The following is a 57,671-nucleotide window of genomic DNA, read 5'->3' on the forward strand; positions in this document are numbered from 1 at the left end:
CCAGCCACCTTGTCGGCCATGTCCTGTAGTTCTTTGTTTTTCATTGTCGATACCATGATTCATTAACTCCTCTAGGGTAATATGAATCACGGGGTTTACACAGTTAGTGGGACATTCTCTCCGGTTTTTTATTAACTTCTCGCTGATTGCTGACAAGCTAATTAGTGTGAACAGGCCCTAGTAACATCCTAATCACTAATGACTCACGTCTCGCCTCTCGCTTTTGTTTTTCCTTTTTTCCCTTTTGTTTTTCTTTTCCTAGCCACTCGCTACTCGCCACTAGCTACTTGTTTTTTCTTTTACTAGTTACTCGCCACTAGCTACTTGTTTTTTCTTTTACTAGTTACTCGCATCCCGCCACTGGTTTTAATACAAATGACACGCCACCCAACGATCCGTCGCAATCAGTTGCAACGGCGGGCGTTCACGATGACAGCGATCCATCACCCGATCACAGCGACCGGCAAATCGACAGCCTGCAGGCAGATTTACCGGTGACGGCATCTCTCCCACAATAAGATCGTGGGCGCGGGCTTTTTCCTGCTGCGGATCGGCCAGCGGGTTGGACTTGGTCAGTGCTTGGGTATAGGGATGTTTGGGCGAAAAAAACACCTCGTCCGATGGCCCCTGTTCCACCACAGAACCCAGGTACATCACCACCATGGTGTCTGAAATATAGCGCACCATGGACAGATCGTGCGCGATGAACAACAGCGTCAGCCCCAAAGACTGCTGCAAGTCACCCAACAGGTTAACCACCTGCGCCTGCACCGACACATCCAGGGCCGAAATCGGTTCGTCGCAGACCACAAACGTCGGTTCGGTAATCAACGCCCGCGCAATGCCGATACGCTGGCGCTGGCCACCGGAAAATTCATGCGGGTAACGGCCCAGATAGGATGCATTCAGGCTCACCCGCTCCAGCCAACTGGCGGCCAATTGCCGCCGCTTCTCGCTGCTGAGTTTACGTTGTTGCAGCCGCAGCGGTTCGGTCAGAATCTCTTCGATGGTCATGCGCGGATTGAGCGACGCGTAGGGATCCTGAAAAATCATCTGGATGTCTTTGCTCATGCGCCGATAATCGGCGGTGCTGTAACGCTGCGGCAAGGGCTGACCGCGATACAGTACTTGCCCCCCTGATTTTTCGTGCAGACCCACCAGGGTTTTGCCCAGCGTCGACTTACCGGAGCCGCTCTCCCCCACCAAACCGACGATGGCGTTTTCGGCAATATCGAGACTGACCTCATCCACCGCGGTGAGGATTTCCCCCCCACCCAACTGAAAGTGCTTGCTGAGATTTTTAATTTGCATCAACACGACGGCGATCCTTTTGCGGCCGGCTGATACAACCCCTCAACCTCAACCCCCGCTTCTGGGTGTTGCAACCAGCAGCGAGAGACGTGGCCGCGGCTAACGGCCATCAGATCGGGCAAGTGCTTGTCACACACCTGCATGGCGTAATCACAGCGACTGCAATAGCCGCACCCCTCGGGTGGCGCAAACAGATCCGGCGGGCTGCCGGGAATGGCGGTCAGTTTTTCATTCACATGCACATGAGCGTCGGGCATGGCCGCTTTCAAACCCAGAGTGTAGGGGTGGGCACTGCGATAAAAAATATCCTCCACAGTGCCGCGCTCCACAATCTGACCGGCGTACATCACCGCCACTTGATCGGCCATGCGCGCCACCACCCCCAGGTCATGAGTGATCAACACAATGGCCATACCCTCCTCCCGCTGAATTTCGCGCATCAGCTCCAGCACCTGATTCTGGATGGTCACGTCCAGGGCCGTGGTCGGCTCATCCGCCACCAGCACCGACGGACTGCAGGCCAGGCTCATGGCGATCATTGCGCGCTGCAGCATCCCCCCGGAGAATTCAAACGGGTATTGGCGGGCGCGCTGGCGGGCTTCGGGAATTTTGGTGCGATCCAGCAAGGCCACAGCGCGCTGCAGTGCCTCGCGCTGCGACATACCCCGATGGATCATCAGGGTTTCGGCAATTTGTTCACCGATGCGCATGGTGGGGTTGAGGGCACTCATCGGGTCCTGAAACACCATGCCGATGTCCACGCCGCGGATTTTGTTCAACTGCGCCACCGACAAACCAAGCAGCTCTCTGCCGTTCAATTTGGCCGAACCGCCCACAATGCGTCCTGGCGGCATGGGTATCAGCCCCAGCATGCTCATCATGGTGACCGACTTGCCGCAACCGGACTCGCCGACGATGCCCAGGGTCTCACCCGACTGCACCGACAGGGACACACCGCGCACAGCTTGTACACGCCCGCCCTGAGCGGCAAACTCCACCTGCAGGTTGTTCACCTCCAGTGCCGGCAGCCCCGGTTCGAGCTGCGCCCTTTCGCGCGGGGTATTGGCCGCGGTCATGGTCTCGCCTTGCTCTTCATTCATACATAGCCTGACTTAGCCTTTCATCTTCGCATCGAGGGCATCGCGCAAGCCGTCACCCAGTAGATTGAACGCCAGCACCGTCAAACTGATGAACAGCGCCGGGAACAACAGTTCGTGCGGGTGACTCATGAACGACTTCACGCCGTCATTGCACATCGCCCCCCAGCTGGGTGTCGGTGGCGCCACCCCCATGCCAATAAACGACAGGAAGGCCTCGGTAAAAATGGCCGAGGGTATGGAAAACGTCAGCGACACCAACACCACTCCCATCACATTCGGCAGCATGTGGCGCAGGATCAGATAGCGGCTGTTCGCCCCCATCAATTGAGCGGCTTCGACGAACGGCTGCTCACGCAACTGCAACACCTGACCGCGCACCAGTTTAGCGGCGGTGGGCCAGCCCAATAACACCATCGCAATCAGCATCGGCGTCACCCCGCTTTCTCCCGGGCCAATGCCCATGGCGACGCGGAACAGAATCATAAACAGCAGAAACGGCAGGGCAATGACAAAATCCGCAAAGCGCATCATCACTTCATCAGTGCGTCCCCCCAGATAACCGGAAAGGCCACCGTAAACAATGCCCATCGCCACAAACAGCAGCGGCGCCACGATGCCAATGAACAGGGACGTTTGACCGCCATAGACCAGCCGCGCCAACAGATCGCGACCGAGATAATCCGTGCCCATCAGATGACGCTGAAGTTCCACTTCGCGGCCGATCATCGAGTCGGTCTGATCGGCCGTAATCAGGCCGCGGCTTAGCGCCGCCCGCACACTGATGGCCAGGCGCGGGGTGGCTTTTACGGTGGCGTAATCCGACACCTCGCCCGTGTCGGCAACGGCTCGCACGGAATAGTAGTAAGGCATGTTTTGCAGTTTGAGGCGATCTTCATAAGAGACCTGCTCGGGCTGCTCGGTTTGCCCCAGCGGCAAGCCCAGGTCGGTCGCACCACTGGGCACCAGTAGATGGCGATAAACCTGATAGGCCTTGGCACCGGCCACCGGCTGCCAGGCGAGGCGCACGGACTCCGTATTGGCCTCACCCACCAGGGTTAACCCGGTCACCCTGGTCGCCGGATCAAAAGGCGCGCTCTGTAGCCGGGCCAGCTCAGCCGGCCTCACCTGTTGACCCGGCCAGGGCTGGGTATCCACCACCAGGGATTTTTTTTCCAGACTCGGCGCCTGGGAAATTTGCGTGAGGTCTTGCCCAACGGCATCAAACGGCACCACAAACGGCAGCACATAAGAAAACAACAACAGCGCCGCAATCAGATACAGCGACCACATCGCCCGGCGATTGCGCTGCAGCCGCCGCCAGGCATCCTGCCAGTACGACAGGGAGGGACGCACAATCTGATCTGGGTGTTGTGCTTTGGCCAGAGGCGCAAAGTCGTCAGCCGTCAGCGTTTGAGTCAGCGTCATCCTCACTTACCCCCGGACCTGACCGACCCGAATCCTCGGGTCGATAAAGCCATACAGTATGTCCACCAGCAGCACCATGAACACCAGAAACGCACCGTAAAACACCGTGGTTCCCATAATCACGGTGTAATCCAGCTGCTGCACCGCCTGCACAAAGAAGCGCCCCAACCCCGGGATGGCAAATACCAGCTCCACCACAAACCCCCCGGTGGTGATGGCGGCAATGGACGGTCCCAACACGGTCACCACCGGCAAAATGGCGTTGCGCAATTGGTGTTTGAAAAAAATCCGCAGCGGTGACACGCCTTTTGCCCGGGCGGTGCGAATGTAATCGGCACTGGTCACTTCCAGCATCGAGGAGCGCATCAACCGGGTCAGGTAAGCCATGGTCCCCAGCCCCAGCACCAGTGCCGGCACCAGCATGTGCCCAAAACTTCCCCAGCCGGCCACCGGCAACAGGGAAAATCCCAGCCACTCGTTCATCGCCAAAATCCCCAGCTGCCCGAGCATGGCAAACACAAAACTCGGCACCGAGACGGCGATCACCACCAAAAACATGATCACACTGTCGGGCCAGCGATCCCGGTACACCGCCGTCAACGCCCCCCACACAACCCCGCCCACCGTTGCGATGATAAGCGCCAGGACGCCCAGCACCGCAGAGACGGGAAAATGCTCGCGGATGATGTCGTTGACGTGGCGGTTTTTTTGCGTAAACGAAATGCCAAAGTCACCGTGTAGCATGTTCGACAAAAAGATGCCGTACTGCTGCAGCACCGGTTTATCCAGGCCGTAGCGGGCCTCGAGATTGCGACGAATTTCCGGCGCCACAGCCTTGTCGTTGGCCAGCGGATCCCCCGGCACGGCATGCATGGCGACGAAGGTCGCGGTGGCAATAAACCAGATGGTAATCACCCCGGACAAGAGCCGTTTAAAAATAAACTGCGTCACTTAAGGTTCCTTTTCCAAAATGACGCCAGCACCGCGATGAGCGTTGGGGGTAAGGCCGGAGCCTGGCGCAATACGGGTCTTGGGGTTAAGGCGGCTCTCGGGGTTAACACTGGTCTCGGCGTTAACACTGACCTCAGGCTGAATACTGGCATAGTTAAAATTGGGATCGCCACCCAGCGCACGCCGCAAAACCCCTTGCAGGCGCGGGTTTTGCACATAGACATTGCCACGCTCGTATAACGGCACAATCACCGCATCGGCAAACAAAATTTTCTGCATTTGATCAAACGCGTGCATGCGCTCGGCCACATCCAGCGAACTCTGAGCCACCGCCACCCAGTGGTCGTAGCGTTCATTGCGGTAACGCCCGCGGTTGTTGAGGTTATGACTGGCAAACAGGTCACCGTAGGTCAACAGGTCTTCGTAATCCGGCCCCCAGCCTGACACCACCATATCAAAATCACCACTGCCCGTCTTTGCCAGTCGCTGTTTGAAAATTTGCATGTCCACCCGAATTTCCAGTCCCAAAGACTGCCCCAGCAAGGTCTGTAAATACTCGGCGGTTTTTTGCCCTCCGGGGCTGTCATCCGCCAGCAGAGAAATCGGGGGAATTTTTGCCACTCCCAGCTCTTGCTTCGCCTTGTCCAGATACGCTCGAGCCTTGGTCACATTCAGCTCCGGTTTTTGCGCCGGGTATTCGCGCACAAAAAAATCCTGCTTGCCTTTCAGCCAGCGGGGGAACAGCGTGTAGGTTGGAAAACTGCCGGGGCTGCCCATCACTTTATACACCAGGTCATCGGTATTGAAGACCTGTTGAATCGCCTTGCGCAGATTGCGGTTGCGGGTCACCCGCGCATCGCGGTGATTGAATTCAATGTAAAAAATGGCACCGTCCAGGTAGGATTTGATCTGCATCCGCTCCCGCAGAGCCCCCTCCAGGCTTTCCGAGTTGAGGCTGCTAGCCATGGCGATCTTGTGGTCGCGGTACAGATTCATGTGCGCATTGGGATCTTCGGTAATGTAGGGCACATCAATGCGGTTCAGCCAGACGTGCTCCCGCCCCCAGTAATGGGGGTTTTTCTCCATCCTCACCGACGCGCCATGCACCCAGCGGGTGAGCGCAAACGGGCCGTTGTAGAGCATGTCCCGGGCCTCGGCGGCGTACCGGGAACCCCGCGAGCGATAGAAAGATTCTTTTACCGGAAACAGGGTGCGAAACGCCGTCAAACCGAGAAAATAGGGACACGGCTGGTGCAGGGAGACTTCCAGGGTGTGGTCATCCAGCGCCCGTACCCCCAGAGTCGACGGCGCCATTTGGCCGTCGTTAATCGCTTGGGCGTTTTGCACCGGAAACAGAATAGACGCGTACTCGGACGCCACGGCTGGCGTGACGGCCTGCTGCCAGGAGAACACAAAATCCTGCGCCGTCACCGGCGAGCCATCACTCCATTTGGCGTCGGGCCGCAACCAGAAGGTGGCGCCGTCATCGCGCAGCTGCCAGCGCTGCGCCACCCCGCCGACCAGATCGCCATTAGGGTCATAGCGCAACAGGCCCTCCATGACGTGCCCCAGCAGCATGCCACTGACCGCGTCGGTGGAGGTGATGGCGTTCATGTCCGGAGGTTCCTGACTCATCGCCACGGTCACCGTGCGGGACTGGTAATCCAGATCCGTTGCCTGCACCGCTGCTGACACCACCGTGATCAGCAGACACAACAGCAAAGACCATTGGCCTCGATTTCTGCCGGATCGTTGCCGGTGACTAGCCGCCCTTGTCATGACCGCGTTTCCCCATTTCTGAAAAGCTTATTACCCTTAAGCATAAAGGTTTTCGGTGGGGGATGAGATGCTTAATGGCCAGGATTTTCAAAATTTTGGCCTCTGCCCTTGCCTTTATGCCACGGCGACACCGTTCACCACGGCATAAAGCCAGGGGACAGGGGACAGGGGACAGGCTAAAACCAAGGTCGTCTTAAATCGAACGAGCGCCGGCACGCCATGAGCGAGGGTGCCGGTTATCGAGGAGCGCCATCCGGCAAAGCCAGCGCGCCGCCCAGACCGGCACGAACCTCAGGCCGACACGAACCTCAGGCCGCTTGGGCCGCCAGGTGCTTTTCCAGGGCTTCGAAGCCACCTATATACTCCTGGCCGTAGAAAATCTGTGGCACGGTGGTCACCGTCTGGCCGACGGTCTTGGACAAATCCGCCTTGGAGATATTTTCATCGTGAATATCCACGTAGCGGAACGGCAGCTCTTTCTCCTCCAGCAATTGCTTGGCGCGACGACAAAACCCACATTGCTGGTGACCAAAAACGGTGTAACGGGACATAAGCCTTCTCCAATTCAAGGGCTGTTTCAAGTGATGAGTAGGTTACTGGAGTTGTTTGAATTGGTTAAATTGATTAATCCTAAGCACTCAATAGGTTTTACCTTAAAGCCTGCCTACGCCTCCGGGCACTGCGGATGTGGGTATGGCTTCTCCACCTGCCCTGCCACCGCTCCAAACCATCACTCTCCCACAGGCGGCATCCAGCGGTAATGACCCAGATCAACCCGCCCGGCGTCTGTCACCTCAACCCCCTCCGCCAGTAATTTTTGCTTCTGCACCTCGAACGCTGCGGCATTCGTTAAGGCAATCTGGCCGGATTTATTGATGACCCGGTGCCAGGGCAGTTGATGTTTGGCGGACAGCGCATGCAGCAACCGCACCACCTGCCGAGCCGCCCGGGGGCTGCCAGCCGCCGTCGCAATATCGCCATAAGTACTGACCGCGCCGACGGGAATGGCACGAATCAACCGCACCACCGCCTGACTGAAGGGGGCCAGTCCCGCTAACGCGTCCGGATCCTGTCTGCTCACCGCCTCACCTTTTGTCGGGCCCTGCGTGACGCGGCTTCGCTTTCACGGCATGCCTCTCATTGCACAGTTCACATTGCACATTGCACATTGCACACCGCACATGACACCGCTGCTGCAAAGCAGGTACCTGGCGATCCCTTTTGAATCGGCCCCGAAACCAAAAAAGCCCCGCAATGCGGGGCTTTACAGCAGATATGACCTGTTATCACATCAACTTAGTTAACCGTGGCATCACCCGATTCGGCTTCAGCTTCGGCTTTTTGTTTCGCCTGGGCAATGGCCTGAGCAAACAGAGCGTCAAAGTTAATCGGTGGCAACATCAAAGCAGGGAAGCTGCCTTTAGTGATGACATTGTCGATGGCTTCGCGAGCGTATGGGAACAGGATGTTCGGACACACGGTGTTCAATACCTGTGCCAACTGCTGGCCTTCAATGCCCTGGATACCGAACAGACCAGCCTGATGTACTTCGACCAGGAAAGCGGTTTCTTCTTCCAGCTTCACAGTGATGGTCAACGTCAGAACCACTTCATACAGACCGTCTTCGATCTTGTTGGTCTTGGTGTTCAATTCCTGATTAACCTGAGGTTTCCACTGTTTACGGAAAGCTTCAGCACCCATAGGGGCCTCAAAGGATAAATCCTTCAGGTAAATACGCTGCATTGCGAATTGTTGTCCTGGCTGCTCAGCTGCGCCTTCGGTTGCTTCAGTGGTTTGTTCTTCTGCCATAATACTGCCTACGCTCTATTTTATATTTAGATAAAAAAAATGGCTGTCCCTGCAACGATTCAGCAATAACAATCGCCGCCGGACTCACCATCAGATAAAGGGTGTTGAATGAGTTATGGGGCCAGCCAGAATGAATTCAACCCTTGATTTTGAATTTTCCACCTGCCCCCTGATTTTATCGGGAACCGCGTTCTATTCTGGTCATTCTGGCCTGCGATACAGGTTACCTGGCCCTGCTCACCCGGTTACTCAACGCCAGACGCCAGCATAGCGTCCAGTTCACCGGCTCGCTCCAGCGCCATCAGCTCATCACAGCCACCCACGTGCACATCGCCTACCCAGATCTGCGGCACCGTGTGGCGACCACTTTTGGCCATCATCTCCTGACGCAAGGCAGGGTTATTGTCCACACTGATATCGGTGTAGGCTGCCGACTTAAAATCCAGCAGCGCCTTGGCTCGCACACAATAGGGGCAATAACGGGTGGTATAAAGAGTCACAGCGGCCATAACAAGCTCGTTTCCTCATCAACAGACTGGGTCCCCGATGTCCTGTCCGGGCATCGGGGCGGAACTAAAACGTGGATCGGGCGAACAAACCGCTCACTTCACCAGCGGCAGGTTTTGCCCTTGCCACTCGCTGATACCACCCTGCAGGCGACTGACGGTGAAGCCGTTGGTCTTTAAGACGCGGCCGGCGGCACCCGCGTGCTGGCCCATTTTATCCACCAGCAAGATGGTTTTGGTTTTGTGGTTTTCCAGCTGCGGCAACTGCTCTGCCAGCTTATTGTGTGGAATGTTGATGGCGTTGATGATGTGTCCGCTCTTGAACTCTTTGGCGTCGCGCAGATCCACCACCACGGCCTCACCATTATTGATCACACGGGTGGCACTGTGGATGGACAAGGTATCGCCGCTCTTGCGGTTCTCAGTCCAGAAATAGGCACCGACCAAAATCACGAGCACACTGACGAGCAGCCACTGCTCTGCGACAAAAACAAGGATATTTTCCACTGAATCTCACGTCCTGAATGGGTTGAAATCGAGACCGTTCAACAGACTAAACGGCAAAGCGTGCCAGTATACACGAATGGTGGGTTGGGGGCAGAGGCCGGGCACAGCTCTTGCAGCTCTTTACGCTAATTATCACCGTTTGGTTACGCGATGATCCCCCCGGATACACCAATGATCACCATCTGGCGGAAGACCATTGCTGACGGCCATTAAAAGGCCTGACGTCACTGAGCCGCACCCGCGCCCGCCCTTTTGACCCGGCCCGCATGGAGTTGCCTCCGGGAAACCGGTAGAATTGGCGCCTGCACGAGAGGGTTGCCGCCGCAACTCACAGATTTCACCCATCACCGGACATTGAAAAACGCCATGACTGATGCAAAAAAACCTCTGGTACTGCTTGTTCTCGACGGCTTCGGCTACTCCGAATCCCCCAAATACAACGCAATTCAAGCGGCTAAATCGCCAGTCTGGGACCGCGTTTGGAGCGAGCGCCCCCACACCTTGATCGGTACCTCAGGCATGGCCGTCGGCTTACCGGAAGGCCAGATGGGCAACTCCGAAGTGGGCCACATGACCCTGGGAGCCGGCCGCGTGGTCTACCAGAATTTCACCCGCATCAATAAAGCCATCAGCGACGGTGATTTCTTCACCAACCCGGTGTATGTCGACGCCATCGACAAGGCCAGCCGCCATGGCAAAGCGGTGCATATCCTCGGCCTACTCTCACCCGGTGGCGTACACAGCCACGACGAGCACATCAAAGCCGCCGTTGAACTGGCGGCCCAGCGCGGTGCGAAAGAAGTTTATGTCCACGCCTTCCTCGACGGTCGTGACGTTCCCCCCCGCAGCGCCGAACAGCCCTTAACAGAAACCGAAGACAAACTGCGCACCCTCGGCGTGGGGCGAGTGGCCAGCATCATTGGCCGTTTTTACGCGCTGGATCGAGACAACCGCTGGGAACGGGTCCAGCAGGCCTACGACCTGCTGACCGCCGGCAAGGCAGACTATCAGGCCGCCACACCTGTCGAAGGTTTGATGGCCGCCTACGATCGCGATGAGAACGACGAGTTCGTCAAAGCCACGGTGATTGCCGCCGAGGGCGAGAGCCCGGCCACCATCAACGATGGCGACGCTGTGCTGTTCATGAATTTCCGCCCCGACCGCGCCCGCGAGATTACCCGAGCGTTTGTCGACGCCGATTTTGACGGCTTCCCCCGCAGCCAGCATCCGGCCCTGGCGGCCTATGTGCAGACCACCGAATACGCCGCCGATATCGATGCCCCCATTGCCTTCCCGCCCGCCAACCTGGTGAACTCGTTTGGCGACGTGATGGCGAAAGCCGGCAAGCAGCAGCTGCGCATCGCCGAAACCGAGAAGTACGCCCACGTGACGTTTTTCTTCAGCGGCGGCCAGGAAGAAACCTTCCCGGGTGAAGACCGGATCCTGATCCCCTCACCCAATGTGGAGACCTACGACCAACAGCCGGAAATGAGCGCGCCGGAAGTCACCAAGAAACTGGTGGAAGCCATTGAGTCCGGCAAATACGACGCCATCATCTGCAACTACGCCAACTGCGACCAGGTCGGTCACACCGGCGACTTCGACGCCGCAGTCAAAGCGGTAGAAGCCGTTGACGCCTGTCTGGCCGAAGTCTTTGCGGCCCTGGAAAAGGTCGGCGGCGAGGCCCTGGTAACCGCCGACCACGGCAACGTTGAGCAAATGTTCGACGACAATTCCGGCCAGAAGCACACCCAGCACACCACACTGCCAGTGCCGTTTGTTTATGTCGGCCCGCGCCAGCTGGACCTGAAGAGTGGCGGCAGCCTGGCGGATGTCGCTCCCACCATGCTGGCCCTGCTCGGTGTTGAGCAGCCCGCGGAGATGACCGGTCAAAACCTGGTGGAGTTGGCGTAAACCGGAATTCAGACTGCGGCACCCGCCTCCGTCATCAGCAGATCCCCCCCTCTGGTGCCCCGTATCCAGCGCGGCGGGGATCCGCTAAACTCATCCGTTTCAACTCACTGTCACCGGAAAACATTATGTTGAGGTTTCCTCTGTTCCCACGCGCTTTCTTTCCGCGCGCCCTGCTGGTGAGCGCCGCGCTGCTGTTTGCCAGCCATGGCTTCGCACAAACGCAGGATGAAGACTACCAGGCCAAATTGCAGGAGCTGCAGAAGGCCATTGGCGAACTCAAGTCCGAGCTCAATCAGGTCAAAAGCACCCGCGACCAGCTGCAAAACGACCTGCAAACCTCCGAAGTGGACATCGGTGCGCTGGTGAACAAAATTGACAGGCTCAAGGGGGAGCTTGCCAGCCAAAAAAAGCAACTAGCGCAGCTCAACCTTAAACAGGCTGAGCTGCAGGTTGCCCGCCACGAGCAACAAAAACACATTGCCCAACACATCAACGCGGCCTACCGCCTGGGCAAGCAGAGCCACATCAAGCTGCTGCTGAACCAGGAGGAACCCGACTCACTGGCGCGCATGGCGAAATACTACGAGTACTTTCTGGACGCCAGAGCCGACAAGATCGACACCTACCTCGACACCATCGCCGAGCTGGACGCCATCAAGCCCGAGATTGAATCGCGCACCCGGACGCTGGAAGACAGCCAGCGGCAGCTGCAACAACGCCATCAACAACTCAGCAGCAAACAACACGAACGGCAACAGACGCTCGCGCGCCTGAGCCAGAGCATTCAACGCAAAGACCAGCAACTGCAACAAATGGCGCAGAACAAGCAGCGGCTGGAAAAGTTACTGGCCGAAGTCAGCGCCGCCATTGCCAACCTCCAGCTCCCCGGAGACGGCCAACCCTTCCAGAAGCGCCGCGGCAAGATGGCGATGCCGGCCCAGGGCAAACTCCTGAAAACCTTTGGCAGCACCAAACTGGCCGGCAAGCTCAAGTGGGAAGGGGTGCTCATTGGCGCCAAAGCGGGCACGGACGTCAAAGCCATCCACCACGGCCGCGTGGTTTTTGCCGACTACCTGCGCGGGCAGGGGCTGCTGGTGATCGTCGATCACGGTGACGGTTACATGAGCCTGTACGCCCACAACCAGGCCCTGCTGACGGAAACCGGAGACTGGATCAACAGCGGCGAAACCATCGCCCGGGTGGGCAATACCGGTGGACAGCAGCAGGTTGGGCTCTATTTTGAGGTGCGTCACAACGGCAAGCCCACCAACCCCGCACACTGGTGCCGCTCCTAACAGCAGGTGCGAGTCACCCCTGATGCCCTCTCGGGTTGCGCCATTCCCCCTGGGCGAGTGGTGACCCGAAAATTGAACTTCATCTCACTTCCTACATCTAACAACTTACGTCTACAATGAATACAACTTTCTGCTTATAACGTCTTGATCAATATTGTGGTGGTATCCACCGCGATTTCGCTCAGGGTCTCCGCCCCGTCACTTGGAGTACACCATGCCGCTTCCCGCCCGCTTCCGCCCTCTGGCGATTTTTCTCGCCATTGCCTGCCTGTCCAGCCCGCTGGCTTTGGCTGAGGATGCCGCCACCCCCGATTTGACCGGCGACAGTTCAGAGCTGGAAGCGAAAACCGATCAGGGCCTCCTGCCCCTGGAAGATTTGCGGGCCTTCACCAAAGTGTACGAACAGATCCGCACCGGCTACGTAGAAGAAATTGACGACAGCACGCTGCTGGAATACGCCATTAAAGGCATGCTGTCCGAGCTGGACCCTCACTCAGCCTATTTAAACGCCAGTTCCTTTGACAGCCTGCAGGTCAACACCACCGGCGAATTTGGCGGACTGGGCCTGGAAGTGGGCATGGAGGACGGTCTGGTCAAGGTGGTATCTCCCATCGATGACACCCCGGCGGCCAAGGCAGGAGTTGAGTCCGGCGACATTATCATCAAGCTGGACGACAAACCCGTGAAAGGTATGGGCCTGGGTGACGCGGTGGAGCTGATGCGCGGCCCCAAAGGCAGTGACATCACCCTGACGATCATCCGCGAAGGTGTGGAGCAGCCGTTCGACCTGGTCATCACTCGCGACACCATCAAGGTGCAGAGCGTGCGCTCCAACATTCTGGAAGACGGCTACGGTTACATCCGCATCGCCCAGTTCCAGGTCAACACCGGGGCCGAGACCGCCAAAGCCATTCAGTCACTGGAAAAAGAAGACCCCAACCTGAAAGGCCTGATTCTTGATTTGCGCAACAACCCCGGCGGCGTCCTGCAAGCTTCCGTGGAGGTCGCCGATGCCTTTTTGGATGACGGCCTGATCGTCTACACCGAAGGGCGCATTGCCGACACCGATTTGCGCTACGAAGCTCAGCCCGGCGATCTCACCAAGGGCTTGCCGATTGTGGTACTGGTGAATGACGGCTCCGCCTCAGCGTCTGAGATTGTGGCCGGTGCGCTGCAGGATCACCATCGCGCGGTCATTCTGGGCACCCAGAGTTTTGGCAAGGGTTCTGTCCAAACCGTCATCCCCCTGAGCGAGGAGCGAGCCATCAAGCTCACCACCGCACTTTATTTCACCCCCAACGGCCGCTCCATTCAGGCTCAGGGCATCGTCCCTGATATTGAGGTAGAGCGCGCCACGGTGACGTCCCTCAAAAGTCGCTCCCACGTCACGGAGGCCGATCTGCAGGGTCGACTGGACAATGGCAATGGCGGAGAGGCGATCGACAGCAAGTCGCGGAAAAATGCCAACCGTGAGAAAGACGATTTGTTCTCCCGGGACAATCAGGTGTTTGAAGCCTTAAACCTGCTCAAGGGCATCAACCTGTTCAGCAACCACCGGCCAGCCCGCTCAGCCAAGGCCATCGCCGCGCTGGAAGAAACCAACACTCCGGTCAAGGATTAGTTTTCAAAGCCGAATCACGCCTTGCCGCCTCCGCCAAAGGAGGCCGAGGCGCGTCCATACCGGCGTGATACCCGCTTCGCCAGCCGCCCACCTTCGACCCCATTGTAATTGTCGCTGAACGCCTCTTTTATCGTCTGTGGTATATTGCCCGCAGCCTTTGCAGACACCCCCTGTAAAGATATCGCTGTTTAACCCACTGGCGGGCTGGCCTTGATACCTCTGACATCTTTGTTCGTAAAAGCTGTGTTCATGCTGTGCTGTGTCGGGGCAACTCCCGCCGGCCCACCGCAGGTGAATGCCGACCGTCTTGCGGCCTCCACGGCAGTGGCTGACGCACCCGCGCCATCGACCGCCGGCGCAGCCCGCTCGGCTGCCGGTGAGGCACCTGCGGTGATGGCTGCGGCCCCCAGGCATGAGCCCAGCTCGGCCTCAATCACCCCACCCCACCAGCCGGCCAGGCTCGTCCAGCACGAAGACCCGGCCAACCCCAGAATCGCGATCATCATCGACGATCTGGGTTACAACCTCCGCCGCGGCATTGATGCCGCCAATTTACCTGGTGCTCTGACTCTGGCCGTTTTACCCCAAAGCCCGAACGGCGTGGCTTTGGCAGAGCTCGGCCATGAGCGCGGCAAGGAAATTATTCTCCACACCCCCATGAGCACAATAGGCGAGCACCGCCTGGACAGCGGGGGCTTAAGCGGGACCATGTCGCGACAGGAGTTTGAACAGGTCTTACAGCACAACTTGCGCTCCATCCCTCACATCAGCGGCCTCAATAACCACATGGGCAGCCAATTGACGCAACAACCCGAACCGATGCAGTGGCTGATGACCATACTGGCCCGTAAAGAGCTGTTCTTTATCGACAGTCGCACCAGCGCCGGCAGCATTGCCTTTCAAACCGCACTGCAAACCCTGGTGCCCGCCCGCAAGCGCGACGTATTTCTCGACAACGAACGCAACCTCGACAGCATCCAGCGCCAGCTGGAGAAACTGATTCAACTTGCCCACCGCCGGGGCAGCGCCATTGCCATTGGCCACCCCTACCCGGAAACCCTGGAAGCGCTGAACAGGGCGCTGCCCACGCTGACTCAACAGGGCGTGACACTGGTACCGGTGTCTCAGCTGCTGCCCACTCTGGCCGTGAACGGGATCACACAAACCCACTCTGAGCCAAACTTAAAAGCCACAATTCAAACCGCGTCTCAAACTTCAACACCGCAGCTCTCGCTGCCGCTAAAAGCTGCTAAACCTACTACAGACCGCAGCGAAAGCGGCACCCCTCAAAGGCTGACGGACAGCCCGCCCGAGCGTTGATGACCGAGCCGACCTGCGACACGCCAAGGCTCTGACCACCAACCAAACGGGGGTCAATCGGAACCGGAAAGGGACTTCACACACACAAGGAGGGTGTAGAGTTAATCGTGACCTCGAACCAAAGGAGCCCTAGGCGCAGTCAAAAGAGCCGTCAATATCGCCCAAACCAAAAAGCCGTGAACCGCGTCACATTATTGAAAGTAACGCGGTAGTATTGTCGCTTAAAACACTTTTAATGGCAGCAAGCGACTCTTCTGGCCTTGACCTTTTCGGCTTGGGCATTTAATTTCCACCCCGCGAAGCCTTAGAGGGTTCACCGGTTTGGCTTTAGAGGGTTAACCGGTTTGGCTTTGGAGCTAACGCCCCTGCGTTAACTCCTGCAGGTACGACTCTAAGCGCCAGGCAACTGCAGGATGCACACGATTTAATCGACAAGGTTTACAACACAAAGTGTTAGAACAATGTTTAATCGACGACATAAAAGGACGAACAACATGAAAAACTTACGTCAGGGTGAATCCGGAGCGGCTCCGGAAAGAAGTGAGCGCTTTTTCCAGCAAGACAAATACTGGTATTACAGCACTCGCGAAGGGGTGAATATCGGCCCGTTTGATACATTGACTGAAGCTGCCGAAGGCTGTTCGGATTTTATTGACTTCATCACCGAGAGCGACCCGGAATTCTCCAACACGCTGGTGCAATACTCTCGCAACGTGGCCTGACCCCCAGAGCGGTCCCCCTGGCGCATCAAACCGAGAGTGCGAAAAAAAGCCCGTCACGCTAGCGCATGACGGGCTTTTTTGAATCCGCGGCCTTGTTTCAATCCGCAGTTAAGTCTCCGGCACCCGGTCAGTGACCTGATCAGAGAAAACTCCCGGGGAGGCTCAAACATTAAAGCCTGACTTCAACCCCCTGATGCTGCATAAAAGCCTTGGCTTCAGGGACCGAATGCTCGCCAAAATGAAAGATACTGGCCGCCAGCACGGCGTCCGCACGGCCCTCTTTAACCCCGTCCACCAAATGCTGCAGATTACCGACCCCGCCGGAGGCAATCACCGGCACCGGCACCGCGTCACTGATGGCCCGGGTCACCCCCAGGTCAAAACCATTTTTGGTGCCGTCGCGATCCATGCTGGTCAGCAGAATCTCACCGGCCCCATACTCGGCCATTTTCACCGCCCAGGCGACCGCATCAATGCCCGTCGGCTTGCGCCCGCCGTGGGTAAAAATTTCCCAGCGCCCCGGCTCTCCGTCGGCACTGACCCGCTTGGCGTCAATGGCCACCACGATACACTGAGCGCCAAAGCGCTCGGAGGCCTGGCGCACAAATTCCGGGTTGTGGACGGCGGCTGAGTTGATACTCACCTTATCTGCGCCGGCATTTAACATGGTGCGGATGTCTTCAATGGTGCGAATCCCCCCCCCCACCGTCAGCGGGATAAACACTTCCGACGCAATCTGCTCAACCGTGTGTACCGTGGTGTCACGGCCCTCATGGGTAGCGGTGATATCCAAAAAGGTAATCTCATCTGCCCCCTGCTCATTGTAGCGTTTGGCAATTTCCACCGGGTCACCCGCGTCGCGGATACCCACAAAGTTAACGCCTTTCACGACACGGCCGTTGTCCACGTCCAGACACGGGATGATGCGTTTTGCGAGAGCCATAAATTACCTGCCGGGTTTTCAATCAAGAGAGTTCAATCAAGAGGGATCAATCAAAGGGGTTTATCAAGAAACTGCAGACTTAGCGCTCAGTCACTCAGAAAGAGCCCGATTATACCTCAAACAACCACGCTGAGGCAGCCTTCACACCCTGAGTGAAAAATGAACTAGACCTGCAGCGCCGAAATTGGCTAGACTCGGGGGTTAAAACAGACATTGAGGCTCATCGTGAACCTAGACTATTCACCCGAATATCGCGCTGAACGACGCTACATCACCGAACTTAAAGCCAAACTGGAGCACTCACTCTTCAAAGAGGACCTGCTGATAACCAACCTGTCCATCTCTGGGGTGCAAATGAAATGCAGCCAGGCACTGGTGAGCACACTGGCAGCAGAACTGGGTCGCTCAACGCCTCAGGCGCCGCTGCAAGTCACTATCCACATGGACATTCCCACCCCGACTCAAAAAACCTGCAACCTCAAGCTGCAGTGCAACCTGGTTTACTCGCGACGCCTGTCCAGAGACCGCTACCTGATAGGCGCACAGTTCAGTCGACTTGAAGACAGCGACAAGCAGGCTTTGGCCAATTACATGGAAAAGTTTGGCAAGATTCTTTAAATACCGCCGGTTGCCAGTATCCGCACACACAGCAGGCTCAGGTAAGTCTCGTTGCGTGACTCTCGCTCGACAAGTCGCCACTAACTCCGCCTGTATCGCCCGCTTGCCGCAGGGCCCGGGGTCAGACCTGACCGTCCCAGTGGACGAAGTTTTTCAACAGCTGCAAACCCGCCGTGTGGCTCTTCTCCGGGTGGAATTGCACCGCAAACAAGTTGTTGTTACTGAGCGCGACATCAAAATCCAGACCGTAGTGACAACGGCCCGCCACCTCAGCAACGTCTTTGGCTTTGACGGCTTTTTCGGCGGCAATGACGTAGTAGCTGTGGACAAAGTAAAAGCGACTGCCATTGTCAATCCCTTGCCACAACGGGTGAGCGAACTGCTGCTCGACCTGATTCCAGCCCATGTGGGGCACTTTCAGGTGTTCGCCCTGCTCATCGTGCAGATCGTTACCAAAAAAACGCACGTTGCCTTCCAGCTGCGCCAAACATTCCACGCCGCCGTTTTCTTCGCTGTGACTCATTAACGCCTGCATGCCCACGCAGATTCCCAGAACGGGCTTGCCAGAGGCAATCACCTCGGGCACCAAAGCATCAAAACCGGAGCGACGGATTTCCGCCATGCAATCGCGGATCGCGCCCACGCCCGGAAAAATGACCCGGTCGGCTTGCTCAATAACACTGCGCTCGGAACTGATGGTCACTTCGGCTTCGGGAGCCACGTGCTCCAGGGCACTGGCAACGGAGTGAAGATTGCCCATCCCATAGTCAATTACGGCAATGCGATTCGTTGACATACTGCTTCTCTAAATGTGGAATTCGGGTTTGGCACGGGTGCCTTCAAACACAGCTTGAGCTCACACCTGATGTGTGGCTTCGCTCTGAGCTCAAGCGTGCCGGCTTTCTTAAAGGACGCCTTTCGACTTAAAGCGTGCCCTTGGTCGATGGCATCATGCCCGCCATGCGCGGATCCAGCTCGAGCGCCATGCGCACAGCCCGCCCAAACGCCTTGAACACGGTTTCGATCTGGTGGTGAGCGTTGTGACCGCGCAGGCAATCGATGTGCAGGGTGACCTGGGCGTGATTCACAAACCCCTGAAAGAACTCCCAGAACAACTCGGTATCAAACTGCCCGACCCGCTTTTGAGTAAACGGCACATTCATGATCAATTCCGGCCGCCCGGAAAAGTCGATCACAACCCGGGACAACGCCTCGTCCAATGGCACATAGGCGTGGCCGTAACGCCGGATACCTTTTTTATCCCCCAGTGCCTGTGCCACCGCCTGCCCCAGGGTAATGCCAATGTCTTCCACCGTGTGGTGATCGTCAATATAGGTATCGCCTTTGCAGGTGATGTCGAGATCAATCAGGCCATGACGGGCAATCTGATCCATCATGTGCTCAAGAAAGGGCACCCCGGTATCAAACACGCCGGTGCCTTTACCGTCGAGATTGGCTGTCACGGTAATTTGAGTTTCGAGCGTATCGCGGCTCACTGATGCGGTACGTTCCGCCATATGGATCTCCGGTCATCTGTAGAATACGGCACCAATTTTCTCAGTACCGACAACAAGGCGCGAATTATACCCCGCTCCCGAGGCCAGTCCTACTCCTGTCCACCATTAGCGCAACGATAATTCTGACAGCTAAACCCGATAACAGGGCCGATCAAAGCGCTGAAGACAGCCGAGACGGACCTGCGAGCGATCATCTGAGAAAAATTAGACTTGCCGATCCCCGCCTTAAATGTAACTATATAACACTTAAGTATACTTTTTAGACGGCTTCCTCACGATGTACTCCCGCGCCCACATTCCTGCCCTTAAACGCTGGCTGCCGTTACTGGTTATGCTGGTGGTGCTGGCACAGCTCGCGTCGGCCGGCCACTGGCATGAGGACAACCGCAGCGTCGTGGACTGCAGCCTGTGCCTGCACCACAGCGGCAGCCATGCCCTGCACACGGGGCATTCGATCCCCTCGCTGCCCGCGATGGCTGCCGTTGCCCCGGCCCCGATAACCGTTTCTGTTTCTCCCTCAACGCCGTGCCTGCCCGTCTCGATTCGGGGTCCTCCAACCCTTTCTCTCTCGTAACAGATCACCCCAAGTAACTCAGCACACCCTTTGTTGAGCCCACACTTGAATCCCAAGTTGAACACTGAAATTCTATCCATTGACGGGAGGAACGGTGCACACACGGCCTGACTGTCCCCAGACTCCGCTCTGGACACGACAGACACGCTTGCCCGATGGCATGTGCGCCGCTCCAGCGTTCAGTGGAGGTACGGAGAGAACATGAAACACCTCATGCAGAACCCGCGATTGCGCACCGAACCCAGTCGCGCAGGAAGCGAACTTAGCCACGCAGTAAATAGCCACGCCGAAAGCCCGGTCAGAAACAAGCCGACGACCTTCCGTTTTGCGCCGCTGGCCAGCGTCGTCATGCTGGCCAATGCCAGCCTTGCCTTTAATGCGCACGCCCTCAAGCCGCAGCACGACCTGGAAGAAGTGATTGTCAGTGCGTCCCCCATTCACAACCAGCACAGCGACAATGCCCGGCCGGTCTCCGTGCTCAGTGGCGATGAGTTGCGCCGCAATGCCGCGTCCACCCTCGCCGACACACTCACCGGCCAGGTGGGCGTCAGTGCCGCGTCGTTTGGCCCCGGCGTGGGCAACCCGATCATTCGGGGGCAAAGCGCCAACCGCGTGAAAGTGATGCAGGACAACCTCGACACACTGGACGCCTCCAACACCAGCGCCGATCACGCCAACACCACCGAGCCGTTACTGGCCGACCAGATCGAGATCCTGCGTGGTCCCTCGACGTTAAGATTTGGCAGCGGTGCCATTGGCGGGGTGGTCAATGTCATCGACAACCGCATCCCCAGTACCAGCCCGGACACCCCCATCACCGGCGCCGTCGAAACCCGCTACAGCAGCGTCAACGAACAAGTGGCCAGTGTGGCACGTATCGATGGTGGCTCAGACCAGTTTGCCTGGCACGCCGATGGCCTCTACCGTGACAGCAACAACGTCAAGATCCCCGGCCTCAATAACCCGTCTGACCCGGATGAGGCTTCCGACGGCTACATCGCCAACACCCACAGCCGCGCCGACGCTTACAGCCTGGGCGCCTCCTGGATTGGTGAGCGCGGGTTCATCGGACTCAGTGTGAACCAGCAGCACAATCTTTACGGCATTCCCGCCGGCGCCCACAGCCATCACGAGGAAGAGGAGGAGCATCACGACGAAGAGGAAGAGCATCACGACGAAGCCGGGGCAAGCATCCGCATCGACATGCAACAGACCCGCTACGATCTGAAAGGCGAGCTGAAAGCGCCCCTGCCCGGGTTTGACAAACTGCTGGTCCGGGTTGCCCACAACGACTACGAGCACACGGAGCTGGAAGGCCAGGAGGCCGGCACCCGCTTTAACAGTGATGCCTGGGAGGGTCGTGCGGAACTGGTGCACAGCGAAGTCGACGGCTGGCAAGGTGCCTTCGGTTTCCAGCTCACCGACCGGGATTACGGTGCCGAGGGTGAGGAAGCCTTCATCCCCCGCATGACTCACATCCACAATGCCGGCATCTTCTGGATCGAAGAAAAACACTGGCAGCATCAATGGCTGGAAATAGGGCTGCGCGTTGAGCAGCAACGGGTGAATCCAGACGCTTCACGGGTTAATAGCAGCAGCGTTCGCCACAACGCCGGCAGCGCCTCTCTGGGCTACCACTGGAGCCTGAACGACATTCACCAGTTCAGTATCGCCTTGAGCCGCGCCGAACGCGCCCCCAGTATGGAGGAGCTGCTTTCGGATGGCGCGCACATCGCCACCCAGACCTACGACCTCGGTGACCGTGAACTGGACAATGAAACCAGCAATAACCTGGATCTGGGGTATGAATGGACCCCGCAAAATCCCGGCCTGCTGACCGACATCAAAGTCAATCTGTTCTACAACCAGATTGTCGACTACATCTATCAACACAACACCGGACTGGAAGACCCCGCCTCAGAATTGCCGATCTATCAATACCAGCAACAGGACGCCAACTTCCACGGCATTGAACTGGAGACACACCTCCAGCTGAGCGACGCCCTGTCTCTGCGTTTGTTCGCGGACAGCGTGCGCGCACGCTTTGATGCGGGCGGTGATGTGCCCAGAATCTCCCCCAACCGGGTGGGGGCCGAGCTCACGGTCACTCAGCCGGGCTGGTACGGATCGGTGCAGCTGATTGAAGCCGGTCGACAAACTCATACCGGCAGCGGTGAAGAGCCCACCGATGGCTACACACGCCTCAATGCCCAGGTGAGTGTGCCGCTTGAGGTGGGTGCCGCCGGCAGTCTGCTGTTTGTCCGCGCCGACAATCTGCTGGATGAAGACATTCGCCATGCAACGTCATTTTTGCGGAGCGTGGCGCCAGAAGCGGGGCGCGGCCTGACCGCCGGTGTGAGGTTTGCGTTTTAACCTCTGAGCGCCAAGCACACGGCCCCCGCTCACAATCTTGGCCGAAACCATCAACCCGACTGAAAACAATTTGAGAACAACAAGGTGCCGCTTTTGCCGGCGCCTTGTGTTCACGCCCAGTCTTACTCTGCCCTCGCCTGCGCGGCGTTCTCATGCAACTTTGACGCTCTGCTTTCGTTCTCTTGATCTGTATCAACACCTTTGCGGCGCATGTGAGTAATCTAGCTTCAATGATTCTACACACTGAAAGCGAAGGAGAACGTCATGACCGATCCCGTCACTGTAGCAGCGTTTGGGGCCACCCTCAGCATGGCGGCCATTCTGGTCGGCGCCGGTCTCGGCGGGGTGTTACTGTTCTGGCTGGATGGCAAAGCCGGTCACGGTCGAACGCACTGAGCCCGACGCAACCAGCACACTTTTATTCGTATTGACCATGCCCGCGTTGTAGAGCGTGGGTGGTGGCAGTCGCAATCAATCTCTGGCTTAATCGCTGACTTAGCCCGGCTCTCTCAAACCCCGAGAGCGTCCGGGTATTTTTACGCCAGCCACAACACACGCTGACAACCTCCCCATCACGTCCGGTTGAACCAACACCGCCATTGACGCATCACCCCTTGTGCGCGACAAACTCATCCGTGCAGTTCCCGAAAACCAGACGTCATCAGCAACTCAGAGCTCATCGGCCTGGTACGCCATCAGCAATTTTTTCACCCGCCCCATCTTGCGCAGTCCGAGCATCCGCATGGAGGTCATGACGCCCGCCATCAAACCGCCACCCACGCCTGCGGTCATCACATCCACGCCCGTCATGTAAAAGTTTTTCACCGGCGTTTGCGGGTGCAAAAACGGTTGCTTAAAACGCTCCACAAAGTGACTCAAGCCGTAAATCTCACCGCGTTCCTGACGTTGATAAAACTGCGTGGACAACGGCGAAGACAGCTCGTAATACTCCAACGCTTCGCGCAACTGGGGCCTGTGTTCGAACAGCTTTTCCAGTAATCTTTGCGCCAGCGCTTCCTTATAGGCCTCATAGTCTTCTCCACGCTGCTGCCAGGTGGTTCCGTTCCAGCGTTCGAACCAATCCATTTTGGTGAAAGTCACCACCTCAACGGTGGACTTATCCGGATAACGCTCTTTCCACTGCGGGTCTTTCGTGGATGGAAATGACACATACACCAGCGGAAACGCGGCCTCTTTATCGCCACAAAAACGATCCAGATTGCCCTCGTGATCGCCGTTTTCATAAATCCACAGGTTGGTACTGTCCAGCCCCAGCGACTCTGCATCGCCTCGAAACCCCGCATACAGACACAGCGAGGCGTTCGAACGCTCCACCTTTTTCGCCCACGCCCCCATGCGATAGTGCTGCCGCACCGGGGGCGGCAGCAATCGGCTCACCGTGTTCATAAAACCGGCATTACTGACGATCTTATCGGCCAGGATTTTACTGCCATCGGCCATCCGCACCCCGTAGGCCCGGTTATCCTTGACCAGCACCTGCTCAACATCGGCATAGGTAAACACCTCACCGCCGGATTTCTGAATAGTGGGAATGATTGACCGTGCAATGGCGGAAGCACCGCCAACCGGATAAGCACCGCCGGCCAGATAATGCTTGGCAATGAGCGCGTGCATCAGAAAAGCGGCATCGCGGGGCACCTGTCCGTAATCGCCCCACTGCCCGGTCAATACCGAGATGAGCTTTTGATTACTGGTCAGGCTCTCCAGCACCTCCCGAGTCGTTTGAAAAAATTCTTTGCGGACAACCCAGGGCCGCAAGCGATTATAAAGTTGCCCCATCCAGCGCGGCATGGCCTGGGCGGCAAAAAATTTCGGCGTGCCCGAGCTGATGTCACGAATTAATTGAACGTAGGCCCGAATCGCCGCTTCCTCGTCCGGAAACTTTTTCACCAGCCCCGCGACAAACCGGGCTCGGCCGGCCACAAAATCAAAGCTTTCATCCCCGATAATGATGCGATCGTACACCGGGTCCATGGCTGCCCATTGCAACCGCCCTTCGCTGATGACATCAAACACCCGCCGTATGGTGGAGTGTTCGGTGTGCACCTCACCGATGTAGTGCACACCCACGTCCCACTCAAACCCTTCGCGCTCATAGGCGTGGGTCAAGCCACCCGCGGTATAATGCTGCTCCAGCACACACACCTTGTGCCCCAACAACGACAACAGCGCCGCGTTGGTCAATCCCCCGATGCCCGAGCCAATCACGACAACATCATAGTGATCACTGGCCCGCCCCGGACGATAGCGTTTACCCGTGCGGACGCTGGTTGTGGTGGCGAAATTTTTTGAGGGTTTGGTGAGACCCCGCGCATTCACTGAAGCGGAATCCAGATCGGAGAGTGGTGTATCAGCGGTCGCCGTCATAAAACATCCTTAAACATCCTTTTCGCCGATAGACGTAACGTCAATGTTGGTGAAGACACCATTCAAGGGACTTTTTTGCCCCCATAACACCCTGTTTTGACAAGGTTTAAGACCCGTGTTGTTCCACCTTGTCCGAGCTCGCAGTGACTGTCGCGCTCAAACACAGCAAGCACGCCCAGCCAATTAACAACAGCTGCAAGGGGGCGCGTATAAACAGGTACACCGGGCCCCACTGGTGTCCACCCAGGCCGATACTGTTCAGCGCGGCGTAGACATTCGCAGGGAAAAACAGAATAAACACCGCAATGGCGCACTTGGCGGCGGCTCGCTGCCATCGAGGCACCCACAGCGCCAAGCCTATCACCAGCTCCAGCAGACCGGTAGTGTAGATCAGCGCCTCTCGCATCGGCACCCAGGGTGGCAGCATCGTCACCATCGCGTCGGTTTTCACCACATGCCCCAGCGCAAAATACATAAAGGCGATCCCCAACCCCCAATAGGTATAGGGGATGAGTCGCACCGGTTGCTGCCGAAGTAGTGACAATCCAGCGGCCAGTGAGACGGGCAACACCAACAGCCCTATGATAATCAGCGGGGTAATCATGAGCGCATTCCTCTGGTCGGGTTTTAATTCTTTTGTGGTCGACGGGTTTGTGGCTTATGTTCTTGTTAGCTAATGGGCTTTATGGTTCCACGGGGTTTTCTAGTACCACGGAGCTATCTGGTTCCGCAGGCCTATCAGGCTCAACGGACAACGCTCTTGACTGATATTGACTGTGCCATGCCGACGTTGTTATCAGGCGATCTGGCCCCGAGGCCTTGGTGAGCGCCCTGGTGCTCCTTAAACAACCATTCATAATATGCAATTTATTGCATAAGGTTAGTCGGGCCGACCTCAATATGCAATAAATTGCATAAAATTGGTTATACTCAGTGTTTATGAGCCGGCAAACCGTTAAGGAGTTTTCTGTGTCCCTGAAACACGCCGTGCTGGCGCTACTGGAAGCCGAGGAAGGCAGCGGCTACGACCTGATGAAACGCTTCCAGGCACGACTGGGGTATTTCTGGAACGCCAGCCATCAACAGATATACCAGCAGCTGAAAAAAATGCATTCCGAACAGCTGATCTCTTTGGCGGTGGAAACCCAATCGGACAAGCCGGACCGCAAGGTTTATTCCATCACCCCAAAGGGGTGTCGCGACTTGCAACAGTGGCTGGCAGAGCCCGTCAAGCCCAACAAAATTAACGACGCCCTGCTGGTGAAGCTGTACGCCGGAGAGCTCGCCGAGCCCGCCAGCTTACAAGCCGAAATTGCCCGTCACCGGACGATCCACCGCCAGACGCTGAATACCTTTCTGGGCATTGAACGCGAGTATCACGCGAGCCCCAGCGCCGAGCAAAGGACACTGCAACTCCCTTTCCTCACCTTAAGGCGGGGCATATTGGGGGAACAGGCCTGGCTGGCCTGGGCCGATGAAGTCGACGCGGTGCTGGCGCAAAGGCAGCCATGAACGCTCAAACCGCCTTGGGTACCCGGCGCACTTGCTTGCCCTTCAGCCACAAACATTGAAAACTCAGCCGCATCAATAGACCGCCAAAGAGGTTAACGACCGAATGTTCACTGCCAGCAGGAACCCGCCACTCGGAGTCGCTGCGCCGAGCTCTATTTTCAGGCCCGGCGCCATTCCCCTTGCCGGGTTGATATTGTTGCTCCTGAGCGGCTGTGAACCTAGCGTTCACCAAACCGCTCTCGGTACCATTGAACGCGATCGCGTCATCCTCAAAGCCCCCGCCAGTGAAATCATCACCCGGCTGCCTGTGCAGGAAGGCCAGCCCGTGGCAGCGGGCAGCTTGCTGGTGCAACTGGATCCCCGACGCTTACAGGCTCGAGTGAGTAAAGCGAGGGCGGAGCAGGCGCAGGCCGCGGCCCATTGGGCCGAATTGCGCAGCGGCGCTCGCATTGAAGACATTGATGCCGCCAAAGCCAGAGTCAGTGGTGCCGAAGCCGCTTTGCTGGTTGCCGAAAAGAGCTACCGACGTGCGCAGCAATTGCGCCAGCAAAAACTCAGCACCGAGGCCAACCTGGATCAAGCCCGGGCCCAGCGGGACTCTGCCCGGGCCAGTGTACAAGCGGCTCAAAAACAACTGCTGGTACTGACCAACGGTACCCGTAAAGAAGAGCTGGACCAGGCGGAAGCCGCGTTTCAGGCTGCCGAGGCCGAAGTGGAACTGGCGCAGTATGAACTGGATGAGCTCAGCATCGTGGCGACACGCAACGGTTATCTCGACAGTCTGCCCTGGAATCTGGGCGAACGCGTGGAAATGGGCAGCCCGGTGGCGATCATCCTCGCGGACAACGGTCCCTACGCTCGCGTGTATGTCCCGGAACCCTCCCGCGCAACCCTCAAGGTCGGCGATCACCTGGACATCAAAGTGGACGGCATTAAGGACCTTATTGGCGGACGCTTGCGCTGGATCGCCAGCGAACCTGCGTTCACACCGTATTACGCACTCAATGAAAGAGACCGCGCCCGTCTGGTGTATTTGGCCGAGGTGGATTTACTGGACCACACCGACATCCCCGTGGGCGTGCCGGCCGAGGTGATACTGGCACCCGAGGCACCTTGATATGGCCGATTCACGTCAACAGCCCCACTCATCTCAACCAACCCATGCAGGTCATCGGCCTGACGCAGTTGAATACGCCATTGAAGCCAACCGCCTGACCCGCAAATTTGGCCCGCTGACCGCCGTCGACCAGGTGTCGCTACAGGTGCCATCGGCATCGATTTACGGTTTTCTGGGGCCCAATGGCTGCGGTAAAACCACCATGATTCGCATGCTTTGCGGCTTGCTGTCGCCCACCGCCGGCGACGCCAAAATACTGGGCATTGCCGTCCCCGAACACGCCGAACAACTGCGTACCCGCACCGGCTACATGACCCAAAAATTCTCCCTGTACGAAGACCTCAGCAGTGAAGAAAACTTAAAGTTTATTGGGCGCATCTACTCCCTGTCCGGTAAAGCCCTCATCCGGCGGGTGGACGAACTGGTGGAGACCTACGAGCTCAGCACGCTGCGAAACCGCCGCCCTGACGCCATGAGCGGCGGGCAACGTCAGCGACTGGCGCTGGCCTGCGCCACCTTGCACAAACCCGACCTGTTATTCCTGGATGAACCCACCTCCTCGGTCGATCCGGAAAACCGGCGAAAGTTCTGGGAAAAACTGTTCGACCTGTGCGATCAGGGGACCACCATCCTGGTGTCCACCCACTTTATGGATGAAGCCGAACGCTGCCACCGCCTGGCCATATTGGAAGCCGGTCAGTTGCGCACCGAGGGCGATCCACAAACCTTAATGAACAACCTGCAATCCCACGTGGTGGAACTGACTGGCTCCCGCCTGCGGGACCTAAAAACACCCATTCAGCGTTTACCCCACGTCAAATCCGTGGCGCAGCAGGGCGCAAGATTACGGGTACTGGTGGACATTGGCATTGAACACCCGCAAGCCTACCTTGCCCAACAGCTGCCCCCTCCCGCACCCGGTGATGACTTTCAAGCCACTCTGGTGCGTCCCAATCTGGAAGATGTGTTTGTCACCGTCACCCACTCGGAGCGTCAATAGCATGCCCGCGTTTTGGGGTCGCATGAGCGCCGTCATCGTCAAGGAATTCAAACACCTCGGCCGCGACCGCATGACCTTTGGCATGGCCGTCATGATTCCGCTGGTGCAGCTGTTGCTGTTTGGTTATGCCATCAACACTGAAGTTCGCTACGTGCCGGTGGGGCTGGTTGACCAAAGCGGCTCTGCGGCCGGGCGCATCATTACCCAAGCGGTGAGTGCGACGCAGGTGGTGGATTTTCAACAGCGTTACCACACCCCGAAAGAAGCGGAGCAAGCCATTGTCAAAGGGGAGATCCGGGCAGCCCTGGTGCTGCCGCCGGATTTGACGCAACGGCTGGTGCAGCACCGCACTCTGGGGCAGTGGCTCATCGATGGTTCGGACACGATGGTCAGCGCCTCGTTACTGCAATTGCGCAACATGCCGCTGAATCAGGCCATCATCGACCCAAACATTGCCCCCCCGGCGGCCACCCCAACGTTTGACATGGCGCTGTTTTTTAACCCCACCCGGCGCTCGGCCGTCAACATCATCCCGGGGCTAACGGCGGTCATCCTGACCATGACCATGGTGCTCTTTACCGCCACCGCCATCGTGCGCGAGCGAGAGCGCGGCAATATGGAACTGATCATTACCACGCCCATCCGCCCCATTGAGCTGATGATCGGGAAAATCGTGCCCTATATTTTTATCGGCTTGATGCAGGTGTCGATCATTTTATTGCTGGGCTACTGGATTTTTGACGTTCCCGTTAATGGCTCTGTGACGCACATCTATCTTGCGACCCTGTTGTTTATCTGCGCCAGCTTAACCCTCGGTCTGATCATTTCGACCCTGGTGCAAACTCAGCTGCAAGCCATGCAAGCCACGATGTTTATTTTGCTGCCGTCAATTTTACTCAGCGGGTTTATGTTTCCCTACGAAGCGATGCCACACATCGCGCAAACCATTGCCGAGGCCCTGCCTGCCACACATTTTATGCGCATGATCCGGGCAATCATCCTGCGCGGCGCCGAACTGGATACCCTGGTGTTTGATTCCCTGTGGCTGATCGCCTTTACCCTGGCCGGCATTACCCTGGCGGCGTTGCGATTCCACAAACGGTTAGATTAAATCGAGTGGCGAGTCACTCCAGGGTGCCCTCTCTGGCTGCGCCATTCACCGTGGGCGAGTAGAAGATTTTAGCGGCGGGTGTTGCGCTTGACCAAAAAATGAATCAGTAGGGCAATGGATAAAAACACCCACTGATACAGGGGGATTGCGACAAACACCAGGCCCGCCTGAGCGTCCGTTTGCGGTGAGAAGTACACCGACAAATAGGCAATGCTGCCCAGCAGACTGCTCACCACTCCAGTGACGCTCATCACCCAGGAGACAGCATGGCCTTTAACGGCATTCACCGCAAATACCAGCGGCGGTAAGTAGGGGGCAACCACCCACAGGTACAACCCGCTCCAGGCTTCCGACATGGCAGCCAATGTCCACACCGCCACCAGCAGAGAGACAACATGGATTAATAACCCAGCTGTTTTCATCATCATGGCAAGTACCCGTATTCAGTCGCGAACGTATTGTATGGCGCTCATCCTCAAGCGTGTAACCGTTAGTCTCGAGCTCGGAACAACGTCTGCCGCTGTCACCGGGCCGCGAAAATTCCGCAGGACACACGAATATTGCTCAGCCGCCAGAATTTACTCCCCGACCAGAGTCTCGCACTTGTAAAAGGCGTCGGCGGAGCCATTGCCCAGGGCTTTGGTCAGTTTTGGCAGCAGCGAAGACATTTTATCGTACAATCCCCACGGCGGATTAATCACAATCATGCCCGCCGCAGTCATGCCATGCTCTTTGGAGTCGGCCTGCAGGCCCAGCTCAAACTTCTGGATATTCCTGATGCCGCTGGCAACGAGTTTTTTTTCCAGTTTATGGATTTTTTCCCGCTCCACCACCGGGTACCAGATGGCAAAAATGCCCGTCGAAAATTTCTTGTAGGCCTTGCCCACAACGCTCGCCACCTTGTCATATTCCGACTTGACTTCGTAAGAGGGGTCGATCAATACCAGTCCCCGACGGCTGGCCGGAGGCAGCTGGGACAAAACACCCTGCAGGCCATCCTGACACACCACCGAGATTTTGCGCCGGGCTGATTTGGACGTCGCCTGTATATTCCCCTTCAAGGCTTTATAATCTTGCGGGTGCAGCTCGTACAGCCAGGCTTTATCCTGGGGCCGCAAAAAGTGCGCAGCAATCATCGGCGAGCCGGGATAGCAACTCAACAGGTTCGGCTTGTTAAAGCTTTTCACCAGCTCAAGATAACTGGCCATTTCCGGATAGGGCTTATGCACAAGCTTGCCAATCCCGTTGCGATACTCTTCCAGCTTTTCAGCATCCTGCGACCTTAAATTAAACAACCCCGCGCCAGAATGAGTATCGATATACACAATCGCCTTGTCTTTTTTCAACAGGCGCTCAAAGATATCCACAACGACAATGTGCTTGATCACGTCGGCAAAATTGCCCGCGTGAAACGAGTGACGGTAACTTAACACAATCAGATCCTGCTTAAATAAGAGTGGCTTAATACAAAGCACTGTAAAGAAGGGCTTACACTCGAGACCGAAAATAAGGAGTGCAGAGCGGATAACCGGCTATCGAGAGCAGCGGCACAGCGTCAAAGGCAGGCAAAGAGAAACAGAAGAGCAGGCTCTTAACTCCGTTAAGAGCTGTGCCTGGCCAAACACGACTCTTTTAAAAAGAGCCTTTACTCGGTTCGTCGCCCCCCGGCTTAACGACCCGGGTACGATGAGGCCAGACCTTTGCGCTTATGGGGTAATTGTATACGTTAATGTCCGTTTGAGGTTGGTATATTTTGTCTCTGAGGGTTCAAACAGGGAATTGGCCACGGCTGTCATGGCGCTTTCATAGAACATTGGGCCTGGAGTGCCTTCCAGGACCCGGATGTTTTCGGTTCGTCCCGCGGCATTCACATCGTAGCCGATCACCACGTAGCCGGTGATGCCTCGAATCATCGCCCGGGCCGGGTAAATGGCCGCCGCATGCTGCCTGAGCCTGGGCTGAGCCCCATCAACCAGAGAAGATTTGACGCCGGTGGCTACTGCCAGGAGATCTTGTGAATCCGCCACCCTGATCTCTTCCCCCAGCGCCGATACCGAAAAACCACACACCGACATCAGCAACATTGCGGTCGCCAGCCATCTTTTTGCACACACGCTCATGAATTGTCCCCCAGTAAGCTACGGATTTATCCAGTATTGACGTGAATGGAGACCCGCTGATTAACTCAGGGACGCCTTATTGTTATCCGGTCAATACCCGTTTTTTCACAAAGTCAGTACCCGCTGTTAACCCCGACAGCCCCCCTCGGGATTGCATCTCCGTCAGAGCGGCCTGGGCCTCAGCCTCCCCCCAAATCCTTCACATTGCAGGAACACCATCAACCGGCAGCCGCGCAGCCGCACGCGAATCTGGGCCGGGGATGGTGCCAAAAATATTATCGCGCTCACCGTAAAAGCCCAATTATATTGTGATGAGCGTCACACTTTTCAGGATATCCGGTCTTTTGAGAGACAGACATTGGGCGACTCAAACCGCTCACCGTCTTACTTCCCCCGGGTACCTATAACCCACTACACTGTAGGTAAGACCCCGAAACAGCCCACAACCCCGAGAACAAGGAACGCGCTCCCCTCCGTATGCAGATTCACCTCCCCAGCATCCACAAAAACCTGAGTCTGATCATCCAGGCCATCCTCTGTATCGGTCTGGTGACAATGCTGTGGAAACAGGAATGGGCCATCGCGGCGTTTACCAGCATGATCATCCTGCTGACCTTTGTGCCCCTGATCGTCCATAAACGCTTTCACGTCTACATTCCCCCGGAGTTCGAGCTGCTTGCCACCGCATTTTTGTTCAGCTCTCTGTTTCTGGGGGAGGTCGGGGGGTACTACACACGATTCTGGTGGTGGGATATCGCCCTGCACGCGAGTTCGGGGTTTTTATTGGGGATTGTCGGCTTTTTGTTAGCGCATATACTCAATGAGACGGAGCGAATTGATATCGATATGCACCCGGGCTTTATTGCCCTGTTCTCTTTCTTTTTTGCCGTTGGGGTGGGTGCCATCTGGGAAATTGTGGAGTTCACCATCGACAGCTTTACAGGCACCTCGATGCAGAAGCCCATGCTGAAGGACCCCTCGGGTCTGACCGACACCATGTGGGACCTGATTGTCGATACCGTCGGTGCCCTGGTGATTTCAATACTGGGTTATGGCTACCTTAAAGCCGCGGGTAATAATTCTTTTCTGGAGCGCTGGATTCACCACTTTGTCAAACGCAACCCGCAGTTTTTTAAGCACCTGGAGTAATCAGGCCAGCCACCGACCTGCGCGCCCCCAGGGACAGTCAGCTGACATCGCCACTGCTGCTCGGCCGTTGCGTGGTTGCCAACGCTCCCGACAGCAGTTTTACCGTACTGGACTCAATGAGGGCATTCAAGGCAAACGCGGAACCGGTTTCGCGCTGGCACCAGGAACCGTGGCAACCGTGCTCAAACATTGGGGCTGCTGTGAGTGGGTAGCGCACATCACCGCACGTGCACTGGCCGCTCAGCGGTTGACTCATACCGCTCTCCGTTCCCTGGGTTGGGCGTTATCATGATTGTCGCGTTTGTGGCTCTACGGTGGGATTACAACCGGGCCAGAGTTGATGCCCCATCCAGCAGCGATGACGTGTGGCGGGTGCCGCTCACCCCGACCAGGACTTCACTCACCCAGCAGGGCATCGACACAGGATTGAGCGTGACTGGTCACCAGAAAATGGCTTGCGCCTTCAATGATCGACCGCTGGCAGTTCGGCAGCTGCTGATACAGATGATCCGAGATCGCGTGCGCCACCGGGTTGGATTGTGTGCCATACACCACTCGTGTAGGAACCTCGCAGCTCTGCACTTGCTGCAAAGAGTGTTGAATGCCGGTGCACACGTCCCAGTGACGCAGATTGTTGACCAGCAGCGGCTCCATACCGTCCTTGATAAAGTCCGGCAGTGGCGCAAAAGCCCCGTCACCCCCCCAAAAGTCAATCACTCGGCTGCAGGCATAGGGCACCTTGCGTGAAGCCTCATCGCGGTAGAGCCCGAGAAACTCAGCCACACGCTGTTGCATGTCCCGGTCCTGTGCGGCTTGCAGAACCCAGACCGCCACCGGTTCAAACAACGTCATCTGCTTGACCGCCAAATTGCCCTTGAGGGCTTGCGACAACGCCACCACCCCGCCGTATGAATGCCCCACCAGATGAATCGGCTGATCGGTTAACGCCTCAACCACCTGCTCAATAATCGCCAGTTCGGTGTCCACGGTCGGCGCCGAAAAATCCTCCGCCTCCGGTGCTCCCCCGTGGCCAGGCAACTTAATCAAAATACACTGATGCTCCCCGGCGAGCGCCTCCACCATCTTCTTCCAGGTAGACGTGGTGGCATAGGAGCCGTGAATGAACACAATGGGGGAACCGGAGCCTTGCTGTTCGTAGTAGGGGTCAATATTCATAGTCGTTCTCTGTCTTCATGTTCGTTCTCAGTCTTCATGTTCGTTGTCGACCTTCAGAGCCGCGCTCAATACTGAGTATTGTTTGCGCCACGGCGCACCACATGCCGCGCCCTGGTCCGCCTGTGTGCTTTTTTTTCTGCTCTCGCGGCTACTTCTGTGCTTTCGCGGCTACTGTTCTGTGCTTTCGCTGCTACTGTTCTGTGCTTTCGCGGCTGGCTATAGGCTTGTCGTCTAGGGCGCCGGCAAAACAATGATTGTTTCTTTTTGCCACAGATACGCGTCATCGGCAGGCAGCAATTTATTGTAACTCATAATGGCGTGTAAACTTTTGATATAGTCCCCTCTGCGTTCAGAGTACAAATCCAGAGTGTTGGCCAGCTCCCAGCCGCTTGGCCGGATGTTCTCGCGGCGCAACGCCGCCCGCTTGTCACGCAGTTTTTTGTAGGCCCAGTGCGTATTGAGGTTGAGCAGGTAAGCTTCTATGGACTGCTGGGGGTTATCGAAGCGGGCCACACTGTAATTCCCCAGTTCCTTGCGAGGACGCTTTGGCTTCACCCCTTGACCGCTAAAATCCCACTGCCCAAACAGGGCATTGCCCTCAATGGAAAACCGGGACGTTCCCCAGTTACTTTCTTCTGCGGCCTGGGCCAGTGACAGCGACGGAGGAATAACATCGACGCGACGCGTCAGCTGGGCAAGCTGCTCGTGGTTCAGTGTCTCGCTGGCGGCGTCAATGACCGCATACCGCTTGCCCAGTGCGACCAGCCACTCATCGTCGGAGGCGTTGTGATGGTTGATTTTTTCCAACAACATCTGGCGTTCAGCACGGACCTTTTCATTGGCCATCAAAATACCGGGCGCCACCATGCGAAAGAAAATGTTCTTCTTATCCTGAACCGGCATTGAGGGAGACTGCTGCTGCCAACGCTTGGGAATATGAGTTAATTCAATACGAGGGACTTCACGGATACCCGCTTGCCAGCGCTCGGCGGTATAGCCGATGCGGTTAAAGAATTTCAAGAGGTCGTGATAAGACCCCAGTGTGACCTGACGCGGTGCGGGCGCGTTGCCGAGAGCACGGCCACGCGGTTTTTCAGGCTCTGGCACCAGGGGTTGTTCAGCCGTTGATCCAATCGGCTCATCGGCCTGTAATCCGGTGGAGACAACCACGCAAAGCAAAACCATCAGAACACGCTTCAAGGTCTTCATAAACCGTCTCGTCCTGTTGCACGCTGCGGCGCGTGAGGCAGGAAAATCGATCACAAAACTGATCAGTATGCCACTGCGTCAGGCCGCTCTTAACCCGTTAAGAAGACATAGCCGGTTAAGAGCTCGCTAGCCGTTATCCGTTAGCCAACAAGAGTCGCTGCACCGTCGTATCAGGATGGAAGTTACGCCACACACCCCATCGCAGATGATTGCGGATCAAATCGGTTACGTGCCACCTGGTCGGCAATGAGGTTGGTGGGCTCTCCCGTCGCGGCCGAGCGCTGAAACACCTCTTTCAAGGTGTCGGTAATGCATTGGGTGATGTGTTTGTGCGCCTTGGCGTACGGCAATCCCTGACGCTGGTAATACACATCGATAATGCCACCGGCGTTAATGACGTAGTCCGGGGCATAGAGTATTCCTCTTGCGCAAAGGGCTGCCCCCAAATCATCGTAAGCCAACTGATTGTTGGCCGAGCCGGCAATCACCTGCGCCCGGAGGAGATTCAGCACGGTGTCGTCAATGGTGGCTCCCAAGGCACAAGGCGCGATGACGTCCACGTCCTGGGTAAATATGTCCGACGGATCGACCACCCGCGCGGACAGTTCTTTTTCCGCACGCTGGGCGTTCGCCGCAAACACATCGCTGACCCACAATTGCGCACCGGCCTGATGCAGCATTTCCGCCAGCCGATAGCCCACATTACCCACGCCCTGGATCGCCACTCGCACGCCTTTTAAATCCGAGGTTTTAAAGCGCTGCTGCACCGCCAGCTGCAACCCCACAAACACGCCATAGGCGGTGGCCGGAGAGGGATCCCCGCGGTCGCCCTGCAATGATGAGAAGCCAGCCACGTGTGAGGTTTCCAGGGCCATGATGCGCATGTCGCTTTCGTTAATCCCCGAGTCTTCGGCCGCGACATAATCACCGTTAAATGAATCGATGAAACGCCCCATGGCCCGCAACAAGTCTTCTGTTTTATGTTGGCGCGGATCGCCCAGGATGACAGACTTGCCCCCACCCAATGGCAAGTTGGCCGCCGCCGACTTGTACGTCATGCCACGCGACAACCGCAATACATCGTCCAGTGCAGCCTCGCCGCTGGCATAGGGAAACATCCGACAACCACCCAGGGCATTCCCCAGATTGGTATTGTGTATCGCAATGATCGCTTTAAGTCCGGTTTTTTTATCCTGACAAAAAGCTACTCGCTGATGATCATCATACGACCTGTGCTCAAACACACTCATAGTACCGCTCCTTATCGCAACGCGCTGATGTTCTTGTGAAACATCAGTCGCTGTCGCTAAACGACCTGATCAAGGTCAACAAAATGTACCGCCGACGTTTCACTACCGTAAAAGCGGTCCAACGTTTCGTTGCGCTTTTGGCGCCACTGCTTCACAGCCTCTTCTTTAATATGGCCAAAGCCTCGCACTTTTTCCACCGACGTAATCAATTCCGTGGCAACGGACAAATTTTCAGTTGTGAGATTGGGTAAAATATCTTTTTCCACCAACTCTTCGAACTCGGCAATCAAGCCGACTTCCATTTTTCGCTCCTGGCTGTAAGAAAACACATCAAACACCGTACCGCGTAAACGCCGGGCTTTCGCCAGCAACGCAAAGGCTTTGATCATCCAGGGGCCGTACTCCTGCTTTACCGGCTTACTGGTATCCGGATCTTTTTTCGAAAACGTTGGCGGCGCCAGATGAAAATGCAGTTCGTAGTTGCCTTCAAACTGTTCCTTCACCCGATCCATGAATCCGGTCTCGGCAAACAGACGCGCCACTTCGTATTCATCTTTAATGGCCAGCAGCTTGAAATAACTTTTGGCCACAGCCGCAACAAAGGCATCGGCCCCATGGCTGTCAAATTCCTGATCGTCTTTCAGCTTCAGCGCCCAAACCGCCTGGCGGCATTGCTCCACAAACTGACGATAGCGATTGGCGTAGTTTTTATCCTGGTAACGGATCAGAAAATCTGCCCGGTAGTCGATGATGTCATCCACGCTCTTGAGTGGCTGAAACGGTGGCTTGTGTTGCGGCAGAAGGTCGAGCACGGATTTTTCATCGTGTGCCGCACGGCGACCCCAGACAAAGGCCTGGCGGTTAAATTCCACCGCCACCCCATTGAGTTCGATGGAGGCTTCAATGGCACTGGCGTCGACCGGAATCAAACCTTTTTGATAGGCAAACCCCAGCAGGAACAGGTTGCTGCCGATGGCATCCCCCATCAGCTCAACCGCCAACTGGCTGGCGTTCACAAAATGGGTTTTGTCTTCTCCCACTTCGGCGGCAATGGCATTTTTCATCGCCACCTTGGGAAAGCGCATGTCAGGGTCACGGGTAAACGCAGCGGTGGGCGATTCATAATCGTTGATGATGGCGTGTGACAAATCGCGATTCACTTTCGCCAGCGCCTCTTCCCCGGCGGCCACCACCAGATCACAACCCAACAGCAGATGGGCATCACCGGCCGGCACCCGCACGGCATGAATATCATTCTGAGAGTTGCCGATGCGCACGTGCGACACCACCGCGCCGAACTTTTGCGCCAGGCCAGTCAGGTTAAGCACCGAACAGCCTTTGCCCTGCAGGTGCGCAGCCATGCCCAGAATGGAACTGATGGTAAGTACCCCGGTGCCACCAATGCCGGTCATCACCACATTCCAGGGCTTGTCCAGGGCTGGCAGTTGGGGGTCCGGCAGAGCAATGTCCACCGCCTGAGTGACCGAGCTGCGCTTTTTGCGCAATTGCCCACCGTGCACGGTCACAAAGCTGGGGCAGAAACCCTCTACGCAGGAATAGTCTTTGTTGCAGGCGCTTTGATCAATGGTGCGCTTGCGTCCCAGCTCGGTCTCTTTGGGCAACACCGACAGACAATTGGACACCACACCACAATCGCCGCAACCTTCACACACGTCGCTGTTGATCAGCACGCGTTTGGCGGGATCGGGATAGTCGCCTTTTTTGCGGCGACGGCGTTTTTCCGCCGCACAGGTCTGGTCATAAATAATGACACTGGTGCCTTTGACCTGGCGCATCTCTTTTTGCACCGCATCCAGGCGGCGGCGATGATCGATGGTCAGGCCCTCAAACTCGGGAAAGTCGTCCGGGTATTTGTCGGGTTCATCCGTCACCACGGCAATCCGGGTGATGCCTTCACCGCGCAACTGATAAATAACCTGCGCCACCGACAGCGGCCCGTCAATGGGCTGTCCACCGGTCATGGCCACGGCGTCGTTGTAGAGCAGCTTGTAGGTAATATTGGCCCCCGACGCCACCGCCGCCCGAATGGCCAGCAACCCCGAATGGAAATAGGTACCATCGCCCAGGTTTTGAAACACATGCGGCGTGTCGGTAAACGGGGCTTGCCCCAACCAGGTAGCCCCTTCACCGCCCATTTGGGTAAAGGTGTGGGTAGCGCGATCCATCCAGGTCACCATGTAATGGCAGCCTATGCCCGCCAGGGCGCGGGAACCCTCCGGCACTTTGGTGGAGGTGTTGTGCGGACAGCCGGAGCAGTAATGAGGGGTGCGCTCGATAATTTCTCTGGGGCGAGCCAACGACTGCTCCTTGCGCTCCAGAAACTGCAGGCGACGCTCAATATCGTCACTGCGGTAGAACGGTTGCAGGCGCGCCGCAATGGCTCTCGCCACCATCGCCGGTGTCAGCTCGCCCAGGTTGGTCAGCAGGCTCTTGCCGTGCTCGTCGTACTCTCCGACCACCCGTGGCCGCTCATGCACCGGCCAGTTATAGAGCTGACCGGTGAGCTGGTCTTCGATCACCGAGCGCTTCTCTTCCACCACCAGAATTTCGGTCAGGCCCTGGGCAAATTCATGGGTGGTGGTAGGCTCCAGTGGCCAGGGCATGCCGACTTTAAAGACCCGCAAACCAATCTCGGCCGCCATGCGTTCATCAATGCCCAAGTCCTCCAGAGCTTGCAACACATCCAGATAGGCTTTGCCGGAGGTGATGATGCCCAGACGCGGCGTCGGTGTATCATGGGTAATGTAATTGAGCTTGTTGACCCGCGCGAATTCCCGTGCAGCGTAAATCTTATAGTGGTTGAGTCGCTCTTCCTGCTCCAGGGGTTTATCCGGCCAGCGGCCGTGCAGGCCACCGGCGGGCATTTCAAAACTCTCGGGGATCACAATTTTGACGCGATCGGGATCAATGTCGGCGGAAATCGCCGAGTCCATGTTTTCGGTGATGGCTTTGAGCCCCACCCAGCAGCCGCTGTAGCGGGACAGTTCCCAGCCAAAAATCCCCAGGTCGAGAATTTCCTGCACATTGGAGGGCGCCAGCACGGGTGCCGAGGCCGCCATAAAAGAGTGTTCGGACTGGTGTGGCAGGGTAGACGATTTGCAGGCATGGTCATCCCCCACCACCGCCAGCACACCGCCGTATTGTGAGGTACCAAACGCGTTGGCGTGCTTGAGTACGTCCATGGATCGATCCAGGCCCGGCCCTTTGCCGTACCACATGCCAAACACACCGTCGTATTTGGCACCTTCAAACAAATTGACCTGCTGGGAGCCCCATACTGCGGTCATGGCCAGATCTTCATTGACGCCGGGGTTGAAGACAATGTTGTGCGGCTCAAGGTATTTACTGGCTTTCCACAAGGCCTGATCCAGCCCCCCGATCGGGGAACCGCGATAACCGGAAATATACCCTGCGGTGTTCAGTCCCCGAGCCACATCCCGTTGATGCTGCAGCATGGGCAGACGCACCAGGGCTTCGATACCGGTCATGTAGGCACGCCCCGACGCCAGCCGGTATTTGTCATCCAGCGTGATTGACGTCTGGTCGACGGCCGAATTCGGTCCTGTAGCGCTCTCAACCAAAGCGCTGTTGCCTGAAGTCTGCTTGACCATCAGATCACCTCCCACCTGAACATTCACACCCAACTTGGCGCCCATACACTGTCCTCATTGTTATTGTCATGGTTCTATAATCGCTACCACAAAATTCTAATGAAGTACCTGGGGTGTTTTTTTGTTTTATTCCCTCCAATTGCGTCTATAGTGCATACATAAACCCAAAAACAACAAAATATGAGGTTTATCATGCAAAACACAATTACCGGTCCGGATCTCAAGATTCTTAAGCTGCTGCAGGAGAACGCCAGCCTGACGGCAGCGGAACTGGCCGACCGCATCGGACTGTCCCAAAGCCCCTGTTGGCGCCGGGTGAACCGCCTGGAAACCGAGGGCTACATTCACAAACGGGTGGCGCTGCTCAATGCCGAGAAGTTGGGTATGGATGTGGTGGTCTTTTGTAGTGTGAACCTAAGTGTGCACGGTCGCCAGTCGCTGGAGGAGTTTGAACACGCCGTCGCCCTGCTGCCCGAAGTCATGGAGTGCTACACCATGACCGGGACCATGGACTACATGCTGAAAATCGTCACCAAAGATATTCGCCATTATGAGCAGTTTGTACGCACATTCTTGTCTCAAATGCCCGGAATACAGGAAATACATTCCCACGTGGCGGTAACGGCCATTAAAAACACCACGGCTTTACCGCTCGACACCCAACTGTAGGGGTCCAGCCGGCCGGGACCCAGCGCCAAAAACCGCTGACAATAACCGCCTGACGGGGCAGCGCTGTTCATATAGCATTCACCTCCATATAGCCTTCACCTCTCCAGGTAAATAGGCAGTAAATACAGACAACAGGGGCAGGTAGATGCCGGGTGGCCATGACATCGCCCACCAGCCAGCCGACGCGCCTTACATTCAAGGGAGGCCATGCGCAACATGAACATGACCGGCAGGGAAATTCATCGGGCTCACGACGACCTCGGTGTGGTGCAGGTGTTTGACGATGGGGACATGCGCTATTTGACCTTTGGTACCGATCACCAGCAAAGTTGTGCCCTGAAATCCGACCCCGCCTACCTGAGTTACGATTACACCCGTGCGATGTTGCTGCCACTGCTGTTTGAGGATAACCCTCGCAAAGGGCTCATCCTGGGACTCGGAGCCGGATCACTGGCCACCTGCCTGAACAGACACTGCCGCCAATTGAAACTGACCGCCGTCGAATTGCGTCAAACGGTCATTGACGCAGCGTACCAATACTTTCAATTACCCACGGGCAAAAAGCTCAACGTCGTTGCGGCCAATGCGGCGGATTACTTACGCGAACATGAACCCGCTAATTTCAACGTCATCTTCAGCGACATCTACGGCCCCGACGGCGTCGACGATTTGCAATTGCAGGAACGCTTCATCGATCAATGCCTGCACAGCCTGACCGCCAAAGGATGGCTGGTCCTCAATTGCTGGAAGAACCACCGCAACGACAGTGAAATCCTGCAGCTGCTGCGCGATCGTTTTGCCTATGTCGGTGAGTGCAACACCCAGGCTGGAAACTGGGTCATTCTGGCGTGTCGACAAGCGCCAAGGGCCGGGCAAAATCAATTGCGCGAACGCGCCAAAGCCTGGAGTCAAAAACTGGGTTTCCCCCTGCCCTTGTCACGCCTGCAGGATAAAACCCGGCCTTGAGGCGGTTCACAACAACTTTTGTGGCAGGTTTGGCACAGGGTTGACCACAAGATTTACCACAACGATCACAGATCACAGCCATCACGCACCGAAAACCGTGCTCCCATCGCCGGGGCAACCGTGCACCAAAATACAACACCGGCAAGCCCGTCGGACCGCCTCACTCTGACCCGCGCGCCAAAACAGTCTCGCCGACATTGCACCAACAGCTGACAGTGCGCCCCAAAGTAAACACCACCTCACGTCAAAAAACGCTTTTTTGAATTTTCCATCTCGGTAAATTTGCACACCTGCAGTGCACAACAGCGTTGGACTGCGTTTTCGCTCCTCTTTTTTGCACCGTGGCGGTCACCGAACACTGCAGTACGCAGACCGCCACCGCCGAGAAGATAAACTGGCATAGCCATTGCTGTATCAAATTGAAATTCATCCATATGAGAGCGCAGCTGATGTCCTACCTAGTCCCCACAGAATTTGTCACCAAAATGGTTGACGCAGGTGAGTCGAAAGTTTTTATGTCGACTCGTGACACGTTAATCCGAGCGTATATGGCCGGTGCCATCCTGGCACTCGCCGCTTCCTTTGCAATTTTCGTCACCGTAACCACCGGCTCTGCAATTCTCGGAGCGATCCTGTTTCCCGTCGGCTTTTGTATGTTGTACCTGATGGGGTTTGACCTGCTGACCGGCGTGTTTGTGTTGGTGCCCCTGGCGTTAATTGATAAACGACCCGGCGTCACCATCAACAGTGTCTTGCGCAACTGGGGACTGGTGTTTGTCGGAAATTTCGCCGGCGCTCTGACGGTGGCGTTCATGATGGCCTTTATTTTCACCTACGGTTTCTCCACCGACCCCGGAGCCATTGGCCAAAAAATTGCCGGCATTGGTGAATCCCGCACCCTGGGTTACGCCGAATACGGCCTGGCCGGTTGGTTCACCATTTTCATTCGTGGCATGCTGTGTAACTGGATGGTTTCCATGGGCGTGGTCGGTGCCATGATCTCCACCACCGTCGGAGGCAAGGTCATCGCCATGTGGATGCCCATCATGCTGTTCTTTGCCATGGGTTTTGAACACTCCGTGGTTAACATGTTCCTGTTCCCCTCCGGGATCATCATGGGCGGTGAGTTTTCCGTCATGGATTACCTGATCTGGAACGAAATCCCCACGGTCCTGGGCAACCTTTTCGGCGGCTTGGCCTTCACCGGTCTGACCCTGTACAGCACACACATTCGTACGGCGCCGAAACGTGCCTACTGAGTCTTAAGGTCAAAATGTGGCCCGACGAAAACCTGTAACTTTTAATCACAAAACCAGGGGCCTTGGGGGCAGCCCTTCAGCAAACGTCGAGCGGCAAACGAAGCCACCTGATAGCGATTTTTGCCCAGGTGGCTGGCGCCGCTTATCCGCGGGTTGGGATCCGCCGTTCAAACACGACAACCTGAACCTTTATCCAAAATTCACGGCATGAATCTTCCAAGGTGATTTTATGACACGCAATGACGTGACCGAACTGGTCATTACCCAGAAGCTGAAAAAGCAATTAACCTGGCCAGAACTGGCCAGCGCCATTGGCAAAAGCAAGGAATGGACAACCGCCGCCCTGCTGGGGCAAATGACCCTCGATGCAGAACAGGCGAAAATTATAGGTGACAAACTGGAACTGCCCGAGGATGCCGTAACTCAACTGCAAGTGGTGCCCTACAAAGGTTCACTGCCCACCGCCGTCCCCACTGACCCGTTGATCTATCGCTTTTACGAACTGATCAATGTCTATGGCACCACGTTTAAAGCCTTGATCCACGAGGAATTCGGAGATGGCATCATGAGTGCCATTGACTTTGACATGGACTTAAAACGTGAAGCCGACCCGAAAGGCGATCGCGTCAAGATCACCATGAGCGGCAAATTTCTGCCATATAAAAGTTATTAACCTTTCTTGCACCCGGCCAAATTGTACTGAATGGTGCGCTGTGTTGAACGTTGCAGTGCGCGCTGTTGTAAACGCTGCTGTTAACGTGGTTTTTTACGGCAACAGCCACTCAGTCTGATGTACTTCGTCAATCTCAACTGGCCTTTATCCTTGACCGTCACGCTGAGCAGCAAGATCAACAGAGTAACGATATGCCCGAAACACTCAGGCTCTCGCTAGGCCAGTATTCTGACAAGGGGCGCAAGCCCAGCAATCAAGACTTTATCGGTGCCACGGTACCCGAAAATTCTCAGCTCGACTTTAAAGGTGCGGCCCTGGCCATGGCCGACGGCATCAGCAGCAGTGACGTCAGCCACATTGCCAGCGAAACCGCGGTCAAAAACTTTCTCGACGATTACTATTGCACCTCCGACGCCTGGTCGGTCAAAAAATCCGTCTACAAGGTGCTTGAAGCCACCAACGCCTGGCTCTATTCCCAGTCCCAAAACAGCCCCATGCGTTACGAAAAAGACAAAGGCTATGTCTGTACCCTCAGTGCGCTGGTGATTAAATGCAACACCGCACATGTTTTCCACGCCGGGGATACCCGGGTCTACCGACTGAATGACCACGGACTGGAGCAATTAACCCATGATCACCGTCGCTGGATCAGCGAAGACCAAAGTTACCTCAGTCGCGCGCTCGGCGTCGACCATCAATGCGAATTCGATTATCAGTCACTGACCGTCAATATTGGTGACGTATTTATTCTGGCAACCGACGGTGTTTACGAATTTATCGAGCCATCGGAGCTGGTGCAGTGTATCGGTGAGCACCGCGCCGATCTCAACAGGGCCGCCCGAGTGCTGGTGGAGTCCGCCTATCAACAGGGCAGCACCGACAACCTCAGCCTTCAACTGGTCCGCGTTGATGCCCTGCCGTGCGGTAAAATTACCGCGTTAAAACATCAGGCCGAACAACTGCCGTTTCCACCTCAGCTTGAAGAAAATCATTGCTTTGACGGTTATACGATCCTCCGGCAACTGCACGCCAGCAGTCGCAGTCACGTGTATCTGGCACGGGATCAGGTAAGCGACTCGCAGGTCATCATAAAAACACCGTCAATAGACCTCAGGGGCGACCCCGACTATTTAGAGCGGTTTTTAACCGAGGAGTGGATCGCCCGACGCATCCACAGCCAGTATGTGTTAAAAGCCGGGCGCCAGCAGCGCACTCGAAATTATCTGTACACTGTGACCGAATACATCAAGGGACAAACACTGGCGCAGTGGCTGAGAGACAATCCCCAGCCAAACGTTGAAGAAGTCAGAAACATTATCGAACAGGTGGCCAAAGGCCTGATGGCGTTTCATCGCATGGAAATGCTGCATCAGGACCTGAAGCCTGACAATGTCATGATCGATCAAAACGGTACGGTTAAAATCATCGACTTCGGCTCAACCCGTGTGGCCGGCTTAGTGGAAGTCATGCCCGAGCAGGCACAGGATCATTTGTTGGGCACCGCCCTGTACACGGCACCGGAATACTTTTTGGGTGAAGCGGGCACCCCGCGGTCTGAGCAGTTTTCACTGGGGGTACTGGCGTACCATATGCTGTCCGGGCGCTTCCCTTACGGCAACAAGGTCTCGCAATCGAGAACCGTGCGCGCCCAGCGCAACCTGGTGTACCAATCCGTTCTGGATGTCGACCGGGAAATTCCGGCCTGGATCGACGACACCCTGAAGAAAGCCCTGCACCCGTCACCGCATAAGCGCTACGACGAAATGTCCGAATTTCTTTATGATCTGCGTCACCCGAACAAGGCGTTTTTGAACAAATCGCGCGCCCCCCTGCTGGAGCGCAACCCCGTCGCGTTTTGGCAGGGGATGTCCTTCATCCTGGCGTCCATCATTGTGCTCATGCTGTTCCAGTCGTGAACACCCGCGGCACGCCGAATCGACAGAAAAGGGGGCCTGCCACGCACCAGCGGATCAACGATAACGTTGATGGCGGTGTGCTGTGACCATAGCGCTGCCGTCAAACCACCGTGTGCTGGGTCACTGTCGCAACTCCCAGGCGGACAAAAATGGCACAATGGACACGTACAGTACCGCCGCCACCACAATCAGCATCGCAACCACCCGCAACGGATAACGCAACCAGTGCCGTAGCAACGGTTCCGGAGGGTTGAGCTGAGCCTGCTGGCGGGTACGCTCCAAGCGCTGCTCCTGATAGCTGTCGATCAGCGCTTTGGCCTGCTCCAGTTGACGATCATCCTTTAACCAGATTGCCGCCAGCGAGACGCCCCAGTTGCCGGCGGTGGTTTCATAATAATCAACGTTGGCTGCAGCCAGTAATTCTCGAACCTCCATCGCCTCGTCGTCAGGAACACCATTCAACTTAAACAACAATTCAGCCATCGTTCGATCAACCTTTGTCAGCAGCCAGCACAGGGGAGGCAGAGTATACCCTGCCGGACCGCAAAAAGCCGGAGCCTGACATCAAGCGAACGTCAAACCGGGCAGCCGCATTCAGTGAGTCGGCGGGCCAATGGCATCAGCTGAGCCAGACTCGCTGCTCCAGTTTCAGCGGCGCAGCGGGGGCACTGGCCTCGTAAGACAACAAATCCAGTGAGGAAACGGCCAGTTTGAGCGGCATGGTATCGATGGCCACGCTAAAGTCGGCGCCCACCACGGAAGATTCAAAGCGATCCCGATAAAGCCCCAGGGTGATGTGTGGGCAATAGATGCTGCTGCGGAAGTCATCGCCATTAAGTAGTAACAATTCGCGCAACCCGCCGAGCAGGTTATGGTCATCGCCTATCTCCAGAAACGGTGCCGAGGCAAAACTGTTCACCCCGCCCACGTCCAGGTGAAAAGGCGCAATCTCCGCCTGCTGCAAACGCTCCAGCTGGCGCTGCAACATGGCCGGAGTAAAGTCATCGTTGTGCGCTGAGGTCAGATCCTGGGGCTGCCAGAAACCACACACCGCGACCGTGAGGTGCAATTGACGGTGGTAGTCAGGCCTTAGGTAGCCGGCATAATGTTGCTGCGCCTGCTGCCAGCGGCGACAGATGTCATCTGAATCAACACTGATGGCCCAGCAATAGTAATGCCTTCGCCCTTTGTGCCAGTCGGGATGATCACCCGGCAAGGAAGGCAGGGTAAAACGCGCATCGAGAAACTCTTGGTAGACCTGTGGATAGTAAAATGACACGAACCCTCCTGACACCGGCGAAACAAAGCCCACTGTAACTTAATGAGCCCTATAACCCAATCCCGTAGCCCAGGGTATCGAGGGCGCCGGACGCCGGAAAACATGAACGACAAGTGCGTCAGAAGAAAACCCAACAAGCCCGCAGAGTGCGAGCTTGTTGGGTTGATTATCGATGAGGGCAGCCGCAGGAAACGCTTAGGCCACCTTTTCGTTCACGTACAGACCCGGTGCTGGCGAGAGTACCGGGTGCTTGTCACTGCCCAGTCGCTGCGGGGCAAAACGCTGCTTACCAGAGCGCCCCTGTTGCTGTAACCATCCCTGCCAATGCTCCCACCAGCTGCCGGAGTTTTTGGTGGCCGTCTGCATCCACTGGTCGGGGCCTTCCACCGACAAGGTGGATTGTTCATTGGTGTAGTAATGGGTGTTGGCAATACCCGGTGGACGCAAAATACTCTGAATATGACCGCTGGTACTCAGCACAAAGGTGCACTTGCTATCGACCAACTCGGGGACCTGAAAGCATTTTTTCCAGGGCATCAGGTAGTCCTCATCCCCGCCAACACAGTAAAAGTCCATCGAGATCTTTTTGATGTCAATGGGATACCCCTTCACCGTCAGTTGATTGGCGGACACAAACGCATCCTTGATGAAGATGTCCAAAAAGTCACTGTGCAAGCCTGCGGGCAACCGGGTTGAATCATTATCCCAGTAGAGCACATCGAGTTGAGGAGGCTCTTTACCCAACAGATAGTTGTTGATCCAGAAATTCCACACCAGATCTGTGGGCCGCAACCATGAGAAGATGTGCGACAACGCCTTGCCATCCATGAAGCCATTGACTGCGGAGATCTTGCGGCTCAACTCAACCGTTTGACGCGACGCAAACAAACCCAATTCAAAGCTTTGATCGGCTTGCAGTGCCGTCACAAACAGGGAGTGTGAGTGTACCAGAGGTTTTTTCGCCGCCTCCAGGTAACCCAGCAGCGCCATGGACGTTAGACCACCCGCACAGGCACTGGCAAGATTGACCTGATCGTTGCCGGTGATTTCGCACATGACTTCCAGCGCCGTTTCCAGCTCCGACACATAGCGATCCAGATTCCACTGGCTGTGGTGTTTCGACGGGTTGCGCCAGCTAATGATAAACGGCTGTACCCCCTGATCTTTCAAATACCGAACCAGGCTGTTTTTAGGGGTTAAATCAAAGATGTAAAATTTGTTCAGTTGCGGCGGCACAATCAGCACAGGCCGCTCACAGATGACCTGATCATCGTTCATCTTGTATTGAATCAGTTCCAGCACTTCAGTGCGATGCACCACCGCGCCTTCCGTGTCAGCAAGATCTTTGCCGAGTTCATAGGATCCCGGGCGCACCTGACTGGGCATGCCATGATTGGTGCGTACATCCCCCACCAGATTCTTGATGCCAGAAACCACACTTTTGCCGCCGGTCTGATAGGCGCGTTTTACCGCCACCGGGTTTAACGGTGAGTTGGTGGGCGACAGCATGGCGCTCATCTGTTCATGGATAAAACGGGCTCGACGGCGATCTGTCTCCTCCATGTCCAGGTCTTCAACCCAGCCGGACACTTCTTTGTCCCAGGCCAGATAGGCTTGCATGACAGAACGGTAGGCAAAATTATCTTTCCACACCGCGTCGCGGAAACGCTTGTCACTGCGCACAGGCTCCATGGTCGACTTCGACTGCACAATATTAAACAGCTCTTTGGCAAAATTGGTGTAGTGATGCACAAACACATCGGGCTGTTTAACCGTTTGCAGGAAAAACCGTGAGGTGGCCTCAAACAGGCTTTTGCCCTGAAAGGGGCCCTCTTGGGCAGACTCACGGTATTTTTTGTATTTGCGATATTTCTCAGGCACCTTGGCGTGCAAGCGGGGTTGTTGTTCCGTCCCGGCATCCGCTGTCAGGGTGTCAGCCACGTCAGCCTCGATAACGGCGTCGGCCATCGGCTCCCGCTTCAAGCGGGAATAGGCCGCCGCCTGACTTTCATCCAAATCGTACTGTTTGCGCAGGCCATCGGCAAACTGGTTTAACGCCAGAGAGCTTTTCCTGAGGCGATCGAGACTGGACTCCAGTGCGGTTGGGGCTGAGGCCTCAACATCTTCCGCCTCAAAAGCTTCTTCGGCCAGCTGCTCTGACTCGGTCGCGTCTTCCAACAAGCTTGTACTTTCCACTGATGATGGATCCAATGCAGGAGCACTTTCCGCAGCGCTGGAGTTGGTTTCTGAGGACAAAGTGTCGAGCGACCTCGCCTCGTGATCCGCAACCGAATTAGGGCTCTGAATAAACGGGGGGCTGACTTCTGGACTGTTGGCGCTTAACACGCCCTTATTGGGGTAGCTGCCACAAGGCTGGACAGATTGCCTGGTGTAGCTGTGTGATCCATGGTTTTTTTTAGCCAGTTTTTCAGGAATAGTTTCAGCAGCGTCTTTTTGGACAACATCAAGCTCTGAGAAAATCTCCGGCTTTACTGACGTTCCATTGTCACCAATACCCGGTACTGCGCTCACATGGTTCATAATCAGAATTCACCTTTCGTTCAGAGTTACCTCCAGGCATTCAACAAAACCCTTTGAAGAATGCCCTCTACCAGCCAATCACACTCACGCTACGGAAGATTGGCTATCTGCCTTGGTTGACTTCTTGGCCCGACTGGCAGACGTGGCCTTTTTTTCCTGCAGCTGGGTCGACAGCTCAGTAATGGAGTCGGCCATGTCTTTCATTAACATTGTCATTTGATCCATGTCTTTGCGGCTTGGTACACCAATGAAATGCAGGGAGCGGTTCACACCTTTATCGATGATCTGTTCAACGTCCTCCATCTTTTCATGAGCCTTGGATTTGATGTCTTCACTGGCGGACGTTAATTTGGCTTTGGGGAAATCAAATTTCTGGGTGATTTTGGTTTTCGCCTTTAGTTCGACTTTCTCACCTTTGGCCGCCATTTTTTTGCTGAATTCGGCGACATTCTCTTCCAGGGTCAAGGCAGAGCCAAGAGCGGTGTACCAGGCGTACTTGTAAAAGCTGCCGACCCCGGACAAAACTTTACCGGCACTGCTTTTTCCAGCCGACAAAATTCCCATCGGCACATCCATAACTTTTTCGGAATCCATGGTTTTTAATTCAGACATATCTAACCTCATAAATTTGCAGAGCCCACTAATGAGCGATAACTGGATTGGACATCAGAAAGTGGAAGCGGCGTCCTTGCCCCAGCTACTCCTTGGTAACGGCGGTCAACAATGCATCCAAATTCATTCGGTACAGGTCAAAAGTAAGAGCATATCCAGGCACTGTCAATGAACAACAGATGAAAAAAACATTAAATTTTTAAACACCAAAAAACTGCATTACAGACGTGCAACACAAGTGTCATCATGCTGCAACATGGCGCACTAAATAGTGAAAAATGTGCCACTCTTTCATTGAAGTAAATAATTTGTCACAGACTCTTGCTAAAAGATTTGCCACTGACATACTGGTGCTCTACAGATGAAAGGGCGAGCGATAAGGAATCCTGGGTTTGGAAATTGAAGAATGCTTTGTTGAAGTCATGGGACTTCAAATCCATGTAGCCAGAAAGCCCGATTCCAGTGAGCGCCCGCTGTTATTATTTAACGGCATCGGTGCTAACCTGGAAATCTTGATTCCGCTTATGCAGGAATTGAAGGGCATTGAATGCATCACCTTTGACATGCCTGGGATCGGTTTATCCGAGGTGCCAAGATTACCCATGCGTTTTAAAGCCCTGGCCAAATTATCCGCGCAGATCCTAGACCACTTCGGCTACGGTCAGGTTGACGCGTTAGGTGTTTCCTGGGGCGGAGCGATGGCACAGGAATTTGCTCACCGTCATCACAAACGCTGTCAAAATCTGATCCTGGCGGCAACCAGCGCCGGCGCCATTATGGTCCCGGGCAAGCCCTCGGTGTTCATGAAACTGACCAACCCCAAGCGCTACTTTGACAAGGATTACCTCAAGGACATCGCCCAGCACATTTACGGCGGAGAATTGCGCAAAGATCCGGAGCTGATGAACGAGTACACGGAACGAGTGCGGCCACCAAAATCCAGCCAGGGGTATTTGTACCAGCTCTATGCCGGCGCCTATTGGACCAGCATTCACTGGCTGCACAAATTGCCGCAACCAACGCTGATTCTGGCGGGCACTGACGACCCGCTGGTGCCGGTGGTCAACGCCAGAATTTTGCACAGTCGCATTCCCAACAGCCAGCTGATTGAAATCGACTGTGGACATCTGCTGCTCATGACTAAAATGTCAGAGGTGGCACCCATGATTACCGATTTTTTGACTTACTCGAATCCCGCCGTAAAATTGGCCGTCGTACACTGAGCCTTCAGGACAAGTGAATATGAATATGTTGTTGCCAACCATTCTCTTCCTTGCTTTTTGCCTGTGGACACTGTTCCACTGGCAGACGCTGCCCACTCTCCTGAAAAATGAATCCGAAGAAGAGCACTGGCCGCTGAGCATTCACCACACCGCCACGCCGGCCCGCATGGTCATCATGACCTTGCTCTACACCCTGTTTTCCTATTCCCTGCTGTTCATTCTGAGCCGCATCCTGATGCTGTTTTTGAGTGCCGCCCTGGCGCCGTGGGTTGCTCTGGCGATATTAATTGGCAGCCACTTTGCCCCCTATATGTCAGGCTTGTGCGCGTATGTGCGCTATTTTTTCCAGCGCCACCTGTTTTTCCCCTCGCTGCCCAGCCATCAGGAAGACTCCATCATCCGCACCCTGATGTCTCAGGCACCGGAAGGCAAAACCACCGCCAAAGAGATTTCTTACCTGCACAATCTGATTCGTGGGGAGTTTAAGGCCATACACGCTTTCAACCTGATGGCCCTGAAAAATGAAGGCCAGCTGGTCAAACGCGAGTTTAAGAAAATGCGCCTCAGCGGGCTGATCGAAAACGAAACACCGACCCCGGATGAGCAGCAGCAGATGCGCTTCCACCTCTACGCCTGCTACCGGCTGCTGACCCGCATCACGCTGGCCAGACACTGGGCCGGCCGCGATCGCCGCCGCGCCTTTCGTCGACTGGGCTACACCATTAATACCGGTGATGGTGAAATTTACGCTCGCTGCCGCCGTTTGAAACACGCCATCACGCAGCTTGTCTTACACCGGGGCCACCATCACGGAGTGAAGGCCAAGCGCTAAAAGTGGCAAAACTAGAAACTAGAAACTAGAAACTAGAAACTAGAAACTAGAGCAGCATAAGGTCGTCATTGGCGCTACCGCCAATGACTTTGCCGTGAGATGACTCGGTTCTGCCGGGTGGGGTTACAGCCCCATCGCCTGTTTGACGACGGCGTTCTTGAGCATGGGCAGGCTGTTGAGACGTCGCATGCCCTCATTGCGCAGCCAGCGGACCTGCAGGTGGTCGGCGCCGAATAAACGTTTAAACCCCTCCATCACCCCCATCATCGCCAGGTTGTGAGACTTTCGAGCCCGCTGGTAGCGCTTGAGGATAGAGGGGTCCGTCAACGGCAGTTGCCGCTGGCAGGCGCGCAGGATTTCATCGCGCATGGCACCAACATCCAGAAACCCCAGATTCACACCTTGTCCCGCCAGAGGGTGAACGGTGTGGGCCGCATCGCCCAGCAGTGCAATGCCCTCTTGAATGTAGTCAATGGCGTGACGCTGGCGCAGGGGAAAAGCAAAGCGTTGCGCGACGTCCGTCACCTGACCCAGGCGGTGCTCAAACGCTCGCCCAAGCTCACGGGCAAATTCGTCGTCACTCAGTGCCATCAATTCCGGCGCCCGCTCGTTATTGACCGACCAGACAATGGAACTGTAATTCACCTGCAGTCGGTCGTCGGCTTCGGTTTGAAGCGGTAAAAACGCCAGCGGTCCGGTCGGTAAAAATCGCTGCCAGGCCGTGAACTGGTGGGGCATCTCGGTGCGCACCGTGGTGACAATCGCGTGGTGGCCGTAGTTCCACTCGCGGGTGGGCATGTTGGCCAGCTCGCGAATTTTCGAGTTGGCACCATCGGCAGCCAGCAGCAAAGCGCCGGACAAATGACGGCCATCTTCCAGTAAAATCTCTATCCCGCTGTGATCCTCCAAACGCAAAACGTGTTTCACACGGGCTGGCCGCAACAGGGTAATTTGCGGATAGGCCGCCAGGCGTTGCAACAGGGCCTGACTGATCACGCTGTTCTCGACGATGTGACCCAGACAGGGTTGCTGTACCTCGCGGCAATCGAAATGAATGCTGCCGGTGCCCTCCGCGTCCCATACCTCCATATCCGTATACGGACAGGCGCGCTGCTGTTGTATCAGCGCCCAGGCGCCAACACTGTCCAGCAGCTCATGGGAGGCATGCGTCAACGCGACCACCCGCGGGTCGAACTCAGCGCCACGGTACTGGCGCGGTTCCTGACCGGCCTCCACCACCGCAATACTGAGGGCGGCACCGCGCGCATCCGCCGCCAAGGCACAAGCCATGGCACTGCCCACCAGCCCCGCGCCCACGATCACCACATCAAAATGCTCTACCGACGTCATACTGTTTGAATCTCAACGGATTGGTTTATCGGGCACACACTGTCCCGCGGCCGCCCGTAAAAAGGCGCCAAGGGGCTCATCTGTATGGTCTCGCCACTGCCACTCAAAATATTTTACAACACCACCTGGCGGCTGGCATTGCCCATGGTTTGCATGGCCAACCACTGCTTGGCCGGCGGCACGCACTCCAACCCCACAAACCCCAAACCGCGCAATGCCGCCTGCGGCAGACCGCTGCTGGAAAACAGTCTGGTCAACTGATCACTGAAGTGGATGGTGGCCTGTTGATCAAGCGCCTGCTGTTTCAAGTATTGCTGCAACAGCGCCAACTGCCCCAGCGGCCGATCACCCGCCGGCTTCAGTGTCGCCGCCAGCGCCGCACAATCGCGCAGGGCCAGATTGAACCCCTGCCCCGCCACCGGGTGCAAAAAATGGGCGGCATTGCCCATCACCACCACGGAGGAACGCACCTGCTCCTTGGCCACCGACAATTGCAGGGCATAGCTGTCGCGCTTACCCACACCGGTCAACGGCCCCAGGCGGAACCCAAATCGCTGTTGCAGGCGGCTTAAAAACGCCTCATCCGACAGCGCCAGCACCTCATCGGCCAGCGCTTTCGGTTGCGTCCACACCAGCGCACTGGTGCAGCCCTCAACGGAACCGCCCAGGGGCAGCATCGCCATGGGGCCTTCATCGGTAAAACGCTCGTAGGCGACGCCCTGATGGGGCTGGCTCAGGCTGATGTTGGTGACAATGGCGGTTTGCTGATAGTCCTTACGGTCGACATCAATCCCCAGACTGGCCCGCAGGGCCGACTGCGCGCCATCGGCGATCACCGCCAGCTGCGTGTGCACGACAGACTGCTGCCCGGCCATCTCCACGATCAACTCCGCCCCGTCCGCCACCGGTTTCAATTGTCGAACATGAGCCGGGGAAACCAAGGTCACATTGGGGAGCGTTCGCAGGTGCTGGATCAGCACGCGGCCAATCCAGGCATTGGGAATCACATACCCCAGGGCATCGACGCCCACCTGATGGCGATCAATCAAGGTGCCGCCAAGGTGCCCTTTGTCGGAGACGTGCACCTGCTCAATCGCAGTGGCGTATTCCCGCAACTGCGCCCAGACCCCAACCTGCTGTAACAGCAGCACACTGCCGTGGGCAATGGCCGTCGAGCGATCGTCATAGCTGGGCTGATAGGCGGGCGCGTGATCGTCGGGTAACGGAAACGCCTCCAGCAGGGTAATCGACCAATCGGGTTCAGCGTGGGCCAGCAAGGCGGCCAGTGCCGCGCCCACCATGCCGCCACCGACAATGGCAATGTCGGTCGAGGCGACCTTACCGGCAGGCAAACCGCTGTCGCTTTGCATGTTGATCTTGGCCTCATCCATCAGCCTGCCGCCATTAAAGCTTCAATGTCGTCTATGGTTTTCGGCACCGCAGAAGTCAGCACCTCACACCCCTCTTTGGTGATCAGCACATCGTCTTCGATGCGAATTCCAATGCCGCGCCATTTGGCGTCCACCCCGGCGTTATCCGCAGCGACGTAAATCCCCGGCTCCACGGTCATGCACATGCCGGGCTCCAGCACTCGCCACTCGCCACCGACGCGGTAATCCCCCACATCGTGGACATCGATCCCCAGCCAGTGGCCTATGCGGTGCATGTAAAATTCTTTATAGGCTTCCTGCTCAATCAACTCGGCGACATCGCCGATCAACAGCCCCAGTTCTACCAACCCCTCGGTGATTACCTGCACCGAGGCTTCGTGGGGATCGTTCCAGTGATGCCCGGGCTTGATCACCGCAATGGCGGCTTCCTGGGCTTTGAGGGTCAGCTCATAGAGTGCCCGCTGTTCAGCATTGAAGGTGCCATTGACCGGGAAGGTACGGGTGATATCCGCAGCATAGTAGTCCAGCTCACAGCCGGCATCGATGAGCACCAGGTCCCCATCCTTGAGCTCATCACTGTTTTCCACATAGTGCAGAATACAGCCGTTCTTGCCCCCGCCGACGATGGTGTTGTAGGCCGGGAAGCGGGCGCCATGAAAGGCAAATTCGTGCTGGATCTCCGCCTCCAGCTGATATTCATACATCCCCGGCTTACACAGCCGCATGGCTCGGGCATGGGCATTGGCCGAAATTTCCCCGGCGCGGCGCATCACCCGGACTTCCGCCGCGCTCTTGTACAGGCGCATATCGTGCAGGAAGTGATCCAGATCGAGAAACTCACCCGGCGGGATGGCTCCGGTGCGCACCTGGGCCCGGATCGCATTGACCCACACCATCACCTGATGATCGAAGTCGGCGTCTTTGCCCATGGCGTAGTACACCCGCTCACGCCCCTCGATCAGGCCCGGCAGGATGTCATCAATGTCATCGATGGGGAAGGCATCGTCCGCCCCAAACCGATCACAGGCACCTTCAGGTCCGGCGCGGTAGCCATTCCAGGTTTCTTTTTCCCGGTCCCGCTCCCGACAGAAGAGCACAAACTCGCCGTGCTCACGCCCGGGGATCAACACCAGCACCGACTCCGGTTCGGTAAAACCCGTGAGATAATAAAAATCACTGTCCTGTCGGAAGTTGTACTCGGTGTCCCGCGAGCGCACCTTCTCCTGCGCGGCGGGTAAGATGACAATGCTGTTGGGCTCCATCATCGACATCAGTTTGTTACGACGACGAGCGAATTCCTGCTTGGTGATACTCATTAAAACTCCTGCCAATCCCGGGCAACGGTACGTTGGTTCTTTTTTAACGTGGGGTCTCTTTTAACGCGGGGTCTCTTTTAACAAGAATGAATGACCGCGTCAGTGCAGCACCGGCTCTGAAGGTTTTTTCTGACCAAAATCCATATAGAGAGTCAGCACCGCCATGCGCACATATTCCACAATTTCCGAAAAATCGGCTTCAGCGTCCTCGTCCTCAGCACTTTCACCAATGCTGACGATGGCCGCCAGGTCGCGCAGAGCTTCTGCCGCATCCGGGGAAAACTCCGCCTCGGGGTCAAGACCCGCACTGCCAAACCCGGACAAGAAACCATGACACCACTCTCCCAGAGCCGCCGTGCGACGCTCCAGTTCGGCATCGTCTGCGGGCAGCAGGATCTGAAAGCCGTAATTACTGTCTTCCAACTGCCCCAGAGTGGCATGGTACAGACGGGCAATGGCGGTCTGCCCCAGGCCTTGCGGGTCGCCCACGACACCCTCCTCTTCGCTGGTAATCACATCCAGAAACGTCAACGCCTCCTGCGACCACTCTTCGCCGCTCAAACGCACTCCGCCACACAACTTGCCACACAACATACCGTGCAGCTCCGACGGACTGTTGAGAGCCCCGAGGGGAACCAGCAGGTGGTTCAGTTCTTCAAACGAAATCAAAAGCTCTTGGTTACTCATAATCTATCCACATCTCATTGATACGGAATCCTATCACGAAAGCCCCGGCAGGCTAAAAACTGAGGGGGGTTACTGAGCGTCGCCCGCGCCGTCTCCGAGCGCGATGTCAGCGTCGGCCAACCAAGCCACAAAATCAGTATTTTTCTTGAAATAACAGTGCGATAGGGCATGTTTTGCAGTTCATTTCTAGAAACGTGAGTCTGGGTTGTTGACCCCTTACCAGAGGCACAATATAGTAGCTCGAATCTGATTAGTAGCTCGAAAACCGATCACAGGCCTCTAAACTTATGACAGACCAGCCACTTCTTGCGTTTGAACACAAACTCGATCAACTGATTCAGGTCTGTTCACGACTGCATGATGAAAACATTCAGCTGCAAAAAGCAGTGGCCGCGTCCAAGCTCAAAGAGTCCGACTGGCAGGTGGAACGTGCCCGTCTGATCGAAAAAAATGAACTGGCAAAAACCCGCGTAGAAGCGATGATTTCCCGGCTGAAAAGCCTCGAAGAGCAAAGCTGATGACACCGCCGGCAAACTCCAGTGTTAAGGTAGCAGGGCATTAAGCACTGCTGCAGGTTTTATGAACTACAGTGAGTTGTTGGTTTTATGAACCGTCGTTGGTTGTTGGTTTTAGGAACCCTAGTAGGTTTTTGGTAAGCCGTGGTGAAGGGCTGTAGTTGAAAGCTGTAGTTGAAAACTGTAGTTAAAGGATTGGAGCTATGAAGAGCGAAACCGTTTTCGTCAAGATTCTCGACAAGGAATACCAGGTCGCCTGCCCCGCCGGCGAGCAGGACGCTCTGCTGCAGGCCGCTCGCAACCTCGACGAAAGAATGCGCAAAATACGCAGCAGCGGCTCGGTGATTGGGCTGGAACGCATTGCGGTGATGGCAGCGCTGAACCTGAGTCACGAATTGCTGGAAACCCAAAATCAGGCCAGCGATCTGCCCTCCAGCGGTGAGGCCCTGCAACGCCTGTCGGATAAAGTTGACCAGGCGCTGGAAAAGCTCTG

General features: G+C 56.3%; 55 protein-coding genes (1 of these 55 running past the window's edge). 22 read left to right on the plus strand and 33 right to left on the minus strand.

The annotated features are described in order from the left end of the window. Positions 1–366: 366 nt before the first annotated feature. From G8770_RS18585 to G8770_RS18630, 10 genes are all read right to left on the minus strand, one after another. Positions 367–1,311: an ABC transporter ATP-binding protein gene (locus G8770_RS18585; RefSeq protein WP_167190806.1), complete on the minus strand. Its 945-nt coding sequence runs from the start codon at positions 1,309–1,311 to the stop codon at positions 367–369. Further along, positions 1,311–2,411: an ABC transporter ATP-binding protein gene (locus tag G8770_RS18590; RefSeq protein WP_208022369.1), complete on the minus strand. Its 1,101-nt coding sequence runs from the start codon at positions 2,409–2,411 to the stop codon at positions 1,311–1,313. The genes G8770_RS18585 and G8770_RS18590 overlap by 1 nt, the downstream gene beginning before the upstream one ends. 12 nt (positions 2,412–2,423) lie before the next feature. Then, positions 2,424–3,836: an ABC transporter permease gene (locus tag G8770_RS18595; RefSeq protein WP_167190479.1), complete on the minus strand. Its 1,413-nt coding sequence runs from the start codon at positions 3,834–3,836 to the stop codon at positions 2,424–2,426. A 6-nt stretch (positions 3,837–3,842) separates the two neighbouring features. Beyond that, positions 3,843–4,787 (minus strand): ABC transporter permease subunit, encoded by a 945-nt coding sequence (locus G8770_RS18600; protein ID WP_208022370.1) that lies wholly within the window; start codon positions 4,785–4,787, stop codon positions 3,843–3,845. Beyond that, entirely contained in the window at positions 4,788–6,566 is a 1,779-nt protein-coding gene (locus G8770_RS18605) for a peptide ABC transporter substrate-binding protein (protein ID WP_167190482.1), read from the minus strand. It lies immediately after the preceding gene. A 308-nt stretch (positions 6,567–6,874) separates the two neighbouring features. Then, positions 6,875–7,117: a GrxA family glutaredoxin gene (locus tag G8770_RS18610; protein ID WP_167190485.1), complete on the minus strand. Its 243-nt coding sequence runs from the start codon at positions 7,115–7,117 to the stop codon at positions 6,875–6,877. Positions 7,118–7,296: 179 nt separating this feature from the next. Continuing rightward, the gene (locus G8770_RS18615; RefSeq protein ID WP_341771172.1) at positions 7,297–7,647 is read right to left on the minus strand and encodes an MGMT family protein; all 351 of its coding nucleotides are present in this window, start codon (positions 7,645–7,647) and stop codon (positions 7,297–7,299) included. Between the two features lie 215 nt (positions 7,648–7,862). Further along, complete coding sequence (secB, locus tag G8770_RS18620) at positions 7,863–8,375, minus strand: protein-export chaperone SecB (RefSeq protein ID WP_167190488.1); 513 nt, start codon at positions 8,373–8,375, stop codon at positions 7,863–7,865. Positions 8,376–8,620: 245 nt separating this feature from the next. Next, positions 8,621–8,884 (minus strand): glutaredoxin 3, encoded by a 264-nt coding sequence (gene grxC / locus G8770_RS18625; RefSeq protein ID WP_167190491.1) that lies wholly within the window; start codon positions 8,882–8,884, stop codon positions 8,621–8,623. Between the two features lie 93 nt (positions 8,885–8,977). Beyond that, positions 8,978–9,388, minus strand: coding sequence for a rhodanese-like domain-containing protein (locus G8770_RS18630; RefSeq protein WP_208022371.1), 411 nt, complete (start codon positions 9,386–9,388; stop codon positions 8,978–8,980). A 366-nt stretch (positions 9,389–9,754) separates the two neighbouring features. Between G8770_RS18630 and gpmI the strand changes: the two genes are divergently transcribed. From gpmI to G8770_RS18655, 5 genes are all read left to right on the plus strand, one after another. Then, positions 9,755–11,302: a 2,3-bisphosphoglycerate-independent phosphoglycerate mutase gene (gpmI, locus tag G8770_RS18635; protein WP_167190494.1), complete on the plus strand. Its 1,548-nt coding sequence runs from the start codon at positions 9,755–9,757 to the stop codon at positions 11,300–11,302. A gap of 125 nt (positions 11,303–11,427) precedes the next feature. Beyond that, positions 11,428–12,597 carry a murein hydrolase activator EnvC family protein gene (locus G8770_RS18640; RefSeq protein ID WP_167190497.1) on the plus strand — a complete coding sequence of 390 codons (1,170 nt, stop codon included), beginning with the start codon at positions 11,428–11,430 and terminating at the stop codon, positions 12,595–12,597. A 214-nt stretch (positions 12,598–12,811) separates the two neighbouring features. After that, entirely contained in the window at positions 12,812–14,218 is a 1,407-nt protein-coding gene (locus G8770_RS18645) for a S41 family peptidase (RefSeq protein ID WP_167190500.1), read from the plus strand. A 249-nt stretch (positions 14,219–14,467) separates the two neighbouring features. Beyond that, a complete protein-coding gene (locus G8770_RS18650) occupies positions 14,468–15,538 on the plus strand; it encodes a divergent polysaccharide deacetylase family protein (RefSeq protein ID WP_167190503.1) in 1,071 nt (356 codons plus the stop codon). Between the two features lie 494 nt (positions 15,539–16,032). After that, a complete protein-coding gene (locus G8770_RS18655) occupies positions 16,033–16,260 on the plus strand; it encodes a DUF6316 family protein (RefSeq protein ID WP_167190505.1) in 228 nt (75 codons plus the stop codon). A gap of 169 nt (positions 16,261–16,429) precedes the next feature. On the opposite strand, the gene hisF is transcribed toward G8770_RS18655, so the two are convergent. Next, a complete protein-coding gene (gene hisF / locus G8770_RS18660) occupies positions 16,430–17,203 on the minus strand; it encodes an imidazole glycerol phosphate synthase subunit HisF (RefSeq protein ID WP_167190507.1) in 774 nt (257 codons plus the stop codon). 225 nt (positions 17,204–17,428) lie between these two features. Between hisF and G8770_RS18665 the strand changes: the two genes are divergently transcribed. Continuing rightward, positions 17,429–17,821, plus strand: coding sequence for a PilZ domain-containing protein (locus G8770_RS18665; protein WP_167190510.1), 393 nt, complete (start codon positions 17,429–17,431; stop codon positions 17,819–17,821). A 121-nt stretch (positions 17,822–17,942) separates the two neighbouring features. Here G8770_RS18665 and hisH read toward each other — a convergent pair whose 3' ends face one another. The 3 genes from hisH to G8770_RS24425 all read right to left on the minus strand — a co-directional run bounded on the left by hisH (position 17,943) and on the right by G8770_RS24425 (position 19,789). After that, on the minus strand, positions 17,943–18,617 hold the full coding sequence (gene hisH / locus G8770_RS18670; RefSeq protein ID WP_167190513.1) for an imidazole glycerol phosphate synthase subunit HisH: 675 nt from the start codon (positions 18,615–18,617) through the stop codon (positions 17,943–17,945). A gap of 127 nt (positions 18,618–18,744) precedes the next feature. Continuing rightward, positions 18,745–19,338: an imidazoleglycerol-phosphate dehydratase HisB gene (hisB, locus tag G8770_RS18675; RefSeq protein WP_167190515.1), complete on the minus strand. Its 594-nt coding sequence runs from the start codon at positions 19,336–19,338 to the stop codon at positions 18,745–18,747. Positions 19,339–19,660: 322 nt separating this feature from the next. Next, complete coding sequence (locus G8770_RS24425) at positions 19,661–19,789, minus strand: hypothetical protein (RefSeq protein ID WP_279537186.1); 129 nt, start codon at positions 19,787–19,789, stop codon at positions 19,661–19,663. A 324-nt stretch (positions 19,790–20,113) separates the two neighbouring features. Between G8770_RS24425 and G8770_RS18680 the strand changes: the two genes are divergently transcribed. Next, positions 20,114–22,285: a TonB-dependent receptor gene (locus G8770_RS18680; protein ID WP_167190518.1), complete on the plus strand. Its 2,172-nt coding sequence runs from the start codon at positions 20,114–20,116 to the stop codon at positions 22,283–22,285. A gap of 264 nt (positions 22,286–22,549) precedes the next feature. Then, the gene (locus G8770_RS24430; protein ID WP_279537187.1) at positions 22,550–22,681 is read left to right on the plus strand and encodes a hypothetical protein; all 132 of its coding nucleotides are present in this window, start codon (positions 22,550–22,552) and stop codon (positions 22,679–22,681) included. A 273-nt stretch (positions 22,682–22,954) separates the two neighbouring features. Here the strand turns inward: G8770_RS24430 and G8770_RS18685 are convergent, their stop codons facing one another. Together G8770_RS18685 and G8770_RS18690 are read right to left on the minus strand one after the other, a co-directional pair. Beyond that, positions 22,955–24,673: a phytoene desaturase family protein gene (locus G8770_RS18685; RefSeq protein WP_167190521.1), complete on the minus strand. Its 1,719-nt coding sequence runs from the start codon at positions 24,671–24,673 to the stop codon at positions 22,955–22,957. A gap of 106 nt (positions 24,674–24,779) precedes the next feature. Continuing rightward, complete coding sequence (locus G8770_RS18690; RefSeq protein WP_167190524.1) at positions 24,780–25,277, minus strand: DoxX family protein; 498 nt, start codon at positions 25,275–25,277, stop codon at positions 24,780–24,782. Between the two features lie 365 nt (positions 25,278–25,642). Between G8770_RS18690 and G8770_RS18695 the strand changes: the two genes are divergently transcribed. The 4 genes from G8770_RS18695 to G8770_RS18710 all read left to right on the plus strand — a co-directional run bounded on the left by G8770_RS18695 (position 25,643) and on the right by G8770_RS18710 (position 29,413). Then, complete coding sequence (locus G8770_RS18695) at positions 25,643–26,185, plus strand: helix-turn-helix transcriptional regulator (protein WP_167190527.1); 543 nt, start codon at positions 25,643–25,645, stop codon at positions 26,183–26,185. A gap of 103 nt (positions 26,186–26,288) precedes the next feature. Next, positions 26,289–27,302: an HlyD family secretion protein gene (locus G8770_RS18700; protein ID WP_167190530.1), complete on the plus strand. Its 1,014-nt coding sequence runs from the start codon at positions 26,289–26,291 to the stop codon at positions 27,300–27,302. Between the two features lies 1 nt (position 27,303). After that, the gene (locus G8770_RS18705; protein ID WP_167190533.1) at positions 27,304–28,302 is read left to right on the plus strand and encodes an ABC transporter ATP-binding protein; all 999 of its coding nucleotides are present in this window, start codon (positions 27,304–27,306) and stop codon (positions 28,300–28,302) included. A 1-nt stretch (position 28,303) separates the two neighbouring features. Further along, on the plus strand, positions 28,304–29,413 hold the full coding sequence (locus tag G8770_RS18710; protein WP_167190536.1) for an ABC transporter permease: 1,110 nt from the start codon (positions 28,304–28,306) through the stop codon (positions 29,411–29,413). A gap of 68 nt (positions 29,414–29,481) precedes the next feature. Here G8770_RS18710 and G8770_RS18715 read toward each other — a convergent pair whose 3' ends face one another. The 3 genes from G8770_RS18715 to G8770_RS18725 form a co-directional block, all read right to left on the minus strand. After that, positions 29,482–29,841 carry a hypothetical protein gene (locus G8770_RS18715; RefSeq protein ID WP_167190539.1) on the minus strand — a complete coding sequence of 120 codons (360 nt, stop codon included), beginning with the start codon at positions 29,839–29,841 and terminating at the stop codon, positions 29,482–29,484. Positions 29,842–29,991: 150 nt separating this feature from the next. Beyond that, complete coding sequence (locus tag G8770_RS18720) at positions 29,992–30,846, minus strand: 23S rRNA (adenine(2030)-N(6))-methyltransferase RlmJ (RefSeq protein ID WP_167190542.1); 855 nt, start codon at positions 30,844–30,846, stop codon at positions 29,992–29,994. Between the two features lie 273 nt (positions 30,847–31,119). Further along, on the minus strand, positions 31,120–31,533 hold the full coding sequence (locus tag G8770_RS18725; protein WP_167190545.1) for an energy transducer TonB: 414 nt from the start codon (positions 31,531–31,533) through the stop codon (positions 31,120–31,122). Positions 31,534–32,010: 477 nt separating this feature from the next. Between G8770_RS18725 and G8770_RS18730 the strand changes: the two genes are divergently transcribed. Further along, the gene (locus G8770_RS18730; RefSeq protein ID WP_167190548.1) at positions 32,011–32,682 is read left to right on the plus strand and encodes a DUF2238 domain-containing protein; all 672 of its coding nucleotides are present in this window, start codon (positions 32,011–32,013) and stop codon (positions 32,680–32,682) included. A 37-nt stretch (positions 32,683–32,719) separates the two neighbouring features. Here the strand turns inward: G8770_RS18730 and G8770_RS18735 are convergent, their stop codons facing one another. The 5 genes from G8770_RS18735 to G8770_RS18755 all read right to left on the minus strand — a co-directional run bounded on the left by G8770_RS18735 (position 32,720) and on the right by G8770_RS18755 (position 39,994). Beyond that, entirely contained in the window at positions 32,720–32,938 is a 219-nt protein-coding gene (locus tag G8770_RS18735) for a GFA family protein (protein ID WP_208022372.1), read from the minus strand. Positions 32,939–33,078: 140 nt separating this feature from the next. Beyond that, positions 33,079–33,858: an alpha/beta fold hydrolase gene (locus G8770_RS18740; RefSeq protein ID WP_167190551.1), complete on the minus strand. Its 780-nt coding sequence runs from the start codon at positions 33,856–33,858 to the stop codon at positions 33,079–33,081. A 231-nt stretch (positions 33,859–34,089) separates the two neighbouring features. Then, positions 34,090–35,067 carry a glucosaminidase domain-containing protein gene (locus tag G8770_RS18745; RefSeq protein WP_167190553.1) on the minus strand — a complete coding sequence of 326 codons (978 nt, stop codon included), beginning with the start codon at positions 35,065–35,067 and terminating at the stop codon, positions 34,090–34,092. A gap of 182 nt (positions 35,068–35,249) precedes the next feature. Beyond that, positions 35,250–36,317: a Glu/Leu/Phe/Val family dehydrogenase gene (locus G8770_RS18750; protein ID WP_167190556.1), complete on the minus strand. Its 1,068-nt coding sequence runs from the start codon at positions 36,315–36,317 to the stop codon at positions 35,250–35,252. A gap of 56 nt (positions 36,318–36,373) precedes the next feature. Next, positions 36,374–39,994 (minus strand): indolepyruvate ferredoxin oxidoreductase family protein, encoded by a 3,621-nt coding sequence (locus tag G8770_RS18755; protein ID WP_208022373.1) that lies wholly within the window; start codon positions 39,992–39,994, stop codon positions 36,374–36,376. A 147-nt stretch (positions 39,995–40,141) separates the two neighbouring features. Between G8770_RS18755 and G8770_RS18760 the strand changes: the two genes are divergently transcribed. Both G8770_RS18760 and G8770_RS18765 read left to right on the plus strand, forming a co-directional pair. Beyond that, the gene (locus G8770_RS18760; protein ID WP_167190559.1) at positions 40,142–40,618 is read left to right on the plus strand and encodes an Lrp/AsnC family transcriptional regulator; all 477 of its coding nucleotides are present in this window, start codon (positions 40,142–40,144) and stop codon (positions 40,616–40,618) included. A 207-nt stretch (positions 40,619–40,825) separates the two neighbouring features. Then, on the plus strand, positions 40,826–41,584 hold the full coding sequence (locus G8770_RS18765; RefSeq protein ID WP_167190561.1) for a spermine/spermidine synthase domain-containing protein: 759 nt from the start codon (positions 40,826–40,828) through the stop codon (positions 41,582–41,584). 239 nt (positions 41,585–41,823) lie between these two features. On the opposite strand, the gene G8770_RS18770 is transcribed toward G8770_RS18765, so the two are convergent. Beyond that, a complete protein-coding gene (locus G8770_RS18770; protein WP_167190563.1) occupies positions 41,824–42,018 on the minus strand; it encodes a hypothetical protein in 195 nt (64 codons plus the stop codon). Positions 42,019–42,033: 15 nt separating this feature from the next. Here G8770_RS18770 and G8770_RS18775 point away from each other — a divergent pair, with 15 nt between their 5' ends. From G8770_RS18775 to G8770_RS18785, 3 genes are all read left to right on the plus strand, one after another. Beyond that, entirely contained in the window at positions 42,034–42,843 is an 810-nt protein-coding gene (locus G8770_RS18775) for a formate/nitrite transporter family protein (protein ID WP_167190566.1), read from the plus strand. 229 nt (positions 42,844–43,072) lie between these two features. Continuing rightward, complete coding sequence (cynS, locus tag G8770_RS18780) at positions 43,073–43,516, plus strand: cyanase (RefSeq protein WP_167190569.1); 444 nt, start codon at positions 43,073–43,075, stop codon at positions 43,514–43,516. Positions 43,517–43,707: 191 nt separating this feature from the next. Continuing rightward, positions 43,708–45,432 (plus strand): bifunctional protein-serine/threonine kinase/phosphatase, encoded by a 1,725-nt coding sequence (locus G8770_RS18785; RefSeq protein ID WP_167190572.1) that lies wholly within the window; start codon positions 43,708–43,710, stop codon positions 45,430–45,432. 120 nt (positions 45,433–45,552) lie between these two features. Here G8770_RS18785 and G8770_RS18790 read toward each other — a convergent pair whose 3' ends face one another. The 4 genes from G8770_RS18790 to G8770_RS18805 form a co-directional block, all read right to left on the minus strand. Next, positions 45,553–45,915, minus strand: a complete 363-nt coding sequence (locus G8770_RS18790; RefSeq protein WP_167190575.1) for a DUF6164 family protein — start codon at positions 45,913–45,915, stop codon at positions 45,553–45,555. 136 nt (positions 45,916–46,051) lie between these two features. Next, positions 46,052–46,711, minus strand: a complete 660-nt coding sequence (locus G8770_RS18795) for a 2'-5' RNA ligase family protein (RefSeq protein ID WP_167190578.1) — start codon at positions 46,709–46,711, stop codon at positions 46,052–46,054. Between the two features lie 195 nt (positions 46,712–46,906). After that, positions 46,907–49,252, minus strand: a complete 2,346-nt coding sequence (locus G8770_RS18800) for a PHA/PHB synthase family protein (protein WP_167190581.1) — start codon at positions 49,250–49,252, stop codon at positions 46,907–46,909. Positions 49,253–49,336: 84 nt separating this feature from the next. After that, positions 49,337–49,864, minus strand: coding sequence for a phasin family protein (locus tag G8770_RS18805; RefSeq protein ID WP_167190583.1), 528 nt, complete (start codon positions 49,862–49,864; stop codon positions 49,337–49,339). Between the two features lie 392 nt (positions 49,865–50,256). Here G8770_RS18805 and phaZ point away from each other — a divergent pair, with 392 nt between their 5' ends. Together phaZ and G8770_RS18815 are read left to right on the plus strand one after the other, a co-directional pair. Then, positions 50,257–51,087, plus strand: coding sequence for a poly(3-hydroxyalkanoate) depolymerase (gene phaZ, locus G8770_RS18810; protein ID WP_208022374.1), 831 nt, complete (start codon positions 50,257–50,259; stop codon positions 51,085–51,087). Between the two features lie 19 nt (positions 51,088–51,106). Then, positions 51,107–51,919, plus strand: a complete 813-nt coding sequence (locus tag G8770_RS18815) for a hypothetical protein (RefSeq protein WP_167190586.1) — start codon at positions 51,107–51,109, stop codon at positions 51,917–51,919. Positions 51,920–52,042: 123 nt separating this feature from the next. Here G8770_RS18815 and G8770_RS18820 read toward each other — a convergent pair whose 3' ends face one another. From G8770_RS18820 to G8770_RS18835, 4 genes are all read right to left on the minus strand, one after another. After that, positions 52,043–53,269: a UbiH/UbiF/VisC/COQ6 family ubiquinone biosynthesis hydroxylase gene (locus G8770_RS18820; protein WP_167190589.1), complete on the minus strand. Its 1,227-nt coding sequence runs from the start codon at positions 53,267–53,269 to the stop codon at positions 52,043–52,045. A gap of 113 nt (positions 53,270–53,382) precedes the next feature. Continuing rightward, positions 53,383–54,660, minus strand: a complete 1,278-nt coding sequence (gene ubiH / locus G8770_RS18825; protein WP_208022375.1) for a 2-octaprenyl-6-methoxyphenyl hydroxylase — start codon at positions 54,658–54,660, stop codon at positions 53,383–53,385. After that, positions 54,660–55,976 carry a Xaa-Pro aminopeptidase gene (gene pepP / locus G8770_RS18830; RefSeq protein ID WP_167190592.1) on the minus strand — a complete coding sequence of 439 codons (1,317 nt, stop codon included), beginning with the start codon at positions 55,974–55,976 and terminating at the stop codon, positions 54,660–54,662. The genes ubiH and pepP overlap by 1 nt, the downstream gene beginning before the upstream one ends. Positions 55,977–56,075: 99 nt before the next feature. Then, positions 56,076–56,663 (minus strand): UPF0149 family protein, encoded by a 588-nt coding sequence (locus G8770_RS18835; RefSeq protein ID WP_167190595.1) that lies wholly within the window; start codon positions 56,661–56,663, stop codon positions 56,076–56,078. Positions 56,664–56,950: 287 nt separating this feature from the next. Here G8770_RS18835 and G8770_RS18840 point away from each other — a divergent pair, with 287 nt between their 5' ends. Both G8770_RS18840 and G8770_RS18845 read left to right on the plus strand, forming a co-directional pair. After that, complete coding sequence (locus G8770_RS18840) at positions 56,951–57,181, plus strand: TIGR02449 family protein (RefSeq protein ID WP_167190598.1); 231 nt, start codon at positions 56,951–56,953, stop codon at positions 57,179–57,181. A 200-nt stretch (positions 57,182–57,381) separates the two neighbouring features. Next, a protein-coding gene (locus G8770_RS18845) for a cell division protein ZapA (RefSeq protein WP_167190601.1) crosses the window boundary here: on the plus strand, positions 57,382–57,671 show its 5' portion. It continues 1 nt past the right edge of the window; the window shows 290 of its 291 coding nt (coding positions 1–290); its start codon is at positions 57,382–57,384; its stop codon straddles the right edge of the window (only 2 of its three bases are visible, at positions 57,670–57,671).

It is taken from the genome of Pseudomaricurvus hydrocarbonicus, assembly GCF_011602365.1.
GTDB lineage: Bacteria > Pseudomonadota > Gammaproteobacteria > Pseudomonadales > Cellvibrionaceae > Pseudomaricurvus > Pseudomaricurvus hydrocarbonicus.

Coding starts and splice junctions, on each gene's coding strand:
- G8770_RS18585 (WP_167190806.1), bottom strand. CDS start 1,311: ATGCAAATTAAAAATCTCAGCAAGCACTTTCAGTTGGGTGGGGGGGAA.
- G8770_RS18590 (WP_208022369.1), bottom strand. CDS start 2,411: ATGAATGAAGAGCAAGGCGAGACCATGACCGCGGCCAATACCCCGCGC.
- G8770_RS18595 (WP_167190479.1), bottom strand. CDS start 3,836: ATGACGCTGACTCAAACGCTGACGGCTGACGACTTTGCGCCTCTGGCC.
- G8770_RS18605 (WP_167190482.1), bottom strand. CDS start 6,566: ATGACAAGGGCGGCTAGTCACCGGCAACGATCCGGCAGAAATCGAGGC.
- G8770_RS18610 (WP_167190485.1), bottom strand. CDS start 7,117: ATGTCCCGTTACACCGTTTTTGGTCACCAGCAATGTGGGTTTTGTCGT.
- secB (WP_167190488.1), bottom strand. CDS start 8,375: ATGGCAGAAGAACAAACCACTGAAGCAACCGAAGGCGCAGCTGAGCAG.
- grxC (WP_167190491.1), bottom strand. CDS start 8,884: ATGGCCGCTGTGACTCTTTATACCACCCGTTATTGCCCCTATTGTGTG.
- gpmI (WP_167190494.1), top strand. CDS start 9,755: ATGACTGATGCAAAAAAACCTCTGGTACTGCTTGTTCTCGACGGCTTC.
- G8770_RS18640 (WP_167190497.1), top strand. CDS start 11,428: ATGTTGAGGTTTCCTCTGTTCCCACGCGCTTTCTTTCCGCGCGCCCTG.
- G8770_RS18645 (WP_167190500.1), top strand. CDS start 12,812: ATGCCGCTTCCCGCCCGCTTCCGCCCTCTGGCGATTTTTCTCGCCATT.
- G8770_RS18650 (WP_167190503.1), top strand. CDS start 14,468: ATGCTGTGCTGTGTCGGGGCAACTCCCGCCGGCCCACCGCAGGTGAAT.
- G8770_RS18655 (WP_167190505.1), top strand. CDS start 16,033: ATGAAAAACTTACGTCAGGGTGAATCCGGAGCGGCTCCGGAAAGAAGT.
- hisF (WP_167190507.1), bottom strand. CDS start 17,203: ATGGCTCTCGCAAAACGCATCATCCCGTGTCTGGACGTGGACAACGGC.
- hisH (WP_167190513.1), bottom strand. CDS start 18,617: ATGTCAACGAATCGCATTGCCGTAATTGACTATGGGATGGGCAATCTT.
- hisB (WP_167190515.1), bottom strand. CDS start 19,338: ATGGCGGAACGTACCGCATCAGTGAGCCGCGATACGCTCGAAACTCAA.
- G8770_RS24425 (WP_279537186.1), bottom strand. CDS start 19,789: ATGCCCCGTGTGCAGGGCATGGCTGCCGCTGTGGTGCAGGCACAGGCT.
- G8770_RS18680 (WP_167190518.1), top strand. CDS start 20,114: ATGAAACACCTCATGCAGAACCCGCGATTGCGCACCGAACCCAGTCGC.
- G8770_RS24430 (WP_279537187.1), top strand. CDS start 22,550: ATGACCGATCCCGTCACTGTAGCAGCGTTTGGGGCCACCCTCAGCATG.
- G8770_RS18685 (WP_167190521.1), bottom strand. CDS start 24,673: ATGACGGCGACCGCTGATACACCACTCTCCGATCTGGATTCCGCTTCA.
- G8770_RS18690 (WP_167190524.1), bottom strand. CDS start 25,277: ATGATTACCCCGCTGATTATCATAGGGCTGTTGGTGTTGCCCGTCTCA.
- G8770_RS18700 (WP_167190530.1), top strand. CDS start 26,289: ATGTTCACTGCCAGCAGGAACCCGCCACTCGGAGTCGCTGCGCCGAGC.
- G8770_RS18705 (WP_167190533.1), top strand. CDS start 27,304: ATGGCCGATTCACGTCAACAGCCCCACTCATCTCAACCAACCCATGCA.
- G8770_RS18710 (WP_167190536.1), top strand. CDS start 28,304: ATGCCCGCGTTTTGGGGTCGCATGAGCGCCGTCATCGTCAAGGAATTC.
- G8770_RS18715 (WP_167190539.1), bottom strand. CDS start 29,841: ATGATGATGAAAACAGCTGGGTTATTAATCCATGTTGTCTCTCTGCTG.
- G8770_RS18725 (WP_167190545.1), bottom strand. CDS start 31,533: ATGAGCGTGTGTGCAAAAAGATGGCTGGCGACCGCAATGTTGCTGATG.
- G8770_RS18730 (WP_167190548.1), top strand. CDS start 32,011: ATGCAGATTCACCTCCCCAGCATCCACAAAAACCTGAGTCTGATCATC.
- G8770_RS18735 (WP_208022372.1), bottom strand. CDS start 32,938: ATGAGTCAACCGCTGAGCGGCCAGTGCACGTGCGGTGATGTGCGCTAC.
- G8770_RS18740 (WP_167190551.1), bottom strand. CDS start 33,858: ATGAATATTGACCCCTACTACGAACAGCAAGGCTCCGGTTCCCCCATT.
- G8770_RS18745 (WP_167190553.1), bottom strand. CDS start 35,067: ATGAAGACCTTGAAGCGTGTTCTGATGGTTTTGCTTTGCGTGGTTGTC.
- G8770_RS18750 (WP_167190556.1), bottom strand. CDS start 36,317: ATGAGTGTGTTTGAGCACAGGTCGTATGATGATCATCAGCGAGTAGCT.
- G8770_RS18755 (WP_208022373.1), bottom strand. CDS start 39,994: ATGGGCGCCAAGTTGGGTGTGAATGTTCAGGTGGGAGGTGATCTGATG.
- G8770_RS18760 (WP_167190559.1), top strand. CDS start 40,142: ATGCAAAACACAATTACCGGTCCGGATCTCAAGATTCTTAAGCTGCTG.
- G8770_RS18765 (WP_167190561.1), top strand. CDS start 40,826: ATGCGCAACATGAACATGACCGGCAGGGAAATTCATCGGGCTCACGAC.
- G8770_RS18770 (WP_167190563.1), bottom strand. CDS start 42,018: ATGGATGAATTTCAATTTGATACAGCAATGGCTATGCCAGTTTATCTT.
- G8770_RS18775 (WP_167190566.1), top strand. CDS start 42,034: ATGTCCTACCTAGTCCCCACAGAATTTGTCACCAAAATGGTTGACGCA.
- cynS (WP_167190569.1), top strand. CDS start 43,073: ATGACACGCAATGACGTGACCGAACTGGTCATTACCCAGAAGCTGAAA.
- G8770_RS18785 (WP_167190572.1), top strand. CDS start 43,708: ATGCCCGAAACACTCAGGCTCTCGCTAGGCCAGTATTCTGACAAGGGG.
- G8770_RS18790 (WP_167190575.1), bottom strand. CDS start 45,915: ATGGCTGAATTGTTGTTTAAGTTGAATGGTGTTCCTGACGACGAGGCG.
- G8770_RS18800 (WP_167190581.1), bottom strand. CDS start 49,252: ATGAACCATGTGAGCGCAGTACCGGGTATTGGTGACAATGGAACGTCA.
- G8770_RS18805 (WP_167190583.1), bottom strand. CDS start 49,864: ATGTCTGAATTAAAAACCATGGATTCCGAAAAAGTTATGGATGTGCCG.
- G8770_RS18815 (WP_167190586.1), top strand. CDS start 51,107: ATGAATATGTTGTTGCCAACCATTCTCTTCCTTGCTTTTTGCCTGTGG.
- G8770_RS18820 (WP_167190589.1), bottom strand. CDS start 53,269: ATGACGTCGGTAGAGCATTTTGATGTGGTGATCGTGGGCGCGGGGCTG.
- ubiH (WP_208022375.1), bottom strand. CDS start 54,660: ATGGATGAGGCCAAGATCAACATGCAAAGCGACAGCGGTTTGCCTGCC.
- pepP (WP_167190592.1), bottom strand. CDS start 55,976: ATGAGTATCACCAAGCAGGAATTCGCTCGTCGTCGTAACAAACTGATG.
- G8770_RS18835 (WP_167190595.1), bottom strand. CDS start 56,663: ATGAGTAACCAAGAGCTTTTGATTTCGTTTGAAGAACTGAACCACCTG.
- G8770_RS18840 (WP_167190598.1), top strand. CDS start 56,951: ATGACAGACCAGCCACTTCTTGCGTTTGAACACAAACTCGATCAACTG.